The sequence below is a fragment of the Caldisericia bacterium genome, assembly GCA_026414995.1.
Taxonomy (GTDB): domain Bacteria; phylum Caldisericota; class Caldisericia; order B22-G15; family B22-G15; genus JAAYUH01.
The window spans coordinates 1-44,294 of the sequence record JAOAHY010000008.1 but is presented as its reverse complement, the minus strand read 5'-3'; the positions used below and the strand labels follow the sequence as shown (position 1 = coordinate 44,294).

At 27.2% G+C, this 44,294-nt stretch carries 50 protein-coding genes and 2 tRNA genes; 31 read left to right on the top strand and 21 right to left on the bottom strand.

Going from position 1 to position 44,294, the window contains the following annotated elements; translation table 11 throughout:
- The 8 genes from N3D74_04135 to N3D74_04100 form a co-directional block, all read right to left on the bottom strand.
- Nucleotides 1-1,432 (bottom strand): ribonucleoside reductase class II (locus tag N3D74_04135; GenBank protein ID MCX8095354.1); only part of this gene is annotated, 1,432 nt, incomplete at its 3' end.
- A gap of 94 nt (nt 1,433-1,526) precedes the next feature.
- Entirely contained in the window at nt 1,527-2,111 is a 585-nt protein-coding gene (locus tag N3D74_04130; protein MCX8095353.1) for an isoprenylcysteine carboxylmethyltransferase family protein, read from the bottom strand.
- Entirely contained in the window at nt 2,111-3,118 is a 1,008-nt protein-coding gene (gene ord / locus N3D74_04125) for a 2,4-diaminopentanoate dehydrogenase (protein ID MCX8095352.1), read from the bottom strand. Before ord ends, N3D74_04130 begins: the two co-directional genes overlap by 1 nt.
- On the bottom strand, nt 3,115-3,876 hold the full coding sequence (locus N3D74_04120; protein ID MCX8095351.1) for a transporter substrate-binding domain-containing protein: 762 nt from the start codon (nt 3,874-3,876) through the stop codon (nt 3,115-3,117). The genes ord and N3D74_04120 overlap by 4 nt, the downstream gene beginning before the upstream one ends.
- Nucleotides 3,839-4,351 carry a methylated-DNA--[protein]-cysteine S-methyltransferase gene (locus N3D74_04115; protein ID MCX8095350.1) on the bottom strand — a complete coding sequence of 171 codons (513 nt, stop codon included), beginning with the start codon at nt 4,349-4,351 and terminating at the stop codon, nt 3,839-3,841. Before N3D74_04115 ends, N3D74_04120 begins: the two co-directional genes overlap by 38 nt.
- Entirely contained in the window at nt 4,329-4,883 is a 555-nt protein-coding gene (locus N3D74_04110; protein ID MCX8095349.1) for an HDIG domain-containing protein, read from the bottom strand. The genes N3D74_04115 and N3D74_04110 overlap by 23 nt, the downstream gene beginning before the upstream one ends.
- The gene (locus tag N3D74_04105) at nt 4,880-5,320 is read right to left on the bottom strand and encodes a RidA family protein (GenBank protein ID MCX8095348.1); all 441 of its coding nucleotides are present in this window, start codon (nt 5,318-5,320) and stop codon (nt 4,880-4,882) included. The genes N3D74_04110 and N3D74_04105 overlap by 4 nt, the downstream gene beginning before the upstream one ends.
- A 1-nt stretch (nt 5,321) precedes the next feature.
- Entirely contained in the window at nt 5,322-6,068 is a 747-nt protein-coding gene (locus N3D74_04100; GenBank protein MCX8095347.1) for an NAD-dependent protein deacylase, read from the bottom strand.
- 46 nt (nt 6,069-6,114) lie between these two features.
- Between N3D74_04100 and N3D74_04095 the strand changes: the two genes are divergently transcribed.
- The 9 genes from N3D74_04095 (at nt 6,115) to N3D74_04055 (ending at nt 13,210) form a co-directional block, all read left to right on the top strand.
- The gene (locus N3D74_04095; GenBank protein MCX8095346.1) at nt 6,115-6,792 is read left to right on the top strand and encodes a response regulator transcription factor; all 678 of its coding nucleotides are present in this window, start codon (nt 6,115-6,117) and stop codon (nt 6,790-6,792) included.
- Complete coding sequence (locus tag N3D74_04090) at nt 6,779-8,506, top strand: ATP-binding protein (protein MCX8095345.1); 1,728 nt, start codon at nt 6,779-6,781, stop codon at nt 8,504-8,506. The genes N3D74_04095 and N3D74_04090 overlap by 14 nt, the downstream gene beginning before the upstream one ends.
- A gap of 71 nt (nt 8,507-8,577) precedes the next feature.
- A complete protein-coding gene (gene pstS / locus N3D74_04085) occupies nt 8,578-9,642 on the top strand; it encodes a phosphate ABC transporter substrate-binding protein PstS (GenBank protein ID MCX8095344.1) in 1,065 nt (354 codons plus the stop codon).
- A gap of 18 nt (nt 9,643-9,660) precedes the next feature.
- On the top strand, nt 9,661-10,524 hold the full coding sequence (gene pstC, locus N3D74_04080; protein MCX8095343.1) for a phosphate ABC transporter permease subunit PstC: 864 nt from the start codon (nt 9,661-9,663) through the stop codon (nt 10,522-10,524).
- A gap of 1 nt (nt 10,525) precedes the next feature.
- Nucleotides 10,526-11,374 carry a phosphate ABC transporter permease PstA gene (gene pstA, locus N3D74_04075; GenBank protein ID MCX8095342.1) on the top strand — a complete coding sequence of 283 codons (849 nt, stop codon included), beginning with the start codon at nt 10,526-10,528 and terminating at the stop codon, nt 11,372-11,374.
- The gene (gene pstB, locus N3D74_04070) at nt 11,362-12,120 is read left to right on the top strand and encodes a phosphate ABC transporter ATP-binding protein PstB (protein MCX8095341.1); all 759 of its coding nucleotides are present in this window, start codon (nt 11,362-11,364) and stop codon (nt 12,118-12,120) included. The genes pstA and pstB overlap by 13 nt, the downstream gene beginning before the upstream one ends.
- An 18-nt stretch (nt 12,121-12,138) precedes the next feature.
- Complete coding sequence (gene phoU, locus N3D74_04065; protein MCX8095340.1) at nt 12,139-12,807, top strand: phosphate signaling complex protein PhoU; 669 nt, start codon at nt 12,139-12,141, stop codon at nt 12,805-12,807.
- Between the two features lie 248 nt (nt 12,808-13,055).
- Nucleotides 13,056-13,131: transfer RNA gene (locus tag N3D74_04060), tRNA-Lys, on the top strand.
- Nucleotides 13,132-13,135: 4 nt separating this feature from the next.
- A tRNA-Glu gene (locus tag N3D74_04055) sits at nt 13,136-13,210 on the top strand.
- A gap of 8 nt (nt 13,211-13,218) precedes the next feature.
- On the opposite strand, the gene ahcY is transcribed toward N3D74_04055, so the two are convergent.
- Nucleotides 13,219-14,472, bottom strand: coding sequence for an adenosylhomocysteinase (ahcY, locus tag N3D74_04050; GenBank protein MCX8095339.1), 1,254 nt, complete (start codon nt 14,470-14,472; stop codon nt 13,219-13,221).
- A gap of 11 nt (nt 14,473-14,483) precedes the next feature.
- Nucleotides 14,484-15,296 (bottom strand): M55 family metallopeptidase, encoded by an 813-nt coding sequence (locus tag N3D74_04045; protein MCX8095338.1) that lies wholly within the window; start codon nt 15,294-15,296, stop codon nt 14,484-14,486.
- Between the two features lie 111 nt (nt 15,297-15,407).
- On the opposite strand from N3D74_04045, the gene N3D74_04040 reads away from it, so the two are divergent.
- The 13 genes from N3D74_04040 to N3D74_03980 all read left to right on the top strand — a co-directional run bounded on the left by N3D74_04040 (nt 15,408) and on the right by N3D74_03980 (nt 26,847).
- Nucleotides 15,408-16,721: an ATP-binding protein gene (locus tag N3D74_04040; protein MCX8095337.1), complete on the top strand. Its 1,314-nt coding sequence runs from the start codon at nt 15,408-15,410 to the stop codon at nt 16,719-16,721.
- Nucleotides 16,722-16,878: 157 nt separating this feature from the next.
- Entirely contained in the window at nt 16,879-17,682 is an 804-nt protein-coding gene (rpsB, locus tag N3D74_04035; GenBank protein ID MCX8095336.1) for a 30S ribosomal protein S2, read from the top strand.
- Nucleotides 17,683-17,685: 3 nt separating this feature from the next.
- Nucleotides 17,686-18,282 (top strand): translation elongation factor Ts, encoded by a 597-nt coding sequence (tsf, locus tag N3D74_04030; protein MCX8095335.1) that lies wholly within the window; start codon nt 17,686-17,688, stop codon nt 18,280-18,282.
- Complete coding sequence (gene pyrH, locus N3D74_04025; GenBank protein ID MCX8095334.1) at nt 18,283-18,990, top strand: UMP kinase; 708 nt, start codon at nt 18,283-18,285, stop codon at nt 18,988-18,990.
- A gap of 2 nt (nt 18,991-18,992) precedes the next feature.
- Complete coding sequence (gene frr, locus N3D74_04020; protein ID MCX8095333.1) at nt 18,993-19,544, top strand: ribosome recycling factor; 552 nt, start codon at nt 18,993-18,995, stop codon at nt 19,542-19,544.
- 54 nt (nt 19,545-19,598) lie between these two features.
- A complete protein-coding gene (uppS, locus tag N3D74_04015) occupies nt 19,599-20,249 on the top strand; it encodes a polyprenyl diphosphate synthase (protein ID MCX8095332.1) in 651 nt (216 codons plus the stop codon).
- Nucleotides 20,209-20,991, top strand: coding sequence for a phosphatidate cytidylyltransferase (locus N3D74_04010; protein ID MCX8095331.1), 783 nt, complete (start codon nt 20,209-20,211; stop codon nt 20,989-20,991). Before uppS ends, N3D74_04010 begins: the two co-directional genes overlap by 41 nt.
- Nucleotides 20,988-22,130: a 1-deoxy-D-xylulose-5-phosphate reductoisomerase gene (dxr, locus tag N3D74_04005; GenBank protein ID MCX8095330.1), complete on the top strand. Its 1,143-nt coding sequence runs from the start codon at nt 20,988-20,990 to the stop codon at nt 22,128-22,130. Before N3D74_04010 ends, dxr begins: the two co-directional genes overlap by 4 nt.
- Nucleotides 22,121-23,128, top strand: a complete 1,008-nt coding sequence (locus tag N3D74_04000) for a M50 family metallopeptidase (protein ID MCX8095329.1) — start codon at nt 22,121-22,123, stop codon at nt 23,126-23,128. The genes dxr and N3D74_04000 overlap by 10 nt, the downstream gene beginning before the upstream one ends.
- The gene (ispG, locus tag N3D74_03995; GenBank protein MCX8095328.1) at nt 23,116-24,156 is read left to right on the top strand and encodes a (E)-4-hydroxy-3-methylbut-2-enyl-diphosphate synthase; all 1,041 of its coding nucleotides are present in this window, start codon (nt 23,116-23,118) and stop codon (nt 24,154-24,156) included. Before N3D74_04000 ends, ispG begins: the two co-directional genes overlap by 13 nt.
- A 2-nt stretch (nt 24,157-24,158) precedes the next feature.
- Nucleotides 24,159-25,856 carry a proline--tRNA ligase gene (locus N3D74_03990; protein ID MCX8095327.1) on the top strand — a complete coding sequence of 566 codons (1,698 nt, stop codon included), beginning with the start codon at nt 24,159-24,161 and terminating at the stop codon, nt 25,854-25,856.
- Nucleotides 25,846-26,508 (top strand): glycosyltransferase family 2 protein, encoded by a 663-nt coding sequence (locus N3D74_03985; GenBank protein ID MCX8095326.1) that lies wholly within the window; start codon nt 25,846-25,848, stop codon nt 26,506-26,508. The genes N3D74_03990 and N3D74_03985 overlap by 11 nt, the downstream gene beginning before the upstream one ends.
- Before the next feature lie 3 nt (nt 26,509-26,511).
- On the top strand, nt 26,512-26,847 hold the full coding sequence (locus N3D74_03980) for a cupin domain-containing protein (GenBank protein ID MCX8095325.1): 336 nt from the start codon (nt 26,512-26,514) through the stop codon (nt 26,845-26,847).
- A gap of 2 nt (nt 26,848-26,849) precedes the next feature.
- Here the strand turns inward: N3D74_03980 and N3D74_03975 are convergent, their stop codons facing one another.
- On the bottom strand, nt 26,850-27,284 hold the full coding sequence (locus tag N3D74_03975; protein ID MCX8095324.1) for an OsmC family protein: 435 nt from the start codon (nt 27,282-27,284) through the stop codon (nt 26,850-26,852).
- Between the two features lie 82 nt (nt 27,285-27,366).
- On the opposite strand from N3D74_03975, the gene N3D74_03970 reads away from it, so the two are divergent.
- On the top strand, nt 27,367-28,761 hold the full coding sequence (locus tag N3D74_03970) for a glycosyltransferase family 39 protein (protein ID MCX8095323.1): 1,395 nt from the start codon (nt 27,367-27,369) through the stop codon (nt 28,759-28,761).
- On the opposite strand, the gene N3D74_03965 is transcribed toward N3D74_03970, so the two are convergent.
- Both N3D74_03965 and N3D74_03960 read right to left on the bottom strand, forming a co-directional pair.
- Nucleotides 28,744-30,000: an SLC13 family permease gene (locus N3D74_03965; GenBank protein MCX8095322.1), complete on the bottom strand. Its 1,257-nt coding sequence runs from the start codon at nt 29,998-30,000 to the stop codon at nt 28,744-28,746. The genes N3D74_03970 and N3D74_03965 overlap by 18 nt on opposite strands.
- A 9-nt stretch (nt 30,001-30,009) precedes the next feature.
- The gene (locus N3D74_03960) at nt 30,010-30,828 is read right to left on the bottom strand and encodes a universal stress protein (GenBank protein ID MCX8095321.1); all 819 of its coding nucleotides are present in this window, start codon (nt 30,826-30,828) and stop codon (nt 30,010-30,012) included.
- A gap of 41 nt (nt 30,829-30,869) precedes the next feature.
- Between N3D74_03960 and N3D74_03955 the strand changes: the two genes are divergently transcribed.
- From N3D74_03955 to N3D74_03945, 3 genes are all read left to right on the top strand, one after another.
- Entirely contained in the window at nt 30,870-31,265 is a 396-nt protein-coding gene (locus N3D74_03955) for a nucleoside 2-deoxyribosyltransferase (GenBank protein ID MCX8095320.1), read from the top strand.
- 13 nt (nt 31,266-31,278) lie between these two features.
- Complete coding sequence (locus N3D74_03950) at nt 31,279-31,764, top strand: VOC family protein (protein MCX8095319.1); 486 nt, start codon at nt 31,279-31,281, stop codon at nt 31,762-31,764.
- A gap of 155 nt (nt 31,765-31,919) precedes the next feature.
- On the top strand, nt 31,920-32,945 hold the full coding sequence (locus tag N3D74_03945) for a M20 family metallopeptidase (protein ID MCX8095318.1): 1,026 nt from the start codon (nt 31,920-31,922) through the stop codon (nt 32,943-32,945).
- Nucleotides 32,946-33,001: 56 nt separating this feature from the next.
- Here the strand turns inward: N3D74_03945 and N3D74_03940 are convergent, their stop codons facing one another.
- The 5 genes from N3D74_03940 to N3D74_03920 all read right to left on the bottom strand — a co-directional run bounded on the left by N3D74_03940 (nt 33,002) and on the right by N3D74_03920 (nt 37,919).
- The gene (locus N3D74_03940) at nt 33,002-33,658 is read right to left on the bottom strand and encodes an ABC transporter ATP-binding protein (GenBank protein MCX8095317.1); all 657 of its coding nucleotides are present in this window, start codon (nt 33,656-33,658) and stop codon (nt 33,002-33,004) included.
- 37 nt (nt 33,659-33,695) lie between these two features.
- The gene (locus N3D74_03935) at nt 33,696-34,502 is read right to left on the bottom strand and encodes an ABC transporter ATP-binding protein (GenBank protein MCX8095316.1); all 807 of its coding nucleotides are present in this window, start codon (nt 34,500-34,502) and stop codon (nt 33,696-33,698) included.
- Between the two features lies 1 nt (nt 34,503).
- A complete protein-coding gene (locus N3D74_03930; protein ID MCX8095315.1) occupies nt 34,504-35,670 on the bottom strand; it encodes a branched-chain amino acid ABC transporter permease in 1,167 nt (388 codons plus the stop codon).
- A 2-nt stretch (nt 35,671-35,672) separates the two neighbouring features.
- A complete protein-coding gene (locus N3D74_03925; GenBank protein ID MCX8095314.1) occupies nt 35,673-36,620 on the bottom strand; it encodes a branched-chain amino acid ABC transporter permease in 948 nt (315 codons plus the stop codon).
- A gap of 66 nt (nt 36,621-36,686) precedes the next feature.
- Nucleotides 36,687-37,919 carry a branched-chain amino acid ABC transporter substrate-binding protein gene (locus N3D74_03920; protein MCX8095313.1) on the bottom strand — a complete coding sequence of 411 codons (1,233 nt, stop codon included), beginning with the start codon at nt 37,917-37,919 and terminating at the stop codon, nt 36,687-36,689.
- Between the two features lie 143 nt (nt 37,920-38,062).
- On the opposite strand from N3D74_03920, the gene N3D74_03915 reads away from it, so the two are divergent.
- Together N3D74_03915 and N3D74_03910 are read left to right on the top strand one after the other, a co-directional pair.
- Nucleotides 38,063-38,866, top strand: a complete 804-nt coding sequence (locus tag N3D74_03915; GenBank protein MCX8095312.1) for a mechanosensitive ion channel family protein — start codon at nt 38,063-38,065, stop codon at nt 38,864-38,866.
- Nucleotides 38,867-38,869: 3 nt separating this feature from the next.
- Nucleotides 38,870-39,778, top strand: a complete 909-nt coding sequence (locus N3D74_03910) for a radical SAM protein (GenBank protein MCX8095311.1) — start codon at nt 38,870-38,872, stop codon at nt 39,776-39,778.
- Here the strand turns inward: N3D74_03910 and N3D74_03905 are convergent.
- Nucleotides 39,775-40,593, bottom strand: a complete 819-nt coding sequence (locus N3D74_03905) for a signal recognition particle-docking protein FtsY (GenBank protein ID MCX8095310.1) — start codon at nt 40,591-40,593, stop codon at nt 39,775-39,777. The genes N3D74_03910 and N3D74_03905 overlap by 4 nt on opposite strands.
- A gap of 24 nt (nt 40,594-40,617) precedes the next feature.
- On the opposite strand from N3D74_03905, the gene N3D74_03900 reads away from it, so the two are divergent.
- Nucleotides 40,618-41,355: a radical SAM protein gene (locus N3D74_03900; GenBank protein ID MCX8095309.1), complete on the top strand. Its 738-nt coding sequence runs from the start codon at nt 40,618-40,620 to the stop codon at nt 41,353-41,355.
- Here the strand turns inward: N3D74_03900 and N3D74_03895 are convergent.
- Together N3D74_03895 and N3D74_03890 are read right to left on the bottom strand one after the other, a co-directional pair.
- Nucleotides 41,336-41,905 carry a nucleotidyltransferase gene (locus N3D74_03895; protein ID MCX8095308.1) on the bottom strand — a complete coding sequence of 190 codons (570 nt, stop codon included), beginning with the start codon at nt 41,903-41,905 and terminating at the stop codon, nt 41,336-41,338. The genes N3D74_03900 and N3D74_03895 overlap by 20 nt on opposite strands.
- Nucleotides 41,880-42,086, bottom strand: coding sequence for a hypothetical protein (locus tag N3D74_03890; GenBank protein MCX8095307.1), 207 nt, complete (start codon nt 42,084-42,086; stop codon nt 41,880-41,882). Before N3D74_03890 ends, N3D74_03895 begins: the two co-directional genes overlap by 26 nt.
- A gap of 42 nt (nt 42,087-42,128) precedes the next feature.
- On the opposite strand from N3D74_03890, the gene N3D74_03885 reads away from it, so the two are divergent.
- Nucleotides 42,129-43,409: an ATP-dependent Clp protease proteolytic subunit gene (locus tag N3D74_03885; GenBank protein ID MCX8095306.1), complete on the top strand. Its 1,281-nt coding sequence runs from the start codon at nt 42,129-42,131 to the stop codon at nt 43,407-43,409.
- Nucleotides 43,410-43,474: 65 nt separating this feature from the next.
- Nucleotides 43,475-44,294, top strand: an 820-nt coding sequence (gene floA, locus N3D74_03880) for a flotillin-like protein FloA (GenBank protein ID MCX8095305.1), incomplete at its 3' end; no start/stop codon positions are given.

The following is a 44,294-nucleotide window of genomic DNA, read 5'->3' as shown; positions in this document are numbered from 1 at the left end:
TAAATAAGCCTCTTAAAATTGACTTTATTGCATCAGTTCCATTTTCAAGCAGTTTATCAGGTATAAATTTTTCTGGCGCATTAGAAATTTCAATATTAAAAATTTCTCTAAATTTATCAGCAAAGTTTTTTCTATGGGTGTCTAATATATATTGATTATCTCTTTCAATAACATAAGATGAACCAGAATATTTTTTAAGAATTGGTGAAAAATATTTAATTAGCTCCTTTTCATTTCCAACATGAAGAGTTATATGATTAGTATTACTTAAAGAGCCATCACCTAAAAAATAACCTAATAGTTCATAAAATTCAAGATCTATATCTTTGGATTTGATCTCAGGCATATTTAATGGAACAAAAACTTTATCTCCTTTTTCTATTTCTTCTAGTTTTTTCCAACCATTCTCAGTAAGTAATTTATGGTCTTTTGTGATTCTTAAATTAAGTCCAGATTCTATAATTATTTTATCAACTTTTTGAACCCCATTATTAATAACCTCAGTAATTTCATTCCAACCATCTCCACCCCAAACTTTTAAACCTTTTTGTAAATTCTTGGCTTTAATTAAACCTCTTTCTGTATAAACTAATGTATCTCCTACAACACATGGGTTTGTTGATTCTATTTCTCCAAGATGAGGAGTTGGGTTTTTCTTGTTTATATTATCTATAAAAATGACTCCTGGGTCTCCACTCTTCCAAGCGTGTTCAACAATTAGCTCGAAAACTTCTCTTGCTTTTAATTTTTTCCAAATTCTCCCATCTCTTGGATTTATTAATTCATATTCTTCATCATTAAAATATTTATTCATAAAATAATCTGTTATTGCTACAGAAATATTAAAGTTTGTTAAAACACCTTCTTTATCTTTTGCTGTTATAAAATCTAAAATATCTGGATGGTCAACTCTTAAGATTCCCATATTTGCACCACGTCTTACTCCACCCTGTTTTATTGTTTCAGTTGCTTTATCAAAAACCTCCATAAATGAGAGAGGACCTGATGCAACACCCATAGTTGATTTCACAATATCACCTTTAGGTCTTAATTTTGAAAAAGAAAACCCTGTTCCGCCTCCTGATTGGTGGATTAAAGCTGTGTATTTTACCGCATCAAAAATTTCTGTTAAAGAATCACCAACTGGGAGAACAAAACAAGCAGAAAGAATTCCTAATTCTCTACCTGCATTCATAAGTGTTGGTGAATTTGGTAAAAATTCTAAATTTACCATCATATTTAAAAATTCTTCAAATACTTTTTCAATATCTACATCTTTGTTATAAATTCTATCAATATTTGAGATTACTCTTGCTACTCTCTCAAATAATTCAAAAGGTGTTTCAATTACCTCACCTTTCTCATTTTTTTTAAGGTATCTTTTTTCAAGAACGAGTTTTGCTTGAGGTGTAAGATTTATATTTTTATCCATTATATCCTCCTTAATAATTAAAGGTCTTTATTTTAATTTACAACCCTATATATTATAAGTCAATAAAGAAAAAAAACCCTTCTAAAAAAGATTTTTAAAATAAAAATGGTATTAGTTTGTATTTTACCCTTTTCATATAATATTTATACTCAGGAACAGTTTTAATAAGCATTTCTTCCTCAAATTTCATTTTAAAAATATAAAGAAGAACCATTAAGAAACCACAAATAAAGTTCCATAAAAAGGGAAAAACTAAAACAGTTCCTATAGTCATAAAAATTGAAAATAGATATATAGGATGTCTTACAATCGAGTATAAACCTTTATCAATAATAATCATTTTATCATTTGGTTTTGTATATGCGCTCCAAGATTCTCTCATTTGAAGTTTTCCATAAAAAGATAAGAGAGCGCCAATTAAAACCATTAAAAATCCGAAAATATTATAAAAATCTCCATTTAAATAGATTTTAAAGTTTAAATTTAATCTTATTGAAAAATATCCTGTCCAAAGCATTATATTGGATAAGATAACAAGTCCTAAAATAAAAAATTTATCATAAAAATATGATTTTATCTTATATGACCTTATAAATGTTTTAAATAAATTAACACCCCCTCCCCAATAGATAATCAACCATAAAATCCAAATTATTAATGTTAAAATTTTAATAACCATCAAACCAAAAATCTTGGTACAGGAAGATCTTTCATTGTAATTAATCCTGGTCTTGCTTCATAAACAAGAGGTATCATATTAACAGCAATTGAAATTGTTGCAACTCCACCTTGAATTTCAGGTTTATTAACAAAGTTTATAGGCGGTTCGCCTTCAATAAAAATATAATCTCCTGTTTCAACACCTTCAAGGTGAGGTAAAATTTGTTGTGGGTGTTCTAGAATTATTTTCTCCACACCATTAACAATCCCTTTCGCAACATGTTTACAACCTGCAACCATTCCAGGTTTTACTTCAACATATTGTGTTTTCCTATACACATTCGATATAATTGGCTCTCTTGATTCAATTATATTATCAAGTTTCCAATTAAGAGCATCGCAAATCATACTAATTGATTCAGGAAACCCAAAGTGTCCAACAATTTCACCGCTTTTTAAGCCATCATTAAATTCATCTAGAGTTGTTCCAACTCCTTGAGTTTTCATAACAGATGGTCCATATGGAGAAAGGTCATTAACTCTTTTTGCATATATTTTTTCAATTTTTTTCATAACACCTGTTAATGCAATAATTAATGTATCCAATACAAATCCAGGATTAACTCCTGTTCCAAGAAGTGATACTCCTCCTTGTTTTGCTATAGAATCAAGTGAATCTGCAAGTTCTTTTGATGCTCTCCATGGATAAGACATCTCTTCAGCAATTGTAATAACATTTACTCTATTTTTTAAAAGAGGCACAATCTCTGGATAAGCATCTTTTACTCTTGAACAAGTTGAGTGAATTATAACATCAACACCTTTTTTTATAACTTGCAATGGATCTAATTCAATTTTAATTCCTATCTTCTCTCTTCCTAAAATTTCACCAACATCTAAACCTTCTCTCTCTTTTCTTTTTGAAATTACACCTACTAATTCTAAATTCTCTTTTTCAAGAATTAAAGAAATAATCCCAGTTCCCATTGCACCTGTTCCATAAACAGCAACTCTAAACTTTTTCATCTCTCCTCCTCAAACCAGTTTAAAATTAATTTTTTATAATCTTTACTATTGATTATCTTTGAAATTGCATTATTTATTTTATTTCTTAAATCATTATTATCATCTTTTAGAACAATAACTAACCCATTATCATAAACTTTTGCTTTGAAAAATTTATTTTCATCTAATTTATAAATATCAAAAAATGTTCTTTCAATAAGAATTGCATCTGCATCTTTATTTTCTAAACTTATTACTGCTTCATTAAAATTCTTATAAGGAATTTTTATAAGATTTTTTACATTTTTGACAATCTCTTCAGCAAAAGTATACATTGGAAGAATAAGTTTTTTATCTTCAAGAGAATTAATTGAATCAATTGGCATATCGACTCTTGAAATAAGATAATATGAGAGATCAAAATATGGCATAGTTATTGAAACACCTTGAGGATATTTATATTTCAAAGGGTATCCTCCTATTATAAATTGAACTTCATTATTTAAAAGAATTTCAAAATTAATATCCTTTATTTCTAAAAATTCACCTTTCAAATTTAACTCTTTTAAAAGAAGATTTAAAAAATCTATATTAAAGCCAACCAATTTTTCATTTTCTTTAAATGAGAATGGAGGATAATCTATGTTTATTCCAATTTTAATAGTTTTTATCTCTTTTTTACAGGAAAAAAGAGAAATAGAAAATAAAATTAATAAAAAAATTATAAATTTCTTCATCTTCTTAATTATAAACACATTCTCTTTTGATCTCATTTTCATTTAAAAATTTAACTCCTTCAAAAACAAGAATTTTTCTTTTTAAATCTTTTCCATAACGATATTCACCTAAAGAGAGGTCGCTTTTTATAACTCTATGACAAGGAATAATAATTGGAAAAGGGTTTATTTTCATAACATTTCCAACTGCTCTATATACTTTTTCCTTTTTTAGTTTTAATGAAATATTTTTATAAGTAGTTACCTTTCCTCTTGGGACTTCTGAAAGAAGAATAAGAACCTCTTTTTGAAAATTTGTGAGTGAGTCAAATGATATAAAATTTAAATCAAATTTTACTTTATTACCATAAAAATAATTTTTTATCTCATCAATAATCTCTTTATATTTTCTATTAAAATTTTCTTCACCATTAAAAAGAATTTCTGTTCCAATTATTTTATTGTCTTTTATCTTAACTTTTAAATTTATAAAATCTAAATTAATTAATAAATCATCAAAGACCAATTTCTTCTGCAATCTCCTTCATTGATTCAAGTGCAATTTCAATAATTTTTTCAAGTGGAATATTAAGTTCTGTCTCACAAGTTTTTATTTGTTCTCTATCGGCTCCTCTTGCAAACTCTTTTGTTTTAAATTTTTTCATAACTGAACTTACTTTAACACTTTGAAGTTTTTTATCAGGCATCACAAGGGCAGTCGCAACAATTAAACCAGAAAGAGGATCTATTGCAAATAGTGCTTTTGCAAGCAAAGAATCTCTTGGAATTCCATGTCTTTCATTATGAGATTTAACAGCATTAACAAATTCATCATCAAAACCCATTGATTTTAAAATATCACCACCAATTAGGGAGTGTTTAAAAGGATCATCTTTTGTTTCTGAATAATCAATGTCATGTAATATTCCACACAACTCCCATCTTTTATCATCCTGGTTTAAATATCTAGCAACTCCTTTCATAATTGCACCAACTGCTATTGAGTGATTAATCAAATTTACATCTTGAAGCCTCTCTTTGATTAAATTAATTGCTTCTTCTCTATTCATTCTTCAACCTCCACAATCATAGAAATTTCAATTGCCGAATTTAAAGGAAGTTCTTTTACACCAACTGCAATTCTAGAATGTTTTCCTCTTTCACCAAAAATTTGAAAAAGTACATCACTTGCACCATTTATAACCTTTGGTTGATCAAAAAAATTTTCAGAAGATGCAACAAATCCTTCAACTCTAACTATTTCTTTTACTTTATCAAGTGTTCCTAAAAATTCTTTTAAATTTGAAAGAAGTTTTAAAATTACTTTTTTACTCTCATCATATCCATCTTCAACACTTAGATCTTTTCCTAATTTTCCCTTTTTTTCAGAAATGACACCAGATAGAAAAATTAAATTCCCAACTCTTTTACATGGAATGTATGAACCAACAGGTTTTGATGGTTCTGGTAAAGAAAATCCAAGTTCTTTAATTCTTTCTTCAATCATCTTAAACCTCCAAATTTAAAATTTCATCTAATTCTCTAAATACTTCATCAATATCTGAATTTATATAAAGGTCATATTTTATTTGTTTTAAAGAAATGTCACCTTTATTCACAATAACAATTTTTCCAGATGCATAATTTGGAATATAAGATGCTGGATAAACTTTTAAACTTGTTCCAATAACAAGAAGTAAATCACTTTTATTGGTAAGTTCTATTGCCTTATCAAAATCATGAACACTTTCACCAAAAAATACAATATTTGGTTTAATTAACCCATCACATATATCACATTTTGGAATTTTTTCATTTTTTATCTTCTCTTTCATTTGATTAAGAGAATATTCTTTTTCACAATTTAAGCAATAAGATTTTTCAATTGAACCATGAAGAGTTATTACAACTTTACTTCCTGCTCTTTCATGCAACATATCTATATTTTGTGTTATTACTCCTTTAAGCTTTCCAGATTTTTCCAACTTTGCGAGAAATTTATGAGTAAAAGTTGGTTCAACTTTTTCAAGAAGTGTTATAAAATCTCTTGCAAAATCATAAAAATATTGGGGATTTATAAAAAAATAATTTATATCAAATGTTTTTTCTGGATCATATCTTTTAGTTGTATAAATTCCCATTGGTCCTCTAAAATCAGGAATACCTGCATTTGTTGAAATTCCCGCACCAGTTAAAGCAACAATATTATAAGAAGATTCAATAAGATTTTTTAATTTTTGTAAATCGCTATTCATATTTTAAATTTTAACATAAAAGAAATTGTATAATTTTATTAAGAAAATGAATGGAAAAATTGGAATAGTTGATGATGAAAGAGACATTTTAGATCTTATTGATATTAACTTGAAGAATTCAGGTTATAAAACATATCTTTTTGAAAATGGACTAAGTGCTCTTAAAGCATTAGAAAAGGAGAAATTTGATCTAATGATTATAGATCTTATGCTTCCAGATATTGAGGGGTTCGAACTTATAAAATTGATTAAAGATAAATATCCAAATACACCTGTTATAATATTAACAGCAAAGGGAAGTGAAATAGATAAAGTTGTTGGTTTTGAAATAGGAGGAGATGATTATATTGTAAAACCATTTTCAGTAAGAGAGCTTTTAGCAAGAGTAAAGGCTTTATTAAGAAGGACAAAACATATTAAAGAGGAGGAAAAAATAAAAATAAATGAAAATTTCATTATTTATCCAAAAAAGTATAAAGTTTTTATTAATGATGAGGAGATTGATTTAACTAAAACCGAATTTAATATTTTACTAACACTTTATAAAAGAAAAGGTGAAGTTCTTTCAAGAGAAGAACTTTTGGATATATTATGGGGAATGGATAAGATTGTTATTGATAGAACTATTGATGTTCATATAAAACATCTAAGAGATAAATTAAAAAGTTATGGAAATTTAATTAAAAATGTGAGAGGAGTTGGATATAAATTTGAAGAAGAGTAATCTACAGAAAAAATTAATTAGAGAAATTTTAATATCAATTTTAATTTCATTTATTTTAATTCTCTCAATATCATCAATTTATATAAGAAGAGAATTTATTAAGAGTTATGAATCTAATTTAATTATGATTGCTAATTCAATTTCAGAAGAGGTTAAAAATCTTGTTGAATCAAATAAAATTGAAGAAATAGATAATTTTGTAAAGAAAATTAGAACTCTTAAGGGTTTTAGAATAACAATTATTGATAAAAATGGAGTTGTTCTTGGAGATTCAATTTTGGATATTGAAACAATGGAGAATCATAAAACAAGACCAGAAATAATTGAAGCATTAAATGGGAATATAGGTAAATCTATTAGATTTTCAACTTCCACAAAAGAGGATATGCTTTATATTGCTGTTCCAATAAATATAAATAATGAAATTTATATCTCAAGAGTAAGTTTATCTTTAAAAGAATTAAATAATGTTATTATTATGCTTATTTTTGAAATTGCTTTAATATCAATTATTTCACTATTAATAGGTTTTTATATCTTTTATCTTTATTCAAAAAATTTAAAAGAATCTCTAGAACTTATTAAATTAAAAATTTCAAAACTTCTCTCAGGAGATTACAAAGAAAAGATTATTTTAAGAGAAGATGAGTTTAAAGAGTTAGGAGAAAATATAAATGTTCTTGGAGAAAGAATTGAAAATCTCTTAACTCAAGTTGAATTAGATAGAGAAAGATTAAATTCAATTCTTACTTCTACTGGTGAAGTTATATTTGTAATAGACTCTCAGGGTAAAATTACATTTGCAAATAAAAAATTTGAAGAATTTTTTAACGAAAAAAATGTTTTAAAAAAATATTATTGGGAAATAATAAAAGATTTAGATATTATTAATTTTATTAAAGAAGGCTTAAAAAATGACTCTTATGAAAAATTGGAGTTTGAAAAATTAAATAAATTTTATTTAATTTGTAAAAATTCAATTGAAAAAACAAAAGAGAAGGTATTTTCAATATTTGATATAACCTCTATTAAAAAATTTGAAGAAATAAAAAGAGATTTTGTAAAAGATGCATCACACGAGTTAAAAACACCTATTACGGCAATAAAAGGTTTTATAGAAACAATTGAGGATGAAATTAAAAGCAAAAATTATTTAGAAATAATAAAAAGAAATATTGATAGAATGATTAATATTATAAATGATCTTTTAACTCTATCAAAATTAGAGGAGAAAAGAGAGTTTGAAATAAAAAAATTTGATTTTAAAGAAACTATACAATACACTCTGAAAATATTTGAGAATAAAATTAAAGAAAAGAACCTTCAAGTTATAGTAGATATAAAATCAGATGATACAACAATTTGGGGAGATGAGTTTAAAATTGAACAAGCATTAATTAATTTATTAGATAATGCAATAAATTATACAGATAAAGGTTATATAAAAATAACTTTTTCAAAAGATAGTGAAAATGCAATATTTGAAATTGAAGATAGTGGAATTGGAATTCCTAAAGAACATTTGAATAGAATTTTTGAAAGATTTTATGTTGTTAATAAATCAAGATCAAGAAAAACTGGTGGAACTGGCCTTGGTCTTTCTATTGTTAAACATATAATTTCTCTTCATAAAGGTAAAATCGATGTTGAAAGCGAATTAGGTAAAGGAAGTAAATTTAAAATCACACTTCCTCAAAATTTAACAGAAAATTAACAAAAAAATTAATTTTAGTTAACAGATAATTGTAAAAATTTAATTGTGAAAGAACTATTTAGGAGGTTTTTATGAAAAAGTTTCTTTTAAGCCTTATTATTTTAGGGCTAGTTGTTTCATTATTATCTTTTTATGGTTGTAAAAAAGAGGAAAAAGCACAACCAGTTGAACTTTTAGGTGCAGGAGCTACATTTCCGCAACCACTTTATACAAAATGGTTTGATGTTTATAACACTAAAACTCAAGGTTTAGTAAAAGTAAACTATCAAGGAATTGGATCTGGTGGTGGAATACAACAATTAATTGAAAAAGTTGTTGATTTTGGAGCAACTGATGCACCAATGACAGATGAGGAAGAAAAAAAGGCAGGGGCAGAAATAATTCATATACCAGTTGCTCTTGGAGCAGTTGTTGTTACTTATAATTTACCAGGAAACCCAAAATTAAAACTTACAGGAGATGTAATTGCAGATATATTTATGGGAAAAATTACAAAATGGAATGATCCAAGAATAACATCACTAAATCCAGATATTCAATTACCAAATTTAGATATAACAGTTGCTCATAGGTCAGATGGAAGTGGAACAACCTTTGTTTTTAGTGACTATCTTTCAAGGGTGAGTGAAACATGGAAAAATGAAATGGGAAAAGGCAAATCACTTAATTGGAAAGTTGGTTTAGGTGGTAAAGGAAATGCTGGTGTTGCAGGTATTGTACAACAAACACCAGGTGCAATAGGTTATGTAGAAAAAATTTATGCAGAACAAAATGGAATGCCTTATGCTATGGTTAGAAATAAATCTGGTAAATTTGTTAATCCAGATTTAAAAGCAGTTTCTGCTGCAGCAAATGTTTCAATTCCAAAACATACAAAAGTTTCAATAGTTGACACAGATAACCCAGATGGATATCCAATATCAAGTTTCACATGGATTATTGTTTATAAAGAGCAAAATTATGGTGGAAGAGATTTAAATAGAGCAAAAGCACTTTTTAATCTTTTAAAATGGATGAATAGTGAAGCACAAGAATACAATGAACAACTTTTATATGGAAAAATACCAGATGCTGTCAAAAAAATTAATGAAGAAAATATTAAAAGTATAACCTTTGGTGGAAAACCAATAAAGTAGTATAATTTAAAATAAGAGATGAAGGTTGACAGGGTCTTTAAAATTGTCCTTTTTCTTGGTGGAATTTTAATGATTTTTCTTTTATCAGCGATTTTTCTTTCACTTATTTTCTCATCAATCCCATCATTAAAAGAATTTGGATTAAAATTTCTTTTTACAAAAGAGTGGGACCCTGTCAACCTAAAATTTGGAGCAGTTCCTTTTATAATTGGAACTCTTTTAACTTCTTTTATTTCTCTTTTAATTACAATACCATTTTCGCTTTCTATTTCAATTTATTTATCTGAGATTTTAAAAAATAAAGCAATTTCAAAATTAATTCAAACATTAATTGAGCTTATTGCTGGAATTCCTTCTGTTGTAATTGGTGTTTGGGGGCTATTTATTCTTGCACCATTCATAAGAAATATACAAATGAAAACTGGTATTCAACCAATAGGTGTAGGGATTTTTACTGCATCTTTGATTTTATCAATTATGATTATTCCATATTCAGCATCAATAGGAAAAGAGGTACTCTCTCTTGTTCCTGAAGAGGTAAAAGAAGGTGCAATTTCTCTTGGAGCAACACAATTTGAGGTTATTAAAGGAGTGCTTATTCCGTTTTCATTTAAAGGTATTTTTGGAGGCTTTCTCTTATCATTTGGAAGAGCATTTGGTGAAACAATGGCTGTAACGATGGTAATAGGAAATGCAAATAGAATTCCAACAAGCATATTTTCTCCTGGACAAACAATGGCGAGTTTAATTGCAAATGAATTTACAGAAGCAACTTCAACTTTACATCTCTCTTCTTTAATTGAAATAGGTTTAATTCTTTTCTTAATTTCAATTATTATTAATATTTTGGGAAGAATAATAATAAGAAAGGTTTCTTTCTAATATGAATGTTTCTCATCATGATTATGAAAGTAGAATAAAAAAAGATAAATTTTTTAAAACTATTGTTACAATTTTTACATATTTTTCAATAATTCCTTTATTTTTAATAATTTATTTTGTTTTTATTAGAGGTTTTAAATATTTAAACTTAAGATTTATAATTTCTCTACCTAGGCCAGTTGGAGAACCTGGGGGTGGAATTTTAAATGCTATTGTGGGAAGTTTTATAATTGTTGGAGTTGCATCTTTAATTGCAATACCAATTGGAATTATTGTTGGAGTTTTCTTATCAGAATTTAAAGAGACAAAAATTTCAGAATTTGTAAAAATTTTAGTTGATACACTCCAAGGTATTCCATCAATTGTTATGGGTATAATTGCTTACATTTGGGTTGTTAAACCGCTGAAACATTTTTCTGCTATATCTGGAAGTGTAGCACTTGCTATTATGATGCTTCCAATTGTTATCAAATCAACTGAAGAGATTTTAAACATGGTTCCACAAGAAATAAAAGAAGGTGCAATTGCACTTGGTGCTCCATATTATAGAGTTGTTTTAAAGGTTCTTTTGCCCTATGGATTTGTTGGAATTGTAACAGGAATTTTACTTGGAATTTCAAGAATAATGGGTGAAACTGCTCCTCTCTTATTCACAGCATTTGGAAATCAATTTTTAAATTTCAATATATTTAAACCAATGAGTACAATTCCTTATGTAATATTTGTTTATGCAACTAGTCCATATAAGGAGTGGCATAATCAAGCATTTGCAGCATCAATAATTTTAATTATAATTGTTTTATCAATGAATATTATTGGAAGATTTTTGGAGAAAAGATGGAAAATGTAATTTTATCAATTAAAAATTTAAATGCTTATTTTGGAGAACATAAAGTCTTAAATGATATAAATTTAGATATTTACAGAAATAGAATAACTTCAATTTTAGGACCATCAGGTTGTGGCAAGACTACATTTATAAGATGTCTTAATAGATTACATGAACTTGTTCCTAAAGCAAGAGTAGAGGGAGAAATTCTTTTGAATGGAGAAGATATATACAAAATGGACCCTATGATTGTAAGACAAAAAATAGGTATGGTTTTCCAAAAACCAAATCCATTTCCAACAATGTCAATTTATGATAATGTAATTGCAGGTTACATTTTAACAGGTGTAAAACTTTCAAAAGAAGAAAAAGATAGAATTGTTGAAGAATCACTCAAAAAAAGTGGTTTATGGGATGAGGTAAAAGATAATCTCTTCAAAAGAGGAGTTTTTCTTTCTGGAGGACAACAACAAAGATTATGTATTGCTAGAGCTCTTGCTATGAATCCAGAAATTTTGCTTTTAGATGAACCAACATCTGCTCTTGATCCAATTTCAACTCTTAAAATTGAAGAACTTATGATAGAACTTAAAAAAAGTGTTACTATTATATTAGTAACTCATAATATTGGACAAGCAGGTAGAGTATCTGATTATACTGCATTCTTTTATCTTGGAGATTTAGTTGAGTTTGGAACTACAACCGATTTGTTTACTGTTCCAAAAAATAAAAAAACAGAAGAGTATCTTATTGGTAAAATTGGATAAAAAAGGAGAGTATGAAAGATGAGTGAAATTTTAGAAAAGAAGATTTTATATTTAAAAGAGAAGTTGGTAAACCTCTCACTTATTGTGAGAGATCAAATTGAAAAATCTTTTATAGCATTAAAAGAGAGAGATAAAAATTTGTGTAATGAAGTAATTAATAGAGATGACTTAATTGATGAAAAATCTATGGAACTCGAAAAAGAAACGCTTCAAATAATTGCAACACAAGATCCGAAGGCAGAAAGTTTAAGAACAATTAGTGCAATTTTATTTGATAACATTGACCTTGAGAGAATGGCAGATCACTGTGTTGATATTGCTGAAATAACTATGACTATTGCAGATGAACCACATTTAAAACCTTTAATAGATTTACCAAGAATGAAAGATATATGTATTAGAATGCTTGATAATGCAATTAAAGGATTTTTAGAAAAAGATATAGAGATAAGTAAAATAACAATTGAAGAAGATGACCTTATTGATGATCTAAATTCGCAAATTTTTAGAGAACTATTAACATACATGCTTGAGGACCCAAGAAATATAAAAAGAGCAAATGCGCTTCTTCAGATTAGCCAACACTATGAAAGAATTGGTGACCACATAACAAATTTATGTGAGAGAACAATTTATGCTTTTGAAGGAAAAATTATAAAAACAAATCCTCATAAACCAAGATACTAATTCTCTTATACTTTTTGCTTAATCTATTTCTCCTTTTCAAATGACCTGAATTGATTTTTCCTTTCTCTTGTCTTTTGATAAATTCATCATCCATTGAAGTTTTTCATTCTTTTTATAACTAAATTCTTAATTACCAAATTCTTTCTCCTAATTTTATTATTTTATAAAAGGAGTTATATTTTTTCAATGATTTTTAACATAAAATATCTTGACTTATTTATAATAATTTGTAAAATTAATATGAAATTGGGCCGCTAGCTCAGTCGGTAGAGCACCGGCCTTTTAAGCCGGGTGTCGCAGGTTCGATTCCTGCGCGGCTCACCATGGTGGCCTCATCGTCTAACGGTTAGGACACCGCTCTTTCAAGGCGGCAATGGCGGTTCGATTCCGCCTGGGGCCACCAATTTTATTTTATAAAATTTTCCAACTTTTAAGATAATTTTCTTGTTCTTTTGTTAATTCATCAATTTCTATGCCAAGAGTTTTAAGTTTTATTTTTGCAACTTCATAATCTATTTCTTCTGGTACATCATAAACTTTTTTTAAAAGTTTCTCTTTATTTTTAACAAGGTATTCAAGAGAAAGAGCTTGATTTGCAAAACTCATATCCATAACTGATGGGGGATGCCCTTCTGCTGCGCCTAAATTCATTAGCCTTCCCTCAGAAATCAAATATACTTTTTTTCCATTAATTAATTTATACTCAGTTAAATTTTCTCTTATCTCATTTTTTTCTAAAGTAATTTCATTTAAACCATTTATATCAATTTCCACATTAAAGTGCCCTGAGTTTCCTAAAATTGTTCCATCTTTCATTTTTAAAATGTGCTCTTTTTTAATAACATTTATATTTCCTGTTGCTGTAATAAAAATATCACCATAAAGAACTGCTTTATCAATTTTCATAACTTCATAACCTTCCATATATGCTTCAAGTGCTTTCACAGGATCAACCTCACAAACAATAACATGTGCTCCCATTCCCCTTGCTCTTTCTGCAATTCCCTTTCCACAATATCCAAATCCACAAACTACAACTGTTTTACTTGAAAGAAGAATATTTGTTGCTCTAAGTAAACCATCAATTGTTGATTGTCCTGTACCAAATCTGTTATCAAAAAACCTTTTAGTTTTTGCATTGTTAACTGCAATGATAGGATAAAGAAGGATTCCTTCTCTCTCTAAACTTCTCAATCTAATAACACCTGTTGTTGTTTCTTCAGTACCACCAATTATTTTTTGAGTTTTATCTTTAAAATTTTCATGTATCATAACTGTAAGGTCTCCTCCATCATCAACAGTTAAATTTGGTTCTTTTAATATAACATTCTCAATGTGTTTAAAATAAGTTTCTTTATCTTCTCCTCTAATTCCAAATACTGGAATTTCAAAATCTTTAACTAATGATGCAGCAACATCATCTTTTGTTGAAAGTGGATTTGAAGCACACAAAAAAACTTCTGCTCCTCCTTTTTTTAAAGTTATAACAAGATTTGCTGTCTCAGGAGTTATATGAAGAGAACAACTTATTTTTAGACCCTTAAAGGGTAAATTTTTTTTAAATTTCTCTTTTATCACCTCTAAAACTTTCATCTCATTTTGAGCCCAAATTATTTTTTTAAAACCCTTTTCGCTTAATGATATATCTAAAATATCATACTCCATATTTAACCTCTTTAAAAATTTTTTGCATTATAGGCAAGTGATAAACTTGCCATTAAAAAATTATAAATCTCCTTAAAAGATGTGCTTTCAAATGAAATAGTTCTTCCATCTACTCTTTTTGAAAATGGGATAAGTGATGCAAATTCCGCCATTAAAGTGTTTATAAAAGTTATTTCTATTTTTATAGGTTTATCAAATTTTAATGGTTTTATATTTTTTATTTCTTTTAAAGAATTTTTTGCTTCTTCTCTTAATATTTTATGAATTAAATCTGGGTGATATAGTTTTGCAGAAAATCTACCAAGAGATTCTTTTGTTATAACAAATTTTGTTTGAGGGAAAAATTTTTGAGAAAAATTTTTTAACTTATCATCACCTGAAATTAAAACAACTGGAATGTTGTATTCTCCAAGAAACGCTCCATTTATTTCTGCCTCTCCGATAGAAATTCCATTTATTTTAACTTCAAATATTGTTGAACTTGAATATGTATGATCCATTTCTCCATTTAATGAACCAACAGGTGCATGATAACCTATAAACATCCCTGCATCAAAACTATCATCAATTCCTGATATCATATAAAATTCTCTAGGATAACCAGAAATTATTTTAACATCATCATATATCCTTTTTATATCTAAATTTCTTCCGTAAGCATGAGAATCACATAAAACAACTTCTGCTTCTTTATTAAAATCTTTTATACCATCTATAACTGCTAAAACCTCGTCTGTCATAAACTTTTCTATTTTTTCCTCTTTTTCTTTCCAGTAAGTTAAACCTGATATTCCTTCCATATCGACAGAGATAAAAATTTTCACATTTCACCTCCATTAATAATTTCTTTATCATTATATCATTTTAAATTTTCTTGAAATTTGTCCCCTATATGATACAATATTTTTAAAATTTTGTCCCCTAAGGAGGACAACATGGATAAAACAATTATAAAAAGAGTTATATTGGAATCACAAGAAAAAAGTTTACCTTGGTTAATAGAAAGAGATTTGAATATTAATCTTAACACAAATAAAATTATAGCAATTACAGGACCAAGAAGATCTGGAAAAACATATTTTCTTTATCAAGTTATGAAGAATTTATTAAATAAGGGGGTTTCAAAAGAACAGATAATATATTTAAACTTTGACGATCCTCGCCTTCTTCCAATAGATTCAAAAGGTCTAGAGCTTATTTATGAATCATATAAAGAACTTTATCCAGAATTTTACAAAAAGATAAATTATATATTTTTTGATGAGATACAAAATGTAAAGGATTGGGAAATAGGTGTAAGAAGATTATATGATACTCAAAAATTTAGAATATTTTTAACAGGTTCATCATCAAAATTTATGAGTAAAGAAATAGCTACACAACTAAGAGGTAGAGCTATAAATTATGAAATTCTCCCTTTTTCTATAAGGGAAATTTTTAAATATTACAATATTATTATTGATAAAAAAACTATTTATTCTGAGGATAGGTTTAAAATATTAAATTTAGTCAATCAATATCTTGAATTTGGTGGTTTTCCAGAAGTCGTAATTGAAGAAGATAAAGAAACCAAAATAAGAATTTTAAAAGATTATTTAGAAACAATGTATTTAAAAGATCTTATTGAAAGATACAGAATTAAAAATAATTTTTTATTAAAAGAACTAATTAAATATTTAACTACTAATGTATCTACTTTGTTATCAATTAATTCATTGTATAGATGGTTTAAAACAAATTATCAACTTTCGAGAAAAACATTGATTAACTATATATCTTATTTAGAAGACTCAAATATATTCTATTTTTTGAAAAAATTTTCTTATTCATTGAAAGAACAAAATTTATCTAATAAGAAAATTTATACTGTTGATATTGGTTTAAGAAAAGCATATGGTTTCAAATTTAGTGATGATATGGGAAGAATTTTAGAAAATGCTGTTTTTATTGAATTAATTCAAAGAAAAATAAGAACCCCACTATATGAAATTTATTATTATAAAGATTATTATAAAAACGAAGTAGATTTTTTAACTTTAGTTGATGGTAAAATAACGGAACTTATTCAAGTTACAATTTCTATAAATGACTTAAAAGTAAAAGAAAGAGAAATAAATGCCTTAAAAAAAGCATCTAATGAATTAAAATGTGACAATTTAAAAATAATAACTCTTGATGAAGAGGATGAAATATATATCGATAATAAAAAAATATTTGTTTTACCATTTTGGGTTTGGGTAATGGAATAAAATCTTATATTGATTTTATTGTTTAATTATGATATAAAGATTTAGATTTTAAAAACACACGCTTCTGATTCTCTTCAAGGTGCCTCTTGAAATTCAAGAGGTGTGAAGAGAAGATGACGAAGCGGAGGACAAAAACCTAAAAGGAGGAATATGTTATATGCAAGTAACAATGAAACAACTTCTTGAAGTTGGTGCACACTTCGGACACCAGGTCAAGAGATGGAATCCTAAGATGAAAAAATTTATTTTTATGGAAAGAAATGGGATTCACATCTTTGACCTTAGACACACAATAGAAGCAATTGATAGAGCAACAAAACTTGTCTCAGATCTAATAAGGCAAGGTGAAATTATTATTTTTGTTGGAACAAAAAAACAAGCACAGGAAGTTGTAAAAGAAGAAGCAGAAAGATGCGGAATGTACTATGTAAATGAGAGATGGGTTGGGGGATTACTTACAAACTTCTATGAGATAAGAAAAAGAATAGATAGATTAGAAGAGATGATAAGAATGGAAGAGAGGGGAGATACACAAAAATATTCATATAAAGAACTTAAAGAGTTTAAAAGAGAAAAAGATAAACTATTTAAACTATTTGGTGGATTAAGAGGTATTCCAAAAATTCCAAAGGTAATTTTTGTTGCTGATACAAAAAAGGATGTTAATGCAATAATTGAAGCAAAAAAAGTAAAATCACATGTTGTTGCAATAGTTGATACAAATTGTGATCCAGATCTTGCAGATATTCCAATTCCATCTAATGATGATGCAATTAGAGCAATTAAATTAATAACTTCTGCTATTGCAGATGCTGTGATTGAAGGAAAAGAAGGAAAAGTTATTGAAATTCCTCGCGAAGAAGAAAAGGTTGAAGAACTATTCTTAACAAGTGAGGAAGAAATTGAAGAGTTTATGAAAGAAGGATTAAACAAAAACGAGATTGAAGAAAAGGAGGAATAATATATGGCAAATATGGAACTTATAAAAGAGTTAAGAGAGAAAACTGGTGCAAGCATCTCTTATTGCAAAGAGGCACTTGAGGCAACTCAAGGTGATGTTGAAAAAGCAATTGAATATTTAAGAAAAAAAGGTCTTGCACAAGCAGAGAAAAAAGCTGGAAGAGAAACAAGACAAGGAATTATACACTCATATATTCACCTTGGAGGAAGAATTGGAGTAATGGTTGAACTAAACTGTGAAACAGATTTTGTAGCAAGAACAGATGATTTCAAAAAACTTGCGAATGAGTTATGTCTTCAAATCGCATTTGATTCACCAAAATATATCTCAAGAGAAGATGTACCTCAAGAAGTTGTTGAAAAAGAAAAAGAAATTATAAGAGAACAATTAAAAGATATGAATAAACCTCCTCAAGTAATTGAAAAAATTGTTGAAGGAAAATTAGAGGATTTTTATAAAAAAGTTTGTCTTTTAGAACTTCCATATATAAGAGATGATAAAAGAAAGGTAATTGATATTATTAAAGATGCAATTGCAAAACTTGGAGAAAATATTACAGTAAGAAGATTTGTAAGATTTGAGGTTGGGGAAAAAGAGTAAATGGATTATAAACGAATACTCTTAAAAATTTCAGGAGAGGCTTTAAAAGGAAATAAAGAAGAGGAGTATGATATAGATTTTATAAAGGACCTCTGTCTCCAAATTAAAAAAGTTAAGGAGATGGGGGTCCAAATTTCAATTGTTATTGGTGGTGGAAATATTTGGAGAGGTGTTCTTGGAGAAAAACTTGGTATAGATAGAGCAACATCAGACTATATTGGAATGATAGCAACTATTATGAATGCACTTCTAATTCAATCAATTCTTGAAAAAATGGGCTTAGAGACAAGAGTTCAATCTGCTTTAACCTTAACTGAAGTTTGTGAACCATATATAAGAAGAAGAACTGTAAGACACCTTGAAAAGGGGAGAATTGTTATTTTTGCAGCAGGAACAGGAAACCCATATTTTACAACAGATACAGCAGCGGCACTTAGAGCGTCTGAAATAGGTGCTGATGTTATATTAAAGGGAACAAGTGTTGATGGTGTTTACTCTTCAGATCCAAAAATAGATAAAGATGCAAAATTTTATAAAGAAATAACATTTACAGAATTTTTAATTAAAAACTTAAGAGCACTTGATCCAACCGCAATTTCTCTTTCAAGAGAGACAAATATACCTGTAATTGTTTTCAATATAAAGAAAAAAGATGGTATTATAAAAGCAATATTAGGAGAGGAAGGAACAATTATTAAGGGAGGATAAATATGAAAGAGATAATTCAAGAAACAGAAGCATTAATGAAAAAGGTTGAAAAAAATTTACTTGAAGAGTTTTCAAAAATAAGATTAGGTAAAGCAAACCCTGTGATACTTGAAGAGATAAGAGTCTTGTATTTTGGTCAGAAACTTCCTTTAAATCAAGTTGCATCAATTAATGTAATTAACCCTCAAACAATAATTATTGAGCCATGGGATAAAAATATTATTAAAGACATTGAAAGAGCAATAAATGAAGCAAATTTAGGACTTAACCCTCAGGTAGAAGGGAATGTAATTAAAATTTTCTTTCCTCCTCTTTCAGAAGAGAGAAGACAAGAACTTGTTAAGTTTGTAAAAAGATTAACAGAAGAGAGAAGAGTATCAATAAGAAACATAAGAAGAGATGCTATTGAAAAAATTAAAAAAAGTGAAAAGGAAAAAAAGATTTCAGAAGATGAAAGTCATAGATTACAAGATGAAATTCAAAAGTTAACTGATAAGTATAATGAGATTTTGTCAAATCACGAAAAGGCAAAAGAAAAAGATATTTTAAGTTAAGGAAGAGTTTTGGAAAAAGAGTCTTTGATTATTCCAGAATCTGTTGCCATAATAATGGATGGCAACGGAAGATGGGCTGAAAAAAGGGGGCTTCCAAGAATATATGGACATAAAGAAGGGGTTAATGCAGTTAAAAGAGCAGTAACCTATTCTTATAAAAAGGGGATAAAAGTTTTATCTCTTTTTGCTTTTTCAACAGAAAATTGGAAAAGACCTAGAGAAGAGGTTAATTTTTTAATGAATCTTTTCAAAGAAGTTATTCAAAAAGAATTTGATGAAATAGTTGAAAAGGGGATAAGAGTTAAATTTCTATCAAGAAAAGATGAACTACCAGATTTTGTGATAAAAGAGATTGAAAGAGTTGAAGAGAATTCAAAAAATTTTGATAAAATGACACTTCTTGTTGGATTAAATTATGGTGGGAAGTTTGATATTATTCAAGCAGTTAATAGAATAATTGAAAGCGGAATTAAAAAGGTAAATGAAGAAGAATTTTCAAAATTTCTTTTAACATATCCTTTTAAGGACCCAGATTTACTAATAAGAACTTCAGGAGAACTTAGAATATCAAATTATTATCTATATCAATTATCTTATACAGAACTATATTTCACTGAAACTCTTTGGCCAGATTTTGATGAAAATGAGTTTGAAAAAGCAATAATTGAATATTCAAGGAGAAAAAGGCGCTTTGGTTCAATCTGAATTAAAAAATAGAGTTATTGGTGCAATTTATTTTGGATTACCATTTATTTTATTTTTATATTTTGGAGGGGTTTCTTTAAAAATTTTTTTATTATTTTTAAGTTTTATAATTTTTTATGAAATTAGTAAAATCTCAAATTTAGATTATAAATATTTTTATTTTCCAATACTTTTGGTTCCTTACATTTTAAACACTAACATATCTATTTTTATCTTTCTTCTATTTTCTTTTATTGTTTTTTTAATTAAAAAAGATGATGTTAACAATTTCTTAAATTCAGTTTTGTTTCCTTTTTCTTTTTTAATTATTTCAACCTTTCCATTTTTATATCTATTCCTTTTAAGAGAAGAAAAGGGAATTTTAAAAACATTTATTATCATAATTTCTATATGGATTTCTGATATTTTTGCATATTTTATAGGAAAAAGTTTTGGTAAAAGAAAAATTGTGCCTCATATATCTCCTGGAAAAAGTTTTGAAGGTTTATTAGGAAGTATAGTATCTCTTTATATCTTCTTCTTATTGATCAATATGCTTTTTAAAAATTTTTCAATAATTGAACTATCTTACTTTCCTTTATTAATAGTTTTTTTATCTTTTTTAGGAGATATATTTGAATCAACAATAAAAAGATATTTTAAAGTTAAAGATTCTGGAAAAATAATATTAGGTCATGGGGGATTATTTGATAGAGTTGATAGTTTTATTTTTACAATTCCTATTTTATATTTTATATTATGAAAAAAATTTTTATTGTTGGTGCAACTGGATCAATTGGTCAAAGCACAATTGATATTATAAGAAATTTTAAACAAAAATTTAAACTTGAAGGTATTTCTGCAAATGAAAACTTAAGTTCTTTAATTAATATCTATAATGAATTTAAACCTAAATATGTTCTAATAAATAATGAAAACAAAGCAAATGAATTAAAAAATATATTAAAATCCAAAAATTCAGGTCTATTTAGAGAAATTTTTCCATATGTTTTAAAAGATAGCGAAATTGATATAATCTTTTTTGCATCAAGAGGACTTGATGATATATTTTGGATACTTGAGACAATTAAACATTCAAAAGAAATATTTATTGCAAACAAAGAGTCATTTGTAGCAGCAGGAAAATTAATAATGAACGAAATAAAAAAAAGAAATTTAAAATTTATTCCAATTGATTCTGAACATAATGCAATTTGGGAATTGACTTTAGGAAGATATGAGGATGAAATTGAAAAAATAATAATTACTGCATCTGGTGGACCATTTTTTGATTTGAGTGAAGATGAAATAAAAGATATAAAACCAGAAGATGCACTTAAACACCCAACTTGGAGTATGGGTAAAAAAATTACAATTGATTCTGCAACTCTTTTCAACAAAGGAATGGAAGTTGTTGAAGCAAATTTAATATTTGAAGTTCCCTATGAGAAGATTGAGGTTGTAATTCATAGAGAAAGTATAATTCATTCAATGGTTGAGTTTGTTGATGGTGAAGTTTTTGCTCTTTTATATGAACCAGATATGAGGTATCCAATTCAAAGAGCTCTTTTATTTCCAGAAAGAGAAAGAAATTTTTATAAAAAATTTGATTTTAAAAAGAATTTAACATTTTATGAATTTAAAAAAGAGAGATTCCCTTCTTTTGAAGTAATAGTTGAAGCAGGAAAAGAGAATGGATCAAAGCCTTTTTCAATTATATACACTAATGACATTTTAACAGATTTATTTCTTCAAGGAAAAATTTCATTTTTATCAATAGGAAAAATTCTTAAAAAGGTTTATGATAAAATTGAAAGAAGAGAATTTTCTTTATCTATTTTAGAAGATTTAAAAAAAGAAACAAAAGAAATTGTTATGAAAGAGGTGATGAGTTGTATATAATTTACGCAATAATTGCTTTGTCAATTGCAGCAATTGCACATGAATTTGGTCATTATTTAGCAGCCAAAAAAGGTGGAATGCAAGTTGAAGAGTTTAGTATTGGTTTTGGACCAAAAATCTTTTCTTATACAAAAAATGAGACACTATTTTCTTTAAGGATTATTCCTTTTCTTGCATATGTAAAGGTAAAAGGAATGGATGATAAGTTAGATACTCCAGATGGATATTACAAAAAACCACTTAAAAGTAGATTTTTAACAATTGTTGGTGGTCCTGTTGCAAACATTTTACTTGCATTGATTATCTTTATAATTTTATTTTCAACTTTTGGAGATTTTAATAATCTTTCAACAACAATATACTCTGTTCAAGAAGCTTCACCTGCTTATCAAGTTGGGTTAAAGAAAGGGGATAAAATTTTATTTATTAATGATAAAGAGATAAAAACATGGGATGATGTAAGAAATGAAATTCAGAATAGTAATGGAAATGAGATAAAGATTGTTGTAAAAAGAGGAGAAGAAAAATTAAATTTTATAGTGAAACCTATTAAAGAAGGAGATAGATGGGTAATTGGAATTATAAGTGGTTTTGAAAAACTAAACTTTCTTGAAGCAATATATTTTTCATTTAAAGAAGTTTTAAGAGTTATGCTTCTATTTTTATCTTCAATTAGATTACTTATCACAGGTAAGGCAACTGGAGGGGTAGTTGGACCTGTTGGTATAGTTCAAGTTGCTTCAAACATTGGAAAATCAGCTGGAATTTTTGGAATAATTTGGTTTTCAGCAATCTTAAATATTTTACTTGCACTAACAAATCTTCTTCCCATACCAGCTCTAGATGGAGGAAGAGTTCCATTTCTCATTTATGAATGGATAACAAAAAAAAGAGTACCACCAGAAAAAGAAAATTTAGTTCATTTAATTGGCTTTATATTTTTGCTTGGACTTCTCTTTCTTGTAACATTCTTTGATATTTTAAGATGGATAAAATAAAAAGAGTTTTTTATATTGGAGATAAAAAAATAGGAGACGGAGAAATTTTACTTCAAGGTATGATTAAGGGGGACTTAAAAAATTTTAAAAACATTAAAAAAGAGATTGATTTTATGATAGATGAGGGGGCTGATCTTATTAGAGTTGCTGTTCCAGATAAAAAAAGTATAGAAGATGTTGAGAGAATTGTTAAATATTCAAAAGTTCCAATTATCGCTGATATACATTTCAATTATGAACTTGCTATTCTTGCTATGGAGGCTGGAGTTAAAAAAATTAGATTAAACCCATCAAATATAAAAGATAGTGAAAAAATTAAAAAAATTGTTTTTGAAGCAAAAAGAAAAGGAATTCCTATTAGAGTTGGTGCAAATGTTGGATCTCTAGTTTACGAAAAAAAAGAGGGTGATAGAATATCTATTATGATTGAATCAATTGAGAGAGAAGTAAAAATTTTGGAGGAACTAAATTTTTTTGATATAGTGATCTCAGCAAAGAGTGATGATCCAGTTGAAACAATTAAAATAAACGAAATTCTATATGAAAAATTTAATTATCCTATTCATATTGGTGTTACAGCAACAGGAAGCGATGAAGATGGAATAATAAAATCAACTATAGGAATATCAAATTTACTTTTAAAGGGTATAGGAGATACAATAAGAGTTTCACTTTCAAATTACTCCTATTATGAAGTAATGATTGGAAGAAAAATTTTAGAATCATTATCGTTAAGAAAGAGAGATAGAATTGAAATAATATCTTGTCCTAAGTGTTCAAGATGTAACAAGAATTTTGAAAAAATTTTAAAAGAAGTAAAAGAAAATTTTTCAAATCTCAAAATTCCAATAAAACTTGCAGTAATGGGATGTGAAGTTAATGCAATTGGCGAATCTCAAAATGCAGATATAGGAATTGCAATGACAAGGGGTAAAATATTATTTTTTAAAAATGGTAAAATGATTACATCAATTGAGGAATCAGAGATTATACCTTTTTTGAAAAAAGAATTACTTAAAAAGGAGTGAATATGTATTTAAGTAAATTGTTTGTTCCTATTCAAAGAGAAGACCCAAAAGATGCTGAAACTATAAGTCATAAATTAATGATAAAAGGTGGTCTTATAAGACAAATTAGTTCTGGAATTTATGCTTTTTTGCCAATTGGTTTTAAAGTATTAAAAAAAGTTGAAAACATAATTAGAGAAGAGATGAATAAAATTGGAGCACAAGAAGTTATTTTACCTGCTCTTCTTCCTCGTGAACCATGGGATGAAACCGGAAGATGGGATATTTATGGAGATGAACTTTTTAGATTAAAAGATAGAAGAGGGAGAGATTTTTGTCTTGGACCAACACATGAAGAAATAATTACAATGTTAGTTAGGAATAGTGTTAGATCTTATAAAAATCTTCCACAGCTTTTATATCAAATTCAAACAAAGTTTAGAGATGAGATAAGACCAAGGTTTGGGATAATGAGAAGTAGAGAATTTTTAATGAAAGATCTTTATTCTTTTGATTCTTCATGGGATAATCTTTCTGAAACATACAAAAAAGTATTTGAAGCATACAAAAAAATATTTGATAGATTCAAATTAAAATATTATACAGTAGAAGCTGATTCTGGAGCAATTGGAGGAAAAATTTCTCATGAATTTGTGGCAGAATCATCTATTGGAGAATGTGAATTTGTTGTATGTTCAACATGTGGATATGCAGCAAACATTGAAGCAGCAAAAAGTGGCGATATAAAAGAGGTGGTCTTAAATGAAGAACCACTAGAATTAGTTTATACACCAAATATGAAAAAGGTTGAAGAAGTTAGTAAATTTTTAAACTTAAGTGAAGATAGATTAATAAAAGCAATTTTATATATAATTGATGAAAAGCCAATTCTTGTTTTAATAAGAGGGGATGATGAAATAAATGAAGTTAAATTAAAAAATTTCTATAATGCTAAATCTATAAGATTAGCAGATGAGAATGAGATTGAAAGATATACAAAATCACCACTTGGTTTTTCAGGTCCAATTGGATATGTTGGGGAGATTATTGCTGACACAAGAGTAAAGTATGTAAAAAATGGTGCGTGTGGAGGAAACAAAAAAGATCACCACTATATACATGTTTCATATCCTAGAGATTTTGATGTTAAAGAGTTTATTGATTTAAGAAAAGTGAGAGATGGTGATCCATGTCCAAAGTGTGGTGAAAAACTAATTAAAAAAATTGGAATAGAACTTGGACATACATTTCAACTTGGGACAAAATATTCTGAATCTATGAAAGCATATTTTCAAGATGAAAATGGAGAGCTTAAACCTTTTATAATGGGATGTTATGGTATTGGTCTCGGAAGAATTATCGCAGCAACAATTGAACAATACTCAGATAAAAAGGGAATTGTTTGGACAAATGTTATAGCTCCATACCACATAATTGTTATTCCAGTTTCACAAAATATAGAAACAGCAAAAGAAGCAGAAAATTTTTACTTTGAACTTTTAAATGAAGGTTTTGAAGTTCTTTTTGAAGATAGAGACATTTCTCCTGGAGAGAAGTTTAAAGATGCAGATTTAATTGGAATTCCTTATAAGATCATTTTTGGTAAAACCTTTGAAAATGAAGGTTTAGTTGAAGTAAAAAAAAGAGTTGATGATAAAATTTTTAAATTCAAAAAAGAAGATATTAAAGAATTTTTAAGGAAAGAAATTTATGATTATTAGTTTGATAATTCCAGCATATAATGAAGAAAAAACAATAGGAGATGTAATAAAGGTTGGAATTGAAAACCCATTTGTTGATGAAATTATTGTAGTTAATGATGGCTCAATAGATAAAACTGGAATTATTGCAAAAAAACTTGGAGTAAAAACTATAGATCTTAAAGAAAATAAAGGAAAAGGTTATGCTCTTTATGAGGGTGTTAAAAATAGTTCTGGAAATATAATACTCTTTCTTGATGCAGATTTAATTGGTTTAAAATCACATCATATTACGGAACTTTTAAGACCAATAATTGAAGGAGAGTATCTTACAACATGTGGAATCTTTGAAAAGGGGCGCTTTGCAACAGATATTTCACATAAACTAACTCCATTTTTATCTGGTCAAAGAGCAATGACAAGAGAAATCTGGGAGAATTTTAAATATGACCCAGAGGTAAGATATGGTTTTGAAATTCTTTTATCAGATTATTTTTGGAGAAATAAAATAAAAGTTAAATATGTTATGCTTGAAGGTGTTACACAACTTATGAAAGAGGAAAAAATAGGAGTTAAAGAAGGAAGGCGCTTTCGTTTTCAAATGTATAAAGATATTGCAAAAACTATATTAAAAATAGCAAAAGATAAATTTTTAGAAACAAAGGAGGATTAATTTATGGAAAAAATTGTTAAAAATTACATTGAGGTTCCAGAAGAAATTGTTGAGATGCATGGAGCAAAAGATGCTTTCATTAGATGGCTTATTAAAGGGCCAAACTTTCACTTGAGATTCTTTAGAATTGAAAAAGGTGGAAATTCTCCAAGACACTCCCACAATTATGAACATGAAATATTTATTTTAAAAGGAGATGGAAAAGTTTATATTGATGGAGAAGATTATTATATTTCAAATAACTTTTTTGTTTATATACCTCCTAACAAAGAGCATCAAATTATAAACGAAGGAGAAGGTGATTTAGAGTTTCTCTGTATTATTCCGAATATAAAATAGTTTTATTTTAAAACAATCTCAACAGGTGTTACATTTCTTATATTATCTGAGATAGGACATCTCTCTTCTACTTTTTTAATTAGTTCATGAAGTTTTTCTTTTGATTCTTCTGATTTTATATCAACTTCAACAGTTATCTTTTTATAACCTGCTCTTTCTGAAAAGTCTTTACCCATAAATCTTAAAGGATTAAGTTCTCCTCTTAAATTTATTTTTATTTTATCAATCTTCAAGTTCATCTCTTTTGCAACAACTTGAATTACAATTCCGAGACAACCACCAAGTGCAAATAAGAGATATTCTACTGGATTTGGTCCTAAATTTTTACCTCCAAGATTTTCTGGTTCATCTATTATAAACGAAAAGTTTCTTGTTTTAGCTTCAAATGTTAAACCTTCTTTTAATTCAACGCTTGCTTCAAATGTTATATCTTTCATGTTAACCTCCTTTAAAAAATTATAACATAATTGAAAAATTTTTTCAATAATCTAATTAAAATTGTTATTATATAATTTAAATATGAAATTAATTTTGGATAAAAAGAGGGTATTTTTCTTATTAATTGTTGCTTTTTTAATAACAAACTTTTTAATTTTTATTCCTAAATTTATTTATGGAGATGAAGCATGGTCTGCAAAAGTATCTTCATTAGGATTAATATCAGCAATTCTAAATTCTCTAAATGATTTTCACCCTCCTCTATATCACATTTTATTATCTTTATTTCTTTATATATTTCCTCATAATGAAATCTTATTAAGAATAATATCTTTAGTTTTTGGTATATTAACAATTTATATAATTCTATTTAAATTAAATGAATTTATAGGAGAGGATGAATCAAAATATCTTGGTATTTTAATTACTGTATCTCCATTTTTTCTTTACATATCAACTCTTGTAAGAATGTATTCACTTGCATTGTTTCTCTCTTCACTCTCAATTTTATTCTTTTTTAATCTTTTAAAAGGAGAGAGAGTTTATAAAATTCATTTTGTTATATCAAATATTTTAATGATGCTTACTCATCACCTAACTATTCCACTCTTTTTTATTGAAAGTTTATATTTTCTAATAAAGAAAAGGTGGTCTTCTTTTATTACTTCTATAATTTGTGGAATAATATATTTACCATTTTCATACATATTTTTTATTCAACTAAAAAGAAGATTTGAGCTTTCGAGAGGATGGGGCAATATAACCTTTGAATCTTTTTTATCTGATTTTTTCTCTTATCTATTCTTAAATTCAAAAGAAGTGTTTATTTTTATAATTTTTATTCTTGTTTTTATAATAATCTTAGGATTAATAAAATTTAAAAATGAATTTAAAATTTTTCTGATTTTTTACTTTTTTACATATTTTATAATGTTTTTTTCTATAACAAAAATTTTTGGTTCTCTTTATTTTCATTACATATCATTTATTATCATTCCATCTTATTATTTGTTAATAGAGGGGGCTTTTTTCTTTAAAAAATATAAAGAAAAAGTTTTAATTTTTTTAATAATTTTGTTTTATATATTTGTTCCTTTTAGTTTAATCAAAGGTCATCCAGAAATACCTCAAATAAAAAATTTATTAGATGGAAAAAAAGTTATTTTTTTAAACAAATATGAAATGTATAGATATACATTTAATATCACTGGAGAATTTAAGTATATTTTAGATCTTCCATTAAATAATTTCATGTTTGATACATCAAAAAAAATAGAATTTGCATTAAATTTTTTAGAAAAAGAAGAAAAACCAACAATTTTTGTCTATTCTCAAGTTGGAAGTGATCTATTAAGTTTATATGATCCAAAAGGAAAAATTAAAAAATATCTTGATGAAAATAGTTCATCAAAAATTATCTTTGGCATTTATTCAGATTTAACTCTTTTTATTTATTTTTTAGAACCTGTGAAATAGAATAAGTAGCAATCCTGAAAGAATAAGAGATAAAATTGTACCCAAAAAAACTTTTTTAAGATAATAACCCCAAGAAACTCTTATTCCACTTTTTTCAAGAATAGACAAAGCAACAACATTTGCTGATGCACCAATTGGAGTTCCATTACCACCAAGGTCAGTTCCAAGAGAAAGTCCCCATGCAAGTACTCCAATTGGTATTCCCTTTAATACACTCATATTTTTAATAATAGGGACCATTGAAAAGGCAAGTGGAACATTATCAACCACACTTGATAAAATGCCTGAAAAGAAAAGAAGTTCACTTGGTAAAATTTTAGGATTTTTAAAAATCTTAATCATAAAATTAGTAATTTGAGATAAAAATCCAACTTTTTCAAGAGAACCAACTATTATAAATAATCCAATGAAAAACAAAAGAGTATCCCAATCAATTTTTTCCCATATATTTCTAAATCTATTTCCATTTAAAAACAAAGCTAAAGAGGCTCCGATTAACCCTATTACTCCAACAGAAATATTTATAGTTTTATGAAAAACAAGAAGTGATACAGTTAATAGAAAAACAAAGATTGAAACAAAAAAACTATATTTATCTTTAATTTCAATTCTTTTTATCTCAACCTCTTTTTTTATTTTTATCTTTAAATCATTTTTAAAAATAAACAAAAAATAAATAATATTAAAAATAAGAACAATAATTGAAATAGGTGCTACATTTTTTAAAAAGTCTATAAAAGAAAAACCAAGAGATGTACCAATTATAACATTTGGCGGGTCTCCAACCATTGTAGAGCTTCCTCCAATATTTGATGAAACGATTTCAATTAATATAAATGGAACTGGATTAAAACCTAAAATTTTGGATATTTCTATTGTTAAAGAAGATATAAACATCATAACAGTTATACTATCCATAAATGCAGATAGAAAAGCAGTTAAAAGTGAAAGAGAGATGAATAATAAAATTAAATTTTTACCAAAAATTCTTACAACTCTATTTCCAACAATTTTAAAAAAGTTAACCTCTTTTAAAGTAATAACAAGAGTAAACATACCAAAAAGTAGTGTTATTGCATCCCAATTTACAAAAGATAGAGCTTCATTTGGAGTTAAAATTTTTAATAAAACTAAAATGGAAGCGGAGAAAAAAACTATTATTGTTCTTGGTAAAATATCAAAAATTATCAAAAGATAAGATAAAATAAAAATTAAAATTGAAATAATTTCGTTTTTCATAATATTCTCCTAATCGCAGATAAGAAGAATCGGTTTTTCTGATAAAGTTATTGTGCTTCTTACAATATAATCAAGTGAAAATTCTTTAATAATGTTTCTTAATTTATATTTAAAACCTTTATATCCTCTACTGCCTATTATTAAATCATGCTCTTTTGTGCTTTCCAAAATTGATTCAAGAGGATCTTTTTCAAATATCTTAAAATTAACATCAATAGAGAGTTTTTCACTTTCAATTTTTACTCTTTCCATATAATTTTCTATTATTTTTTCATCTTTTATTAAAAATAGAACTGTTAAATTTCCATTAAAATTTTTTGCATATTTCAATGAAAAAATTGTTGCTTCATATGAATATTGACTTCCAGTTGTAGGATTTAAAATTTTAGGTTTAAGAGAGGGTTCAACAAGTGCATTCATTACTAAAACTGGAATGTGAGAGTTTATTAATATATCTTTTGCAATACCTCCAAGTTTTAATCTTTTAACTCCAACTGCAGAGTGACTTCCAATAACAAGCAAATCTATTCCCTTTTCTTTTACTTCATCAAATACTGAATCTTTAACTCTTCCTTTTCTTAAAACTATCTCAAAATCAACTTTTTTTTCATTTAATAACTCTTCATAATCTTTTAAAGATTTTTCAATTAATTCTGTCAAATAATCTTCATATAGTTTTATTCCTCTACCAATAAACTTTGTTGTATCAATAACTGAGAGAATGTAAAATTTTGAGTCTTTAAAACATTTTGTAAGATATGAAAGAAAAATCTTCCACTCTTCTGATGGTTCAAGTGATACTAATATTTTTTCAAATAATTTATTCATAAAAAATATTATATAATAAAAAAGATTAAATTGGAGGTATTATGAAGATATACTTTGCTTTCTCAATTAGGGGTGGTACAAGAAATGATAATTTAATAAAAGATATTTATAATTTTTTAAAAGAAAAAGGCCATTCAATTACAACAGAATTTAATTTAATTCCTACTTATTCAGAAAGCCTTTTCTCTGATAATGATATTTTTAAAAGAGATATTGAGGCTCTTTTAAATTCAGATCTTCTTCTCGCAGATGTAAATTCTCCATCTCTTGGAGTTGGTTTTGAAATTGCTTTTGCACTTTGTAACAAAAAAAGAGTAATTGCTTTTTTAGAAGAAGGTAAAATTCTTTCTGCAATGATAAATGGAAACCCAGAAATTATATTGATAAGATACAAAGATTTAAAAGATCTAAAAGAAAAATTAAATAAATATTTTTAAAAGAGGTGAATTTATGAAAGAAAAACTTTTTGAAGAAATTATTCAAATCGCAATTGTTGTTGAAGATTTAGAAAACTCATTAAAAATTTTTAATGATGAGTATGGAATTGGACCTTGGAAAATTTATAAGATTGATAAAGAAACAACAGTTGAAATGAAAAGAAATGATGAATATAGAGAATTTGAATATATTGTTGCAATGTGTGAAATGGGATCAGTTGAACTTGAATTAGTTCAACCAATTGATGAAAATAGTGTTTATTATGAATTTTTAAAAAATCATGGTCCTGGACTTCATCATATTGGTTTTAAAATAAAAGATTTCAATAAAGTTAATGAATTTTTTAATCAAAGGGGTATAAAACCACATCAAAGTGGAATTTGGAGTGGAAAATTTTTTGCACATATGAAAACAGAAAAGGACCTTAATTTTGTACTTGAGATTTTCAATAAAACTGAAAATTATAAAAAACCAGAACCAATAAAAATTTATTCATAAGGAGAAACTAAAATGGAAGAGATTAAAAATTATGTAAAAGAAATTGAAAATGAAATTATGAATCATAGAATGAATCTCCATCAAATTCCTGAAGTTGGGCTCTTCCTGAAACAAAAAAATATATTATAAATGAATTAAAAAAACTTAATTTAGAGATAAAGGATTATAAATCTTGCTCAGGAATTAGTGCAATTATAGGAAAAAAAGATGGAAAAGTGATTGCAATAAGAAGTGATATGGATGCTTTACCTATAAAAGAAGAAACAGGTCTTCCTTATTCATCTAAAAATGAAAATATGCATGCGTGCGGTCATGATGGTCATATGGCTATTGTTTTAGGTGTTGCAAAAGTTTTAAAAAAATATGAAGATAAGTTAAATGGAAAGGTAAAATTTATTTTTCAACCAGGTGAAGAGAAAGAATGTGGAGCAAAACTTTTAATAGATGAGGGAATTCTTGAAAATCCAAAAGTTGATGCTATTTTAGGAATACATGTGGGAAATTTTATAGATGAAATTGAAAATGGAGTTATTGGTTTATATAAAGGTCCTTTTATGGCTTCAATTGACAGTTTTAAAATTTTAGTTTTAGGAAAGGGTACTCATGGTGCTACTCCCCATAGAGGTGTCGATCCTATTTATATTTCTTCTCAAATTGTTTTATCTATTCAAGAAATTATTTCAAGAGAAATAGAAGTTTTTTCTCCATCTGTCATAAGTTTTGGAAAAATTTCAGGAGGAACATCTTATAATGTAATTCCAGAGCTTGTTGAAATTGAAGGAACTGTAAGAACTTTAGATGAAAATATAAGAGTATATGTTAGAAATAGAATGGAAGAAATTATTTCAAACATTACAAAAAGTTTTAGGGGAAATTATAAATTTGAATATCACTTTGGTTATCCAGTTGTTGTAAATGATCCAGAATTAACAGACAGATTTTATGAAATAACTAAAATGGTAGTTGATGAAAACAAAATAAAGTTTTTGAAAAAACCAACAATGGTTGGTGAAGATTTTTCATATTATACAAAAAATATACCAGGATTATATATATTTTTATCATCTAAAAAAGTTGAAAACCCATATCCCCATCATAATACAAAGTTCGATATTGATGAAAGAGTTTTACCTATTGGAACTTTGGCTATTTCAAATTTTATAATTAATTATCTAAAATAAAAAGGTCAGGAAATTTAAATAAAATTAAGATTTAATCTCCTGACCTTAAATTTAAATTAAAAGTATGCTTTTCTAATTATTTCTTCTTTCTTTAACTCTTCTGGAGTTCCTTGTGCAATTATTTGTCCTTTTTGAAGGTAATATCCATAATCTGTTATTTCAAGAGCCATAACAGCGTTTTGTTCTATCAAAAGAACAGTTATTCCAGTTTTATTAATTTTTTGAATAATTTCTGCTGTTTCCTGAACAAGAATTGGAGCAAGACCAAAAGATGGTTCATCAAATATTATGAGTTTAGGATTTGCCATTAGAGCTCTTCCAATATTTAACATAGATTGTTCTCCACCAGAAAGAGTTCCTGCTACTTGAGATAATCTCTCCTTTAATCTTGGAAAATGAGGAAAAACAAGTTCTTCTAATCTTCTATCAATTTCTTTTTTATCTTTAACAAGATACGCTCCCATTTTTAAATTTTCAAGAACTGTCATTTTAGGAAAAATTCTTTTTCCCTCTGGTGCAATTGAAATTCCAAGTGCAATTCTTTCAAAAGTTCTCATTCGAGTTATATCTTTATTTTCAAAAACAATATTTCCACCAACTACTTTTACAAGGCCAAGAATTGCTTTAATTAAGGTTGACTTTCCTGCACCATTACTTCCAAGAAGAGAAACAATTTTTCCTTTTTCCACATTTATATTTACATCAATTAGCATTTTATTTTGACCATAAACAGTTGTTAAATTTTTTATTTCAAGCAATAAATTTTCTCTCATTATCTAACTCCTTACCAAAATATGCCTCTTTTACATCAATATTGTTTGAGACTTCAGCATAAGTTCCTTCAGCAATAACTTGCCCGAAATTTAGTGCATATACCCTTTCTGTAACAGTGCTTATAACCTTCATATCATGTTCAATTATAAAAATTGTAACATTTTTCATTTTCGATCTAACTTTTCCAATATCATCCATGAGTTCCATAGTTTCATCAGCATTCATTCCTGCAGATGGTTCATCAAGAAGAATTAATTTTGGTTCAGAAATCATTGCTCTACAAATTTCAACTCTTCTTCTATCAATAAATGGAAGTCCTCCAACTCTTACATAAAGTTTATTTACAAGTTCTGGGTTAAAAACTTTAAGAAGATTTACTGCTTTTTCTTTATAATCTTCTAATTCTTTATAAAATTTTTTTCTATTAAATAGAGCGCTTGAAAAACCACTTTTCTGAACAAAATGAGTTCCAATTAAAATATTATCTAATACTGTTAAATCAAAGCAAACTCTACTTGCTTGATATGTTCTTGAAATTCCTTTTGTCATAATTTCATATGGCTCTTTTCCTGTTAACCTCTCACCTAAAAAATAGAAATTTCCACCAGTTGGCTTATAAAATCCTGTTATAACATTAAAAAAAGTTGTTTTGCCACTTCCATTTGGACCAATCATTCCAAGAATTTCATTTTCATAAATTTTTATATTTATATTTTTTAAAGCATAAAGTCCACCAAATCGCATTTCAATGTTTTCAGTATAAAGAATTACCTTTTTCTCCATTTTATTTCTCCTCTACAAATCTTTTATCATAAATTCTTTCTTTAAAAGGAATAAGACCTTGAGGTCTAAATATAAGGACAAGAACAATAAGAAGTCCGTAAAGCATTACTCTATATTCTGTTATAACTCTCAATTTTTCTGGAAATAGAACTAAAATAAATGAGCCTACCAAGACTCCTATGATATTATCACTTCCTCCTAGAAGAACAATTGAAATTAACATTAGACCTAAAGTTAATGTGAAGTTTGGAGGAGATATGAAACCAATCATATGAGCATAAATCGCCCCACCAATTCCCATAAAAAAGTTTCCTATAAGAAGTGCAATTAATCTCCACTTATTAGTAAAAACGCCACAACCTTTTGCCGCAGATTCATCATCTCTAATGTAATTTAGTGTTAAACCAATCCATGAATTATATAATCTATGGAAAAATAGAAGAGTTATAAGTAAAATAATTACAACAAGAAAATAGTAATTCACATAAAAGTGAGTGCCAAATGGAGCCTTTTGAAAATTATAACCAAATAGTTTAATTGAAGGTATATTTTTAAGTCCTTGTGGTCCTCCTACAAAAGCAAGGTTATTTAAAGATAAAACAAACATATAACCAAAAGCAAGAGTAATTAATGCAAAATATTGTCCCCTTGTTCTAAAAATTGGAATAAATAAAAGTAAACCAAAAAGAGATGCAGCGATTCCACCAAGAGGAATTGTTAAAATTGCTGGAAGTTTATAATTTAAAGCAAGGTATCCTGCAGTATAAGCACCAACTCCATAAAACGCAGATGCAGCGAGATTCATAATTCCAGTTGAACCAACCTGAAAATTTAAACCAAGAGATACAATTGCAAAAATAAAAGTTTGAATAACAATTAAAAGCCAATATATATAAAGAGGAACGAGTAATTTGCTAATAAACGGAAATAAAAATAGAAGTATAACCATTAAAAAGATAGCAAAATTTGAATTTTTCTTAAAACTTTCTGTTATAAGATCGAATAACTTCTTAAATTTTTTAGAAAGATAAAGAATTGCTCCGATTAAGATAATTGTAAAAATAATTATCCATATTGATTCAATTCTTAAAAAAATCATAAAGTATAAGTAAACTAAAATTTCAACAAATAAAACTATTAAATAATTAATTAATCCATTCTTTTTCATTTTTATACCCTCTCATAAACTTTTTCGCCAAGAATTCCAGAAGGTCTAAATATTAAGAAAATAATAACAACTGCAAAAGCAATTACATCCATAAACTCTGAACCTCTTGGTATAAGTGCAGCAGAAAGAGCCTCAGTCATAGAAAATATAAATCCACCAATAATTGCACCATAAATATTACCTAAACCTCCTAAAACTGCAGAGGATAAGCCAATAACACCCATCATAGCACCCATATCAAAAACAACAGTGTTATAATAAAGACCATAAAGAATTGCAGCAAGAGCAGCAAGAGCAGAACCAATAAAAAATGTTATATCAATTATAAAATCTTTATTTACTCCCATCATAAGAGCACACTCTGGGTCTTGAGCTACTGCTCTAATTGCAAGACCCATTTTAGTTTTATTTATAAAAAGAGCGAGAAGAAAAACAACTACAACACCAATTATTAAAAATAAGATATTTTCATATCTAAAAATAACACCACTAAACTCAAAAGCTCCTTTCGTATTTTCAAAAAGTTTATGAAAAAGTTCTGGAAATTTTTTTGATTCACCACCTCTAGGATAAAATAATCTTATACCTTCTCTTATAGCAATTCCGAGTCCTAATGTTGCAAGTAAACTCATAGTAACAGGACCTTTTGAAACTGGTTTTACTGCAAGCCTTTCAAGAATAACTCCAATAATTCCAAGAGTAACCATTGAAAGAAGAAATATTAGAACAACAACTCCTATATAAACTCCACCAGTAAGTGTCATAACACCAAACATTGAAATTATAATAAGTGAAACAAATGCTCCAAGTGCAAATACATCTCCATGGGAAAAATTTAAAACATTCAAAACCCCTCTAAATAAAGTAAAACCAACAGCAACCATTGCATATTGAATTCCAAGCATTATTCCATTAAAAATTATTTGTAAAATAACAGAGAATCCGCTCATCAAACCTCCCTTTTAGATACAAAAATAAAAAAAGGGCAAGGGTTGCCCCTTGCCCTTAGGTTTTCTTTATGGCTTCTTGTAAGGGTTAACCCAATCTTTTCCTTCTCTATATGCAAAACCAGGGAGAGTTCTTATTCCTTTTGCATATTCTGAATCTTGCCAAGGAACCCATTTGCCATCTTGACTTACATATGGAGTTGCAAGTGGAACATCGTTTTGTCCATATTCATTGAAGTGAATTTTACCAATAATATCTTCATAATCAGTTTTATTTACTTCTTCAATAACTTTTGCTCTATCTGGACCAACCTTCTCAATTGCTCTAATTAAAATATTTGCTGCACAATAAGCAAATGGACCATATGCTTCTGGTGGTTCAGCATAACCTTCTTTGTTATATGCTTCCATGAACGCTTTTCCACCTGGAAGATAATCAACTGGAGCACCATCTAACATACAAATAACTCCTTCTGCATGTTCACCAAGAGCTGTATTAAAATCATCTGATTTAATTCCTGATGTTCCTAAAAATTGTGCCTTAATACCAAGTTTATCCATTTGAAGTTTTATATTAACACCTTCTGGAGTTAATCCACCAAAATATATAACTTCTGGATTAAGTGCTTTAATTTTTGTTAAAACTGTAGTGAAATCTTTCTGGTCAATAACAATACCTTCTTCTGCAATTGGTGTAATTCCTCTTCTTGCAAGTGCCTCTTTAAAATATTGAAGGTGTCCTCTTCCATAATCAGTTGTATCATAAATTATTGCAAATTTCTTAAAACCAAGTGTATCAACAACAAGTTTAGCATTTGCCTCATTTTGTTCAACCTGAGTTCCATTAACTCTACAAACTTCAGGATAATCATTTCCATAAGTAATTGATGGTAATACCGCACCCCAAACAACATTTACTACTCCAAATTTATGGAATACATCAGTTGTTGCAATTGCAACCATACTATTATAATGAGCTGCAACTGCAATTATTTCTGGGTCAGAGCAAGCTTTTGTTGCAACCTCAACACCCTTTTGAGGAACTCCTTCATCATCAAATGTTACAACTTCATATTTGTATTTAGTGTCTGGTTTTTCATTCCACTGTTTAACAGCAAGTTTAAATGAATTCATTCCTCCAATTCCCATTTTTGAATATTTTCCTGTTAGTGGTCCAATAAAACCTAATTTTACTACTTTTTTCTCCTGTACCTTTTTGGTACATCCCCAACTAAAAGAAATTAAAGTTAAAAAAAGTGTGATGATTAGAAGTGATGCTAAAAATTTTGTTGATTTTTGCATACAAACCTCCTTTTCTTTTCTCTCTAATACTCAATTTTGGTTGCTTTTTGCTACTTCACTAAATTCACTTTATTTTACACATATTGACAATATTTTAAAATATTTTTTAAAATTGTCAATAATGTTTTTGTTATAATTTATATATGAATTTTCTTTCAAAATATGTAGAATATATTCTTAAATTAATTGTTCTAATTTCAATTTTTATATTAATAAAAATTTTTTTAAATATAATCAAAATAAAAATAATTAAATTTTATGAAAAAGTAGAGATTTACAAAAAAAGGTTAACTTTAGTTAAACTTATTTTTTCTGTATTAGACTATTTTTTGATTTTTCTTTTTATATGGTATCTTCTAAAAATTTTTAATATAGATACTACACCTCTTCTTGCTGCAAGTGGTATTGTTGGAATTGCTATCGGTTTTGCAGGTCAAACTTTTTTTAAAGATGCAATTGCTGGAATTTTTCTAATTCTGGAAAATTATTATTCTGTTGGAGATCTAATTGAGATTGATGATATTTTAGGAAGAGTTGAAGAAATTGGAATTAGAAAAACAGTTATAAGAAATTATGAGGGAAAACTTTTTTATATACCTAATGGAGAGATTAGAAAAGTTATAAAATATGGTTATGGAGATCAATTTTTATGGGTTGAACTTCCTCTTTCTTATGAAATAAATTTAGATAAAGCGAAAGAGTTAATTTTAAAAGTTGGTAAAAAATTAATAGATGAAAATGAAATTCTTGAAGAACCTCAAATAATGGGAGTTGATAAATTTTATGATTCAACAATTTCAATTCTTGTTAAAATGAAAATTGATAAAGAAAAAAGGTGGAGTGCAAAGAGAAGGTTTTTTGAAGAGATTAAAAATATTTTTGATAAAGAGAATATTGAGATTCCTTATAATAGAATGGTGGTTTATATAAAAGATAAAGAAAAATAGAATATGAGCGCATCATATCTTTCTTTAAGTTCAAAGGAAATCAAAAAAAGGGGCTTTGAGCTTTTCACTCGGCTTTCACATTGTGATTTATGTCCAAGAGAATGCAGAGTTAATAGAATTTTAGGAAAAAGAGGATTTTGCCAAAGTGATTATAAATTAAAGATAAGCACATATTCACTCCACTTTGGAGAAGAAAGACCTATCTCAGGTTTCAGAGGTTCTGGAACTATATTTTTCACAAATTGCTCATTAAAATGCAATTTTTGTCAAAATTATTCAATTAGTCAATTGGGTGAGGGAGAGGAATATGAAATAGAAGATTTAGCAAAAATGATGTTAAATCTTCAAAATCTTGGTGCACACAATATAAATTTGGTAACACCAACTCATTACTCTCCTCACATAATTCTTGCAATTTCAATCTCAAAAGATATGGGTTTAAAAATTCCAATTTTATATAACACATCTGGTTATGAAAAAGTTGAAATTTTAAAATATTTAGAGGGTATAGTCGATATATATCTTCCTGATGCAAAATATGGAGATAAAAATTTAGCTAAACACCTTTCAGATGCTGAAAATTATCCAGAAATAAATATAAAAGCAATAAAAGAAATGGTGAGACAGGTTGGATTTATGAAATTAAATAAAGATGGAATTATTGAAAAAGGTGTTATTGTTAGACACTTAATTTTACCCAATAATGTTGAAAATTCAAAGAAAGTACTTGAAAATCTATATAAAAATATTGGCAAAGAATTAACAATCTCACTTATGACACAATATTACCCTTGTTTTAAAGCGCTTGGTGATAGAGAAATAGGAAGAAGGATTACAAGAGATGAATTTTTAGAAGTTTTAAAATATTTTAAGGAACTTGGTTTTAAAGAAGACCTAATTCAATATATTTAAGAAAAATCCTTAAAAAGTAATTCAATAAATTTTTCTCTATCAAATTTTTCAAAACTTTTCAAATCCTCACCAAATGATAAAAATAAAAATGGAATTTTATATTTTTCATAAATAGGAATAAGAATTCCAGGTTTTATTGTAGAATCTATTTTTGTAATGAAAAATCCTGTAATATTCATTGCTTCATTAAATTTTACAACTTGAGAATAGAGGTTTTCACCTTCTGTTGAATCAAGAACAAGAATAGTCTCAGTTAACTCAGTAAAATTTTTTTCAATCACTCTTTTTATCTTTTTAAGTTCTTCTATTAAGTTCTTCTTTGTTTCCAATCTACCAGCAGAATCTATAAAAAATTTTTTATAGCCTCTATTTAAACCAAAATTTAGCCCATCATAAATAACACTACCTGGGTCATCTCCTCTTCTTCCCATAAAAACAGAAACTCCAATTCTATCACCCCAAATTTTTAATTGCTCATTTGCACCAGTTCTAAATGTATCTCCTTGAATAAATAATACATTTTCTCCTCTCTCTTTAAAATAATTACCAAGTTTTGCAATTGATGTTGTTTTACCACCACCATTAACCCCTAAAAATAGATAAATTGAAAAATCTAAAACCTTTAAATCTTTCTCACTTCCCTCTAAAATTTCATTTAAACTTTTTTTTACTTCTTTAATTCCACCTTTCTTATAAATTTTCATCAATTTCTCTGAAAATTCAATTCCAAAACCAGAAAGTAGTAGAAAATCTTCAAAACTTTCTAATTCCTCTTTTTTTCCTTTAATAAATTCAAAAAATTTGAAAAGATTCATATTTAAATGATATCATATTAAGGTATGGAAGAGAGAGAAACAAGAGATTTAATTTATGGACCAGTTATCTCTTGGAGATATGGAAAATCTTTAGGAATAAATCTTTTAGGAAAAACAAAAAGATATTGTACTTTTTCATGTATCTATTGTGAGCTTGGACCATTTACAATAAATGAGAGAAAAGGTTCACATAAAATTAAAAGAGAAATTTTTGTTGAAACAGATTTATTAATAAATGAGTTTAAAAAATTTCTAAGAGAGGATTTTGAAGTAATAACTTTTTCAGGTGCAGGTGAACCAACCTTAGCAAAAAATATTGGAGAGGTACTTCAAAAAATAAAAGAAATTGAACCCAATAAAAATACTATTTTATTAACAAATTCATCACTTCTCTATCTTGATGATGTAAGAAAAGACATTTTAAATTTTGACATAATAGATGTAAAAATTGATGCAATAAGTGAAGATACTTTTAAAAAAATTAACAAACCAATTGAAGGAATAGAAATAGAAAAAATTTTATATGGAATTAAAAAATTAAAAGAAGAATTTAAGGGGAAATTTAATATTCAAATAATGATAACTCAAATAAATTTAAATGAGATTGAAAAAATAGCAAATTTTGTAAATGAAATCAAACCTGATGAGGTTCACCTAAATACACCAACAAGATACCCTTGGAAAAAACCAATTCCAAGAGAAATCTTGTTGCCCCTAAAAATCTATTTCAAAAATTTAAAAGTTAGAACCCCTTATGATTAAAAATTTTTATTAAATTTTCAAATTTTTCTATTAAATTTTCATTTAAAGTTTCTTGAAATTCTTGAAGCCATTTTTTTATATATTCCTTGTCAAAATATTTATTTTTTATTAATATATTTTTAATATCCTCAATATCTCTCTCCCTACCCGAAATTATTTTATGAATTATTAAATCTTCTAAAGAAGCAAAATTAATCTCATAATTTTTAATTTTTATTTTATTAACTCTTTTTAATGCTTCTTTTTCATATTTTGAATTTGAAAAGATAAAATCTATTCTAAAATCAGTTTTTTTATCATAAGTTGGCAAAACATAAGTATCTTTTATAAAATTTTCAATATCTTCTATAAGTGGAATTAACCCTATTTTTTTAATTGCATCAATCAATAAGTTATATAAATCAATGTCTAAACCAATTGTTATATCAATATCTTTTGTCAATCTTGGTTCACCGTAAATTTGAACTGCCTGTCCACCAATAATCATATACGGAATATTTTTTTTATCTAAAATTTTCCCAATTTTAACTATTAAATTTTCTAATTCCATTTATTGCCCTAGCATATTTTATATCTTTTTCAATTCCTTCTAAAGAAACTTTGAATTTTCCTAACTTTTTTGAAAATCTATAAAGTTCATTTACTATTTTAAAATTCTTTTTTACTTCAACTTTACTTTTTTTTATTAAATCTTTTTCAAACTCTTCCCATTTTTTGATATTTTTAATCATGTTTAAATTTTATCATAAAATTTATGATGCTATAATTAAATTATGAAAAGGATTTTGTTTTTAACATTAATTTTTATTTCACTTATTTTTAATTTAACTTATTCTAAAAATGAAAAAGTTTTAATTATTCATATAGAAGGAGAAATTGAGTTAGGTTTATCAAAATATGTTCAAAGAGCATTAAGTAATTTAGACGGAGTAAAATCTGTAATTTTTGTTGTTGATACCTTTGGAGGAGCAGTTGATGCTGCAACACAAATAAGAGATAAAATTTTAGAGTTAAATTCAAAAGGAGTTTTAACTATCGGTTGGATAAAAGGAAGAGCATGGTCTGCAGGAGCTCTTATAACTCTTGCAACTAAAAAAATTGTTTTTTCTTCTGGTGGAAGTATAGGCGCAGCAGAACCAATTCCAGCAACAGAAAAAACAATTTCTGCTCTTAAAGCAGAATTTGAGTCAACTTGTGAAGCAAATGGAAGAGATCCACTTATTGGTGCAGCAATGGTTGATAAAGAAATTGAAATTGAGGGTGTTGTTAAAAAAGGAGAAATTTTAACACTCTCACGTGATTTAGCAAAAAAAGTAGGTTTTCTTGATTTTGAAGCAAACTCAATTGAAGAAATTTTAAATGAATTTAATCTAAAAAATTATGAAATTATTGATATTAAATTTTCTTTAACAGAAAAAATCGCACGCTTCATAACTCAAAGCACAATAAGAGAAATTTTGCTTGTTATAGGATTTTTAGGTCTATTAATTGAAGCAACAACTCCTGGTTTTGGAGTACCAGGAACAATGGGGTTAATATCCCTTACTTTATTTTTTGGAGGTCATATGATTGCAGGTTTAGGAAATTGGTTTTATGTAGGTTTGTTTATAATAGGAGTAATACTTCTTTTAATTGAAATATTTTTAATACCGGGATTTGGTTTAACTGGAATTGCAGGTATTATTTTAATTTTTGTTTCAATTTTCTTTACCTTAGGTGGTGGAACTAGAGCTCTTTACTCAATTGGAATTGTTGCATCAATTCTTCTTATTTTATTTATAATTCTTTTGTTTTTATTTCCAAAACTTCCAATTTGGAATAAATTAGGTCTCAAAGAAAGTTTAAAAACAGAAAAAGGTTATACTTCATATTCACAACTTGAAGAGTTAATTGGAAAAGAAGGAAAAGTTTTAACAACTTTAAGACCCTCAGGAACAATTGAAATAGATGGAAAAAGATATGATGCAATTTCACTTGGAGAGTTTATAGAAAAAGATTCAAAAGTAAAAGTTATTAAAATCGAAGGTGGTAAAATTATAGTTGAAAAAATCTAAAATTTTACTTTTGTTTCTTACACAAAAATAAAATTTTTAAAAAAAATTTTTAAGGAGGTTTATTTATGTTTGGATTAGGAATTTGGTTTACAGTGATTATCATTGTAATACTTTTAATAATTCTCTTTTCATTTATTCCAGTAGGACTTTGGATTGCATCGATTGCAGCAGGTGTTCCAGTAGGACTCATTAATTTAATTGGAATGAGATTAAGAAGGGTTGTTCCTGCAAAAATTGTTTTACCCTTAATTAAAGCAACAAAGGCAGGTCTTTCTGTTTCAGTTGATAAACTTGAAGCACATTATCTTGCTGGAGGAAATGTTGATAGAGTAATTGATGCTTGGATTGCAGCAGAAAGAGCAGGAATTCCACTTACATTTGAAAGGGCAGCAGCAATTGACCTTGCAGGAAGAGATGTTTTAGAGGCAGTAAGAATGAGTGTAAACCCTAAAGTAATTGAAACTCCAGTTGTTGCAGCAGTTGCAAAAGATGGAATTGAACTTAAGGCAAAGGCAAGGGTAACTGTTAGAGCAAATATTGATAGATTAGTTGGTGGAGCAGGAGAAGCGACAATTATTGCAAGAGTTGGTGAAGGAATTGTTACAACAATTGGTTCAGCAGAGACCCATAAAGAGGTTTTAGAAAATCCAGATAGAATTTCTAAAACTGTTCTTGAAAAAGGTTTAGATACAGGAACAGCATTTGAAATTCTTTCAATTGATATTGCAGATGTTGATGTTGGACAAAATATAGGAGCAAAATTAAGAATCGATCAAGCAGAAGCAGATAAAAGAATTTATCAAGCAATGGCAGAACAAAAAAGAGCAATGGCTGTTGCAAGAGAACAAGAAATGAAAGCCCTCACACAGGAGATGAGAGCAAAAG

Bases quoted from the DNA above. Each gene is read 5' to 3' on its own strand.
- N3D74_04130 (MCX8095353.1), bottom strand. From the start codon at position 2,111: ATGGTTATTAAAATTTTAACATTAATAATTTGGATTTTATGGTTGATT.
- ord (MCX8095352.1), bottom strand. From the start codon at position 3,118: ATGAAAAAGTTTAGAGTTGCTGTTTATGGAACAGGTGCAATGGGAACT.
- N3D74_04120 (MCX8095351.1), bottom strand. From the start codon at position 3,876: ATGAAAATGAGATCAAAAGAGAATGTGTTTATAATTAAGAAGATGAAG.
- N3D74_04110 (MCX8095349.1), bottom strand. From the start codon at position 4,883: ATGAATAGAGAAGAAGCAATTAATTTAATCAAAGAGAGGCTTCAAGAT.
- N3D74_04105 (MCX8095348.1), bottom strand. From the start codon at position 5,320: ATGATTGAAGAAAGAATTAAAGAACTTGGATTTTCTTTACCAGAACCA.
- N3D74_04100 (MCX8095347.1), bottom strand. From the start codon at position 6,068: ATGAATAGCGATTTACAAAAATTAAAAAATCTTATTGAATCTTCTTAT.
- N3D74_04095 (MCX8095346.1), top strand. From the start codon at position 6,115: ATGAATGGAAAAATTGGAATAGTTGATGATGAAAGAGACATTTTAGAT.
- pstS (MCX8095344.1), top strand. From the start codon at position 8,578: ATGAAAAAGTTTCTTTTAAGCCTTATTATTTTAGGGCTAGTTGTTTCA.
- pstC (MCX8095343.1), top strand. From the start codon at position 9,661: ATGAAGGTTGACAGGGTCTTTAAAATTGTCCTTTTTCTTGGTGGAATT.
- pstA (MCX8095342.1), top strand. From the start codon at position 10,526: ATGAATGTTTCTCATCATGATTATGAAAGTAGAATAAAAAAAGATAAA.
- pstB (MCX8095341.1), top strand. From the start codon at position 11,362: ATGGAAAATGTAATTTTATCAATTAAAAATTTAAATGCTTATTTTGGA.
- phoU (MCX8095340.1), top strand. From the start codon at position 12,139: ATGAGTGAAATTTTAGAAAAGAAGATTTTATATTTAAAAGAGAAGTTG.
- ahcY (MCX8095339.1), bottom strand. From the start codon at position 14,472: ATGGAGTATGATATTTTAGATATATCATTAAGCGAAAAGGGTTTTAAA.
- N3D74_04040 (MCX8095337.1), top strand. From the start codon at position 15,408: ATGGATAAAACAATTATAAAAAGAGTTATATTGGAATCACAAGAAAAA.
- rpsB (MCX8095336.1), top strand. From the start codon at position 16,879: ATGCAAGTAACAATGAAACAACTTCTTGAAGTTGGTGCACACTTCGGA.
- tsf (MCX8095335.1), top strand. From the start codon at position 17,686: ATGGCAAATATGGAACTTATAAAAGAGTTAAGAGAGAAAACTGGTGCA.
- pyrH (MCX8095334.1), top strand. From the start codon at position 18,283: ATGGATTATAAACGAATACTCTTAAAAATTTCAGGAGAGGCTTTAAAA.
- frr (MCX8095333.1), top strand. From the start codon at position 18,993: ATGAAAGAGATAATTCAAGAAACAGAAGCATTAATGAAAAAGGTTGAA.
- uppS (MCX8095332.1), top strand. From the start codon at position 19,599: ATGGATGGCAACGGAAGATGGGCTGAAAAAAGGGGGCTTCCAAGAATA.
- dxr (MCX8095330.1), top strand. From the start codon at position 20,988: ATGAAAAAAATTTTTATTGTTGGTGCAACTGGATCAATTGGTCAAAGC.
- ispG (MCX8095328.1), top strand. From the start codon at position 23,116: ATGGATAAAATAAAAAGAGTTTTTTATATTGGAGATAAAAAAATAGGA.
- N3D74_03990 (MCX8095327.1), top strand. From the start codon at position 24,159: ATGTATTTAAGTAAATTGTTTGTTCCTATTCAAAGAGAAGACCCAAAA.
- N3D74_03985 (MCX8095326.1), top strand. From the start codon at position 25,846: ATGATTATTAGTTTGATAATTCCAGCATATAATGAAGAAAAAACAATA.
- N3D74_03980 (MCX8095325.1), top strand. From the start codon at position 26,512: ATGGAAAAAATTGTTAAAAATTACATTGAGGTTCCAGAAGAAATTGTT.
- N3D74_03975 (MCX8095324.1), bottom strand. From the start codon at position 27,284: ATGAAAGATATAACATTTGAAGCAAGCGTTGAATTAAAAGAAGGTTTA.
- N3D74_03970 (MCX8095323.1), top strand. From the start codon at position 27,367: ATGAAATTAATTTTGGATAAAAAGAGGGTATTTTTCTTATTAATTGTT.
- N3D74_03965 (MCX8095322.1), bottom strand. From the start codon at position 30,000: ATGAAAAACGAAATTATTTCAATTTTAATTTTTATTTTATCTTATCTT.
- N3D74_03960 (MCX8095321.1), bottom strand. From the start codon at position 30,828: ATGAATAAATTATTTGAAAAAATATTAGTATCACTTGAACCATCAGAA.
- N3D74_03955 (MCX8095320.1), top strand. From the start codon at position 30,870: ATGAAGATATACTTTGCTTTCTCAATTAGGGGTGGTACAAGAAATGAT.
- N3D74_03950 (MCX8095319.1), top strand. From the start codon at position 31,279: ATGAAAGAAAAACTTTTTGAAGAAATTATTCAAATCGCAATTGTTGTT.
- N3D74_03940 (MCX8095317.1), bottom strand. From the start codon at position 33,658: ATGCTAATTGATGTAAATATAAATGTGGAAAAAGGAAAAATTGTTTCT.
- N3D74_03935 (MCX8095316.1), bottom strand. From the start codon at position 34,502: ATGGAGAAAAAGGTAATTCTTTATACTGAAAACATTGAAATGCGATTT.
- N3D74_03930 (MCX8095315.1), bottom strand. From the start codon at position 35,670: ATGAAAAAGAATGGATTAATTAATTATTTAATAGTTTTATTTGTTGAA.
- N3D74_03925 (MCX8095314.1), bottom strand. From the start codon at position 36,620: ATGAGCGGATTCTCTGTTATTTTACAAATAATTTTTAATGGAATAATG.
- N3D74_03920 (MCX8095313.1), bottom strand. From the start codon at position 37,919: ATGCAAAAATCAACAAAATTTTTAGCATCACTTCTAATCATCACACTT.
- N3D74_03915 (MCX8095312.1), top strand. From the start codon at position 38,063: ATGAATTTTCTTTCAAAATATGTAGAATATATTCTTAAATTAATTGTT.
- N3D74_03910 (MCX8095311.1), top strand. From the start codon at position 38,870: ATGAGCGCATCATATCTTTCTTTAAGTTCAAAGGAAATCAAAAAAAGG.
- N3D74_03905 (MCX8095310.1), bottom strand. From the start codon at position 40,593: ATGAATCTTTTCAAATTTTTTGAATTTATTAAAGGAAAAAAAGAGGAA.
- N3D74_03900 (MCX8095309.1), top strand. From the start codon at position 40,618: ATGGAAGAGAGAGAAACAAGAGATTTAATTTATGGACCAGTTATCTCT.
- N3D74_03895 (MCX8095308.1), bottom strand. From the start codon at position 41,905: ATGGAATTAGAAAATTTAATAGTTAAAATTGGGAAAATTTTAGATAAA.
- N3D74_03890 (MCX8095307.1), bottom strand. From the start codon at position 42,086: ATGATTAAAAATATCAAAAAATGGGAAGAGTTTGAAAAAGATTTAATA.
- N3D74_03885 (MCX8095306.1), top strand. From the start codon at position 42,129: ATGAAAAGGATTTTGTTTTTAACATTAATTTTTATTTCACTTATTTTT.